Source organism: Neisseria sp. 74A18 (assembly GCF_001308005.1).
GTDB lineage: Bacteria > Pseudomonadota > Gammaproteobacteria > Burkholderiales > Neisseriaceae > Neisseria > Neisseria dumasiana.
The window spans coordinates 1-53,927 of sequence record NZ_LGZA01000014.1; the positions used below are offsets into that span (position 1 = coordinate 1).

Annotated in this window: 43 protein-coding genes, 1 pseudogene and 1 riboswitch; of the genes and pseudogenes, 24 read left to right on the top strand and 20 right to left on the bottom strand. The window is 51.3% G+C overall.

The features are described from left to right. The first annotated feature begins 81 nt into the window (after positions 1 to 81). Genes AKG43_RS05830 through AKG43_RS05840 form a run of 3 tightly spaced genes read left to right on the top strand, consistent with a single transcriptional unit; the run spans position 82 to position 3,156 of the window. Positions 82 to 2,292 (top strand): ATP-binding protein, encoded by a 2,211-nt coding sequence (locus tag AKG43_RS05830; protein ID WP_082402997.1) that lies wholly within the window; start codon positions 82 to 84, stop codon positions 2,290 to 2,292. Between the two features lie 28 nt (positions 2,293 to 2,320). Further along, positions 2,321 to 2,695 (top strand): response regulator, encoded by a 375-nt coding sequence (locus AKG43_RS05835; RefSeq protein ID WP_054599629.1) that lies wholly within the window; start codon positions 2,321 to 2,323, stop codon positions 2,693 to 2,695. Next, the gene (locus AKG43_RS05840; protein ID WP_054599630.1) at positions 2,692 to 3,156 is read left to right on the top strand and encodes a chemotaxis protein CheX; all 465 of its coding nucleotides are present in this window, start codon (positions 2,692 to 2,694) and stop codon (positions 3,154 to 3,156) included. The genes AKG43_RS05835 and AKG43_RS05840 overlap by 4 nt, the downstream gene beginning before the upstream one ends. Positions 3,157 to 3,456: 300 nt before the next feature. Here the strand turns inward: AKG43_RS05840 and AKG43_RS05845 are convergent, their stop codons facing one another. After that, positions 3,457 to 5,283 (bottom strand): glycine betaine ABC transporter substrate-binding protein, encoded by a 1,827-nt coding sequence (locus AKG43_RS05845; RefSeq protein ID WP_231718118.1) that lies wholly within the window; start codon positions 5,281 to 5,283, stop codon positions 3,457 to 3,459. Positions 5,284 to 5,798: 515 nt separating this feature from the next. On the opposite strand from AKG43_RS05845, the gene AKG43_RS05850 reads away from it, so the two are divergent. Continuing rightward, positions 5,799 to 6,263 (top strand): META domain-containing protein, encoded by a 465-nt coding sequence (locus tag AKG43_RS05850; RefSeq protein WP_054599632.1) that lies wholly within the window; start codon positions 5,799 to 5,801, stop codon positions 6,261 to 6,263. Between the two features lie 91 nt (positions 6,264 to 6,354). Here the strand turns inward: AKG43_RS05850 and AKG43_RS05855 are convergent, their stop codons facing one another. After that, complete coding sequence (locus AKG43_RS05855) at positions 6,355 to 8,403, bottom strand: M3 family metallopeptidase (protein WP_054599633.1); 2,049 nt, start codon at positions 8,401 to 8,403, stop codon at positions 6,355 to 6,357. A gap of 362 nt (positions 8,404 to 8,765) precedes the next feature. Between AKG43_RS05855 and AKG43_RS05860 the strand changes: the two genes are divergently transcribed. The 3 genes from AKG43_RS05860 to AKG43_RS05870 all read left to right on the top strand — a co-directional run bounded on the left by AKG43_RS05860 (position 8,766) and on the right by AKG43_RS05870 (position 10,953). Beyond that, the gene (locus AKG43_RS05860; RefSeq protein ID WP_054599634.1) at positions 8,766 to 9,062 is read left to right on the top strand and encodes a helix-turn-helix transcriptional regulator; all 297 of its coding nucleotides are present in this window, start codon (positions 8,766 to 8,768) and stop codon (positions 9,060 to 9,062) included. 29 nt (positions 9,063 to 9,091) lie between these two features. Continuing rightward, a complete protein-coding gene (xth, locus tag AKG43_RS05865) occupies positions 9,092 to 9,862 on the top strand; it encodes an exodeoxyribonuclease III (protein ID WP_054599635.1) in 771 nt (256 codons plus the stop codon). A 125-nt stretch (positions 9,863 to 9,987) separates the two neighbouring features. Then, entirely contained in the window at positions 9,988 to 10,953 is a 966-nt protein-coding gene (locus AKG43_RS05870; protein WP_197273125.1) for an MBL fold metallo-hydrolase, read from the top strand. Between the two features lie 370 nt (positions 10,954 to 11,323). Here the strand turns inward: AKG43_RS05870 and rplS are convergent, their stop codons facing one another. The 9 genes from rplS to thiE all read right to left on the bottom strand — a co-directional run bounded on the left by rplS (position 11,324) and on the right by thiE (position 18,559). Continuing rightward, positions 11,324 to 11,689, bottom strand: a complete 366-nt coding sequence (rplS, locus tag AKG43_RS05875) for a 50S ribosomal protein L19 (protein ID WP_054599637.1) — start codon at positions 11,687 to 11,689, stop codon at positions 11,324 to 11,326. Positions 11,690 to 11,705: 16 nt separating this feature from the next. Continuing rightward, a complete protein-coding gene (trmD, locus tag AKG43_RS05880; RefSeq protein WP_054599638.1) occupies positions 11,706 to 12,470 on the bottom strand; it encodes a tRNA (guanosine(37)-N1)-methyltransferase TrmD in 765 nt (254 codons plus the stop codon). Beyond that, complete coding sequence (gene rimM, locus AKG43_RS05885; protein ID WP_054599639.1) at positions 12,470 to 12,979, bottom strand: ribosome maturation factor RimM; 510 nt, start codon at positions 12,977 to 12,979, stop codon at positions 12,470 to 12,472. Before rimM ends, trmD begins: the two co-directional genes overlap by 1 nt. Before the next feature lie 18 nt (positions 12,980 to 12,997). Beyond that, positions 12,998 to 13,246 (bottom strand): 30S ribosomal protein S16, encoded by a 249-nt coding sequence (rpsP, locus tag AKG43_RS05890; protein WP_054599640.1) that lies wholly within the window; start codon positions 13,244 to 13,246, stop codon positions 12,998 to 13,000. 56 nt (positions 13,247 to 13,302) lie between these two features. Beyond that, the gene (locus tag AKG43_RS05895; RefSeq protein WP_054599641.1) at positions 13,303 to 15,570 is read right to left on the bottom strand and encodes a GNAT family N-acetyltransferase; all 2,268 of its coding nucleotides are present in this window, start codon (positions 15,568 to 15,570) and stop codon (positions 13,303 to 13,305) included. A 222-nt stretch (positions 15,571 to 15,792) separates the two neighbouring features. Beyond that, a complete protein-coding gene (locus AKG43_RS05900) occupies positions 15,793 to 16,599 on the bottom strand; it encodes a uracil-DNA glycosylase family protein (RefSeq protein WP_054599642.1) in 807 nt (268 codons plus the stop codon). Further along, entirely contained in the window at positions 16,593 to 17,033 is a 441-nt protein-coding gene (gene rimI, locus AKG43_RS05905; protein WP_054599643.1) for a ribosomal protein S18-alanine N-acetyltransferase, read from the bottom strand. The genes AKG43_RS05900 and rimI overlap by 7 nt, the downstream gene beginning before the upstream one ends. After that, entirely contained in the window at positions 17,030 to 17,713 is a 684-nt protein-coding gene (gene tsaB / locus AKG43_RS05910) for a tRNA (adenosine(37)-N6)-threonylcarbamoyltransferase complex dimerization subunit type 1 TsaB (RefSeq protein WP_054599644.1), read from the bottom strand. Before tsaB ends, rimI begins: the two co-directional genes overlap by 4 nt. A 189-nt stretch (positions 17,714 to 17,902) precedes the next feature. Further along, a complete protein-coding gene (gene thiE, locus AKG43_RS05915) occupies positions 17,903 to 18,559 on the bottom strand; it encodes a thiamine phosphate synthase (protein WP_054599645.1) in 657 nt (218 codons plus the stop codon). A gap of 621 nt (positions 18,560 to 19,180) precedes the next feature. Here thiE and AKG43_RS05920 point away from each other — a divergent pair. From AKG43_RS05920 to AKG43_RS05930, 3 genes are all read left to right on the top strand, one after another. Continuing rightward, positions 19,181 to 30,151, top strand: coding sequence for a YadA-like family protein (locus AKG43_RS05920; protein WP_197273126.1), 10,971 nt, complete (start codon positions 19,181 to 19,183; stop codon positions 30,149 to 30,151). 58 nt (positions 30,152 to 30,209) lie between these two features. Beyond that, the gene (locus AKG43_RS05925; RefSeq protein ID WP_054599646.1) at positions 30,210 to 31,040 is read left to right on the top strand and encodes an OmpA family protein; all 831 of its coding nucleotides are present in this window, start codon (positions 30,210 to 30,212) and stop codon (positions 31,038 to 31,040) included. Positions 31,041 to 31,594: 554 nt separating this feature from the next. Continuing rightward, entirely contained in the window at positions 31,595 to 31,840 is a 246-nt protein-coding gene (locus AKG43_RS05930) for a GlsB/YeaQ/YmgE family stress response membrane protein (RefSeq protein ID WP_054599647.1), read from the top strand. A 114-nt stretch (positions 31,841 to 31,954) separates the two neighbouring features. Here AKG43_RS05930 and ubiG read toward each other — a convergent pair whose 3' ends face one another. Then, complete coding sequence (gene ubiG, locus AKG43_RS05935) at positions 31,955 to 32,674, bottom strand: bifunctional 2-polyprenyl-6-hydroxyphenol methylase/3-demethylubiquinol 3-O-methyltransferase UbiG (protein WP_054599648.1); 720 nt, start codon at positions 32,672 to 32,674, stop codon at positions 31,955 to 31,957. A 44-nt stretch (positions 32,675 to 32,718) separates the two neighbouring features. Then, a complete protein-coding gene (locus AKG43_RS05940; protein ID WP_054599649.1) occupies positions 32,719 to 33,036 on the bottom strand; it encodes a GIY-YIG nuclease family protein in 318 nt (105 codons plus the stop codon). Positions 33,037 to 33,324: 288 nt separating this feature from the next. Between AKG43_RS05940 and AKG43_RS05945 the strand changes: the two genes are divergently transcribed. Further along, positions 33,325 to 34,251, top strand: a complete 927-nt coding sequence (locus AKG43_RS05945; protein ID WP_054599650.1) for a LysR family transcriptional regulator — start codon at positions 33,325 to 33,327, stop codon at positions 34,249 to 34,251. A gap of 102 nt (positions 34,252 to 34,353) precedes the next feature. Here AKG43_RS05945 and AKG43_RS05950 read toward each other — a convergent pair whose 3' ends face one another. Together AKG43_RS05950 and queF are read right to left on the bottom strand one after the other, a co-directional pair. Beyond that, positions 34,354 to 35,034: a 7-cyano-7-deazaguanine/7-aminomethyl-7-deazaguanine transporter gene (locus tag AKG43_RS05950; protein ID WP_054599651.1), complete on the bottom strand. Its 681-nt coding sequence runs from the start codon at positions 35,032 to 35,034 to the stop codon at positions 34,354 to 34,356. A gap of 121 nt (positions 35,035 to 35,155) precedes the next feature. Next, the gene (queF, locus tag AKG43_RS05955) at positions 35,156 to 35,632 is read right to left on the bottom strand and encodes a preQ(1) synthase (RefSeq protein ID WP_054599652.1); all 477 of its coding nucleotides are present in this window, start codon (positions 35,630 to 35,632) and stop codon (positions 35,156 to 35,158) included. 3 nt (positions 35,633 to 35,635) lie between these two features. Then, positions 35,636 to 35,680, bottom strand: a riboswitch (PreQ1 riboswitch). Between the two features lie 797 nt (positions 35,681 to 36,477). Between queF and AKG43_RS05960 the strand changes: the two genes are divergently transcribed. Both AKG43_RS05960 and AKG43_RS05965 read left to right on the top strand, forming a co-directional pair. Further along, positions 36,478 to 36,969, top strand: coding sequence for a MarR family winged helix-turn-helix transcriptional regulator (locus AKG43_RS05960; RefSeq protein WP_054599653.1), 492 nt, complete (start codon positions 36,478 to 36,480; stop codon positions 36,967 to 36,969). 54 nt (positions 36,970 to 37,023) lie between these two features. Further along, positions 37,024 to 38,430 carry an efflux transporter outer membrane subunit gene (locus AKG43_RS05965; RefSeq protein ID WP_054599654.1) on the top strand — a complete coding sequence of 469 codons (1,407 nt, stop codon included), beginning with the start codon at positions 37,024 to 37,026 and terminating at the stop codon, positions 38,428 to 38,430. Between the two features lie 65 nt (positions 38,431 to 38,495). Here the strand turns inward: AKG43_RS05965 and rsmI are convergent, their stop codons facing one another. Then, complete coding sequence (gene rsmI, locus AKG43_RS05970) at positions 38,496 to 39,365, bottom strand: 16S rRNA (cytidine(1402)-2'-O)-methyltransferase (RefSeq protein WP_054599669.1); 870 nt, start codon at positions 39,363 to 39,365, stop codon at positions 38,496 to 38,498. A gap of 51 nt (positions 39,366 to 39,416) precedes the next feature. Between rsmI and AKG43_RS05975 the strand changes: the two genes are divergently transcribed. The 9 genes from AKG43_RS05975 (at position 39,417) to AKG43_RS06015 (ending at position 48,296) form a co-directional block, all read left to right on the top strand. Continuing rightward, positions 39,417 to 39,764, top strand: a complete 348-nt coding sequence (locus tag AKG43_RS05975; protein WP_054599655.1) for a YraN family protein — start codon at positions 39,417 to 39,419, stop codon at positions 39,762 to 39,764. 5 nt (positions 39,765 to 39,769) lie between these two features. After that, positions 39,770 to 40,363 (top strand): phosphoheptose isomerase, encoded by a 594-nt coding sequence (locus AKG43_RS05980; protein WP_054599656.1) that lies wholly within the window; start codon positions 39,770 to 39,772, stop codon positions 40,361 to 40,363. A gap of 91 nt (positions 40,364 to 40,454) precedes the next feature. Continuing rightward, positions 40,455 to 41,060 carry a BON domain-containing protein gene (locus AKG43_RS05985; RefSeq protein WP_054599657.1) on the top strand — a complete coding sequence of 202 codons (606 nt, stop codon included), beginning with the start codon at positions 40,455 to 40,457 and terminating at the stop codon, positions 41,058 to 41,060. A 103-nt stretch (positions 41,061 to 41,163) separates the two neighbouring features. Continuing rightward, positions 41,164 to 41,781 (top strand): hypothetical protein, encoded by a 618-nt coding sequence (locus AKG43_RS05990; protein WP_054599658.1) that lies wholly within the window; start codon positions 41,164 to 41,166, stop codon positions 41,779 to 41,781. 71 nt (positions 41,782 to 41,852) lie between these two features. Then, positions 41,853 to 42,656, top strand: a complete 804-nt coding sequence (gene map / locus AKG43_RS05995; RefSeq protein WP_255351187.1) for a type I methionyl aminopeptidase — start codon at positions 41,853 to 41,855, stop codon at positions 42,654 to 42,656. 259 nt (positions 42,657 to 42,915) lie between these two features. Further along, positions 42,916 to 43,212 (top strand): DNA-binding transcriptional regulator, encoded by a 297-nt coding sequence (locus tag AKG43_RS06000; RefSeq protein WP_054599660.1) that lies wholly within the window; start codon positions 42,916 to 42,918, stop codon positions 43,210 to 43,212. A gap of 309 nt (positions 43,213 to 43,521) precedes the next feature. Then, complete coding sequence (locus AKG43_RS06005) at positions 43,522 to 45,198, top strand: formate--tetrahydrofolate ligase (protein ID WP_054599661.1); 1,677 nt, start codon at positions 43,522 to 43,524, stop codon at positions 45,196 to 45,198. Positions 45,199 to 45,434: 236 nt separating this feature from the next. Then, a complete protein-coding gene (queA, locus tag AKG43_RS06010) occupies positions 45,435 to 46,487 on the top strand; it encodes a tRNA preQ1(34) S-adenosylmethionine ribosyltransferase-isomerase QueA (RefSeq protein WP_054599662.1) in 1,053 nt (350 codons plus the stop codon). Positions 46,488 to 46,736: 249 nt separating this feature from the next. Beyond that, positions 46,737 to 48,296: a TerC family protein gene (locus tag AKG43_RS06015; RefSeq protein WP_054599663.1), complete on the top strand. Its 1,560-nt coding sequence runs from the start codon at positions 46,737 to 46,739 to the stop codon at positions 48,294 to 48,296. A gap of 271 nt (positions 48,297 to 48,567) precedes the next feature. Here AKG43_RS06015 and obgE read toward each other — a convergent pair whose 3' ends face one another. Continuing rightward, positions 48,568 to 49,719, bottom strand: coding sequence for a GTPase ObgE (gene obgE / locus AKG43_RS06020; protein ID WP_054599664.1), 1,152 nt, complete (start codon positions 49,717 to 49,719; stop codon positions 48,568 to 48,570). 247 nt (positions 49,720 to 49,966) lie between these two features. Here obgE and AKG43_RS06025 point away from each other — a divergent pair, with 247 nt between their 5' ends. Further along, the gene (locus AKG43_RS06025) at positions 49,967 to 50,809 is read left to right on the top strand and encodes a class II glutamine amidotransferase (protein ID WP_054599665.1); all 843 of its coding nucleotides are present in this window, start codon (positions 49,967 to 49,969) and stop codon (positions 50,807 to 50,809) included. A gap of 4 nt (positions 50,810 to 50,813) precedes the next feature. On the opposite strand, the pseudogene AKG43_RS13260 reads toward AKG43_RS06025, so the two are convergent. The 3 genes and pseudogenes from AKG43_RS13260 to AKG43_RS06035 all read right to left on the bottom strand — a co-directional run. Next, positions 50,814 to 50,993, bottom strand: a pseudogene (locus AKG43_RS13260) (signal peptidase); the annotation flags it as partial. A 77-nt stretch (positions 50,994 to 51,070) separates the two neighbouring features. Then, positions 51,071 to 51,526, bottom strand: coding sequence for a ClpXP protease specificity-enhancing factor (locus AKG43_RS06030; protein ID WP_054599666.1), 456 nt, complete (start codon positions 51,524 to 51,526; stop codon positions 51,071 to 51,073). Positions 51,527 to 51,568: 42 nt separating this feature from the next. Next, positions 51,569 to 52,174 carry a glutathione S-transferase N-terminal domain-containing protein gene (locus AKG43_RS06035; RefSeq protein ID WP_054599670.1) on the bottom strand — a complete coding sequence of 202 codons (606 nt, stop codon included), beginning with the start codon at positions 52,172 to 52,174 and terminating at the stop codon, positions 51,569 to 51,571. A 304-nt stretch (positions 52,175 to 52,478) separates the two neighbouring features. On the opposite strand from AKG43_RS06035, the gene AKG43_RS06040 reads away from it, so the two are divergent. Beyond that, positions 52,479 to 53,666, top strand: a complete 1,188-nt coding sequence (locus AKG43_RS06040; protein ID WP_054599667.1) for a family 20 glycosylhydrolase — start codon at positions 52,479 to 52,481, stop codon at positions 53,664 to 53,666. The last annotated feature ends 261 nt before the right edge of the window (positions 53,667 to 53,927 follow it).

A 53,927-nucleotide genomic window follows, 5' to 3' on the forward strand; every position in this document is an offset into this window, starting at 1 on the left:
TATTTATAGTTATTTATTTTAAAATTTTCTCAATAAAAATAGAAAATTAAATATGATTTAGTACATAAATAAGGGGACGTTATGAGTACGGAAAGTCATGATGAAAAACGCACACGCATGCAGGATGCTTTATTAAGAAAGCGTTATCGTAATGTTACTGCGTCAATTGCCATTTTTCTAACCTTGGTTTCAGGCTTAATGTATTACGCCTATAGCATATCTGTAGACATTGAAAAAAATCAGGCTCAAATTGATGCAGCGGGTACGTTAAGTGATACTTTCTACGATATGTTGGTAACCGTTGAATCGTTGCGGATTAAAAATTTAGAGCAAGATCTGATTCAAAATAAAAATAATCAAACAAATGGAGTAATCCAGTCTGAGAAAGGCTGGCATGCCAACAATCAGGAATATATTTCAATTCAGCTTCAAAAACAGCAAGCTTTACAAAGCTCTTATGAAACAGCATATGGCTTAATCAAGGTGTTGGAAAAAGGGGGGGCTTACACTATCGTAGAAAGTTTCGACAGCATTCAGGCTTTGGAGTCTGATGTTACTCGGGCATCTTTATCCAAAGTGCAGGATATTTGGCAAAACTATCAAATATTGCTGCGTAAAACAATAAACCATCCTATTGAGTCGGGTCAAAATGTCCAATTTGCCCATGAAGTTACTCAGTTTGCTTTGGCCAATCAAGAAACATTGTATAACAGCATTGATGAAATTATTGTCGGTCTGAATGAAGAAATTGTGGACAAGGCGGTAAATTTAAAAGCCGTTCAAATAGCCGGTATCGGATTATCGCTGTTGTATTTTCTATTCTTTATAAGCTTCTTTGTTCGCCGTTTGGAAAAATCTGATCGTGAAATTGCTGTGGCCAGACGTGAAAATGAGGAAATTTTACAGACAATCAATAGCGGCCTGTTTCTGCTGGATAAAGATTTGAACATCGGTACTCAATACTCTAAGGAATTAGAGAATTTATGGGGCAAAAAAAATTTTGGCGGACAAAATATGCTCAATATTCTATCAGATATGGTGGAAAGCCCTAAGGATTTGGAAACTGCCAGCAGTTTTATCCGCCAACTATACAATCCGAGAGTTAAAGAAAAACTGATAGGCAGTTTGAACCCGTTTGTGCGTTGTCCTATGGTTGTGACCAATCGCGCAGGTATGAAAGAAACCCGCTATTTGGATTTCAAATTTAACAGGGTGTATCAGAATAAAGAAATTGCACGCGTATTGGTTAATGTTAGCGATGAAACCAATTCCGTTTTGTTGGCAGAAAAAATTTCAAAAGAGCGCAAACAAAGTGATTTGCAAACCGAAATGCTGTTTTTCATTTTAAATGCCGATCCCAAGTTACTGCTTGATTTTATTGAAACTGCTAAAAAGCGAAATAACAATATCAATGAGATATTGAAACGTTCTGCGAAAACACAGGAAGATTTTCTGCGCAAACTTGAAGCTATCTTCAGGGAAGTTCACGGCATGAAGGGAGATGCCAGCTCTTTAAGTCTTCATGGTTTTGTGGCTATTGCGGAAAGATCGGAAGACAATTTAAAAGAGCTGCAAAACAGAAAAGTATTGAATGGCGAAGACTTTTTAACGCTCACGGTTTTATTGGAAGAGCTGTTCAGCCTCACGCAAATGATTGAAGATTTAAACAGCCGGATTAATAAAACGTCATCCGAGCATGGCCGAAAAACTGCCCACCATGCAGGCCGCCAATCAAAATTTACCGATTCAGTGGCTAAACAATTGGGCAAATATGTGGGAGAGTTGGCGGAACGAAATGGAAAAAAATTGGATTTTCACTGTGAAGGTATGGATGAACCCGGTATCAACATGACCATTAAAAGCCAACTTAGGGAGCTGGCCGTACAATTATTAAGAAATGCTGTTGTTCACGGGATTGAAAAACCGGATGTTCGCTTGAAAAAACACAAACTGGAATCCGGGCATCTCCGTTTGGTTTTGGAAGATAAAAAAGATTCGGTTTGCCTTACAGTGCAGGATGACGGTTCAGGTATTAATGTTGAATTGATTCGCAGCAAACTGGTTGAAAAAGGTCAATATTCTCAAGAAGAAGCTGCCCAGTTAGACAAAAGGGCGCTTATTCAAAAAATATTTGCTCCCGGTTTTTCAACAGCGCTAGAAAATAATGAAGATGCAGGCAGAGGTGTGGGTATGGATATTGTTAGTGAGCGGATCAAACAAATGAAAGGCAAAGTATCCATTGCTACCCGAGCCGGCGCTTATACATGCATTACGTTAACCGTGCCGAAATAATTTAAAACGTCAACATTAAAAAGGGAAAATGATGCTTACTATTATGGTCGTTGATGATTCCAATATCATCCGTAACCGCATTACGCGCAGCTCTGAGAACAGGGGTTTCGAAGTAGTGGCCACTGCGGCAAACGGAAAAGATGCGGTTCAGTTATATGATGTATTGAAGCCGGATATGGTAACGATGGATTTAACCATGCCGGAGATGGATGGTTTGGCCTGTATCCGCCACATCATCGATTTAGACGAGAACGCCAATATTCTGGTGATTTCGGCTTTGGCCGATAAGGCAACCGGTATCAAAGCTTTGGAGTATGGTGCGAGAGGCTTTATTTACAAGCCTTTTACCGATGAAGATTTATTTGAGGCACTTGAAGAACTGGCAGAAGGATTGCAAAAATGAAAGAAAAACAACTTCAAGTATTTTTAGAAGGCGTGCAGAAGTATTTCAGCCAAGTCGCGGGAGAAGAAATCTTCGTGGGTACGCCGTATCTTGTTGATAATGTTATGCCTGCAGCAAAACATTATTCCGGAGTGATTGCCATTTCAGGCAATAATAAGGGTGTCGTTTACTTTACCTCTCCGGCCAGCATGGCGCAGCGGCTGCTGGAGCTTATGGGTGAGGGTGATGTTTGCGAAGCCAATATTATGGATCTCGTAGGAGAAGTGGCAAATACGATTGCAGGAAACGCGCGCAGTGAATTTGGAGAAAATTTTGAAATTTCCGTGCCGATTGTGATCAGAGGTGCGCCCGATGAAATCATGCTGCCGCGTGAAGGGCGGTCTTTTGTGATTCCTCTTGAGTGGAACAAACTCCAAGCAGCCATCGTGATTGCCATATATAAAGGCTATTTGAGTAAATAAATAGTATGAATAGAGCGAATTGAAATGTATTTTTTCCGATACGCTCTCTAGTGGGTGTGATTTCGAAATGGGTTTTGTTTGATTGTCAAACAAAACCCGTTTCTATATATATCTGAAGGTTTTGACAAAGGTCTTATGCCGTGCCGTCTGAAAAACAACTGCAGTTATTCAGACGGCCTGTCGGGTGCTCAATATATAGTAGTCAACTCAATTTTACTGCGATAAGGTGCGGCAACACCGTAGCAGAAAAAGTTTATTCGCTACATACGTTTTGTCGCTGATTGTAGCGCTTGAGTATGATTATGACTGCTTATCTTTACCGCCGCAGCCGTAAGCCTGCGTAATGCGGTCGATGATAATCGCCAGAATCACGATGGCGGCACCGGCTTCAACGCCTTGGCCGATGTTGAGCGTTTGTACGGCTTGCAGCACATATTCGCCCAGCCCGCGCGCGCCGATCATGGAGGCCAGTACCACCATGCCGAGCGACATCATCACGGCTTGGTTTACGCCGGCCATGATGCTGGGCTTGGCTTGCGGCAGCAGCACCCATTTCAGCAGCTGCCAGCGGTTGCTGCCGAATGCAATGGCGGCTTCAATCATTTGCGGGCTCACTTGGCGGATGCCGAGGGCGGTAAGGCGGATAAGCGGGGCGAGGGCATAGACTACAGTGGCGAACAGCGCGGGCACTTTGCCGATGCCGAACAGCATCAGCACCGGAATCAGATACACAAAACTCGGCATGGTCTGCATCACGTCGAGTGCGGGCGAGAGCAGCTTGTAGAGGCGCGGGCGGTAGGCGGTGAAGATGCCGACGGGTATGCCGATGATCACGGTGAGCAATACCGATGCGGCCAGCAGCGCGAGCGTCTGCATCAACGCCGACCACAGGCCGAACGAGCCGATTACATAGAAACCGCCGATGCACAAAGCGGCAAACCACCATTTGCGCGTAGCGTGCCAGCCGACTGCGCCGGTGAGCAGCAGCACCAACCACGCGGGCATGGCCTGAAGCAGGCGTTCGAGCGGCAGCAGCAGGGCGAGTGTGGCATCGCTGGCTTGGCGCAAAGTGTCGCCGTGGTTTTGCACGGTTTGCTTGAGCGAACGGTTGAGGCCGTCTGAAACCGACCATACGCGGAAAATGCCGTTACTCTCGGCCGATTGGATATCGAGTTTGGCTTTCAGACGGCCTGCGGCTTCTTCGGAAACCCATTGCTGCCATATTTCGGGATGCTGCTGCAAAAACAGCTTGGCTTGGGCATCGCCGCTGCGTTTGTTTTCCGACATTTCGAGAATGGTGCGGTTGAGCATATCCGGCTCGAATTGCAGCCGTTCGATCATGGCGGTAAGTTCGGGGTGGGCCGTCTGAAACGGGGTGGAAACGGCAACGGCGAGTTTGGACACGGGAAAGCCCGATACGCATTGATTGCTGCTGTCGGCTTGCAGCAGGGTTTCCCAACAGGCGGCATGGTGTTCGGGGAAGTCCAGCGGCTCGAAACGGTATTTCGCCATCAGGCCGGTGGGTTGCCAGTAGTAAAACAAGATCGGTTTTTTCTGCTCGTAGGCAGACGAAATGGCGGCATCCAAAGCCGCGCCGGTGCCGGGGCGGACGTTATTGAAATTGCGGTTGAGGCCGGTGGTGTCGAGCAGACGGGTGTTGAAGACTTCACACGTCCATCCGGTAGGGCAGTTGAGAAAGCGTGCCTTTTGCGGCGATTCGGGGTCGGGGAACAAATCTTTGAAGCGGGGCAGGTCGGCCATGCTCTTTAAATCGGGGTGTGCCTGTTTCACATAATCCGGCACATACCAGCCCTGCTGCGCCCCGCCTTTGAGCGTGTCGCCGATAACGGCGGCTTTCTTTTCGTCGACGGCTTTCTGCATCACCGGCGAACGGCCGACCCATTGTTCGGCAATAATCTGAATGTCGTTTTGCGCCAACGCGGTTTCCAAAGCGGTAGTCGTACCGGGCACGTTTTCGGTGGCGCAGCCGTAGCCGTCGCGCAAGATGGTGTTTAAGACGGCGGTGGTGAATTGTCCGCTTTCCCAGTCGAGCGCGCCGAGTTTGACGGGATTGTCGGGCGCACAAGCCGCGGCAAACGGGCTGGCGGCAAGTAATAAGGTGAACAAAAGGGGCTTGAAAAAAGACATCAGCTGGGCTTTCTGGTGGCTAAAGGCGGGGTTGGCAGCGGGGGCGGTATAGTGTGGCGGTATCGATTCGGCTGCTTTCGGGTTCTAGGCCACATTGCGCGCATAGGGTGGCAGAAGTGGAATAATGTGATGAATCCATGATGATTTTCAAGATATTAATACAGATAGCAGGCTTTGCAAAACTTATTAGAGCCGAAACTTTTGCAAAAACGCCATTCATGGCAAACGGGTTGATTTTGATAGAAGCAGCGGTGCCGTGTTAGGTTCGGTTAAACAGGCGTTTTATGGTGCCGACGAGTGTACAATCCGCAATGCTATAGTCAATCAACTTAACTTTACTACAGCGTTGCTGCACTTTAGCTTAAAAAGAACGATTTTGTAAGCCGCTGAAGCGGCAACAGAATCGGTTCCGTACTACTTGTACTGTCTGCGGCTTGCTGCCTTGTATTAAAATTAAGTTGATTGACTATATACCAACAACCGAAAGGCTTGATATGAAAACTTGGATTGCTTTATCCGCATCAACTTTGGTTCTGATGACAGGCTGTTTTGCATCGCCTGCCAAACCGCAACCAGAATCAGTAAAACCGCAGGCGGAGCAACCCGCGCCATCCGGTGTAACCCTCAAAAGGGTGTGGATGCTATCCGGTTTGGAAGGTTTTACCCGCCAACAGCTGGTTGCCGCCCGCGCAGAAATGGATTTGCGCACACTTCCCCGCGTTAATGCCTATATGGGCTGCAACCGCTTGATGCTGAGTGCCGGTTCCGTTACCGATGAGAAAATTTCATTCGGCAATGTGGCTTCAACCCGTATGTATTGCGATAAAAATATGGCATTGGAACAAGCCTTTGCGGAGCGTATTGAAGGCACTTTCACTTACCGTATCGAAGGGCACAAACTGGTGCTGCGCGATGCTTCGGGCAGGGAGATGCACTTTGTTGCCCAAGATTGGGATTAACCGTTGCCTATGATTGTTCAACACCGTTCAATCTGTGCAGTAAAGGCCGTCTGAAAAACATTTTTTCAGACGGCCTTTAGTTATCTGCCCGTTAAGCGGCTTCTACATCAAACCCGCTATGGCGCAGTAAGGCATCGATTTGCGGTTCGCGGCCGCGGAAGGCTTTGAACGATTCCATCGCGCTGCGCGAACCACCAACGGCGAGGATTTCCATCCAGAAGCGTTTGCCGGTGGCTTTGATGTCGTCGCTTTCTTCAAAAGCGGCGTAGGCATCGGCCGACAGCACTTCCGCCCATGCGTAGCTGTAATAGCCTGCCGAATAGCCGCCCGCAAAGATATGGCTGAAGCTGTTGGCAAAGCGGTTGTAGGCAGGCGGCTGGATAACGGCCACTTCTTTACGCACGTTTTCCAACACCTGCGCCCAGTTTTTCAGACGGCCTTCGTCGCTTTCACTGTAAATCAGCATGTCGAACAGGGCAAATTCCATTTGGCGCACGAGGAACATGCCGCGCTGGAAGTTTTTCGCTGCCATCATTTTGTCGAACAATTCGCGCGGCAGGGCGGCTCCGTTGTCTTCGTGCGACGACATTTCCGCCAGCACGTCGTATTCCCACGCAAAGTTTTCCATAAACTGGCTCGGCAGCTCCACCGCATCCCATTCCACGCCGTTGATGCCGGATACGCCCAGTTCGTCAACCTGAGTGAGCAGGTGGTGCAGGCCGTGGCCGGTTTCGTGGTAAAGCGTGATGATTTCGTCGTGGCTCAAGCGCGATTCCTTGCCGTTCACGGGCGGGGTAAAGTTGCACACCAAATAGGCAACGGGTGTTTGCGTTTGGCCGATGCGGTTGCCGGAAATGAAACGGCGGCGGCCGCGGTAGTCGTTCATCCAAGCCCCGCCGCGCTTGCCTTCGCGGGCAAACAAGTCCATATACACGCCGCCGATGATTGAGCCGCCTTTTTCCAGCTCGAAATAACGCACGTCGGCGTGCCATACGGGTACGGTTTTTTCAATGAAGTTCACGCCGTACAAACGGTTGATCTGGGCAAACAAACCGGCCAGCACTTTGCTTACCGGAAAGTATTTTTTCACTTCGGTTTCGCTGAACGAATATTTGGCCTGACGCAGTTTTTCGCTGGCATAGGTCAAATCCCAAGATTGCGGTTCGGCAATGCCCAAGGTTTCGCGGGCAAACGCCTGCACTTCGGCCAAGTCTTTCTCGGCAAAGGGTTTGGCGCGGCGTGCCAAGTCGTGCAGGAAGTCCAGCACCTGCTGCGGGGTGTCGGCCATTTTGGTGGCGAGCGACAATTCGGCGAAATTGGCAAAGCCCAGCAGTTTGGCTTCCTGCAAAGCGATTTCCAAGCGGCGGCCGATGTTGGCGGTGTTGTCGAACTTGCCTTCGTCGCTCAATTCGCTGGCGCGGGTAACGTAGGCGCGGTAGATGTTTTCGCGCAATTCGCGGTTGTCGGCGTATTGCATCACGGCGATGTAGTGCGGCATTTGCAGGCCGATTTTGTAGCCTTCCTTGCCTTCGGCTTGGGCTGCGGCGGCGAACATGGCCATCGCGTCTTCGGGCAGGCCGGAGAGTTGGCTGTCGTCGTCGAAATAAAGCGCGAAGGCATCGGTGGCATCGAGCACGTTTTGCGAGAACTGCGCGCCGAGCTGTGCTCCTTCGGTTTGCAGCGCGGCAAACTCTGCCTGCTGTTCGGGCGGCAATTCGGCACCGCTCAATACGAAGTCGCGCAGGTCGTGATCGAGTTTGGTTTGCTGGGCCGTATCGAGTTTGGCAAATTCGGGCGAATTTTTGATGGCTTTAAAACGCTCGTAGAGTTCGATGTCTTGGCCGATTTCGGTAAAAAATACGGTTACTTCGGGCATCAATTCGTTGTACACGGCGCGCAGTTCGGGCGTATCCACCACCGAATTCAGGTGCGCTACCACGCCCCAAATGCGGCCGACGCGCTCGGTAATGTCGGTAAGCTGCTCGACGGTGTTGTTCCAAGTGATGTCGCTTTGGGCTTTGACGGCGGCGATTTGGGCGCGTGCTTCGCTCATGGCGGTTTCCATCGCGGGGCGGATATCGGCGGTTTGGATATCGTGATAACGCGGCTCGTCGGCAAGGTTCAGTAATACGTTGCTCATGTTTTTCCTTATTAGGTGTTTTCAGACGGCCTTTTCAAAGCGTGGGGCCGTCTGAATAAAAACAGGTAAGAAAAGAAATCAAACGGGGTTTATATAGTGCCGGATGCGGTAAATTCAAAGCCCGTTTGATGTTAAGACGGTTGACTTAGGGCAATATAACAAAAATCATACCGGCAGGGGCGGCCGGATTCATTGTTATTGTTAAACCGAGTTATTAAAACCGCAAATGCAAAAAAGCCCGTCGGCATGGAAACTTTTGAAAAAGCATGCACTTCAGATGTGCTTGGCTGTATCAGTTTGCTTCGCTATCTTCCTTGAATGGTATAGAATAGCTCTATAACAAACCGCTACTAACTATAACTATGGAAATATCATCCGATACCGTCCGCACAGCCATGCAGCTCAAGCTGATTGCCCATCCGCAGCGGTTGGCTATTGTGAAGCTGCTGTTGGAAAGCGAGCATAGTGCAGGAGAAATTGCCCAAGCAACGGGCATTCACGTAACCACCGTGTCCAACCATTTGAACAAAATGCGTAGCAGCGGAGTAGTTGATTTCACCCGCTACCACCGTGTGATGCAATACCGGCTTACTTCACCACTGATTGCTGCCGTACTCCGTGCCGTACAGGAAAACAGTGGTCATAAGGAGGCCGTCTGAAAACTATTTGGAAACAGACAAAACATATCATGAAAATTGCCACTTGGAACGTAAATTCCCTCAATGTGCGCCTGCCGCAAGTGCAAGACTGGCTGCAACAACACAACCCCGACATTCTGGTATTGCAGGAACTGAAACTCGATCAAGACAAATATCCCGCCGCCGTTTTTCAAATGAGCGGCTGGCATACCGTATGGAGCGGCCAAAAAACCTATAACGGTGTGGCCATCATCAGTAAAACCGAACCGCAAGACGTACACACCGGCCTGCCTGCGCTGCCCGACGACCCGCAGCGGCGCGTGATTGCCGCCACTATCGGCGGCGTGCGCGTGATTAATGTATATTGCGTGAACGGCGAAGCACCCGACAGTCCGAAATTCCAATATAAAGAACAATGGTTTGCCGCGTTAACCGAATTTGTGCGCGATGAGATGAGCCGCTACGAAAAGCTGGTGTTGCTGGGTGATTTCAATATCGCTCCAGCCGATTTGGATTGCTACGACTCCGAAAAATGGCGCGAAAAAATCCATTGCACCAGTATCGAACGTTCGTGGTTCCAAAACCTGCTCGATCTGGGTTTAACCGACAGCCTGCGCCACCGCTATCCGCAAGAAGTGATGTACACATGGTGGGATTACCGCGGCGCGATGTTCCAACGCAAACAGGGTTTGCGTATCGACCACCTGCTGATCACTCCCGCCTTGCGCGATGCCCTGCAAGACGTGCAGGTGGATTTGGAAACCCGTGCACAAGAACGCCCCAGCGACCATGCGCCGGTGTGGGCGGAGTTTGCCGTTTGAGCCACATTAGCCCGAGTGCCCGATGGCATGAGGCCGTCTGAAAACTTTCAGACGGCCCCGACTTCGCCCTTATGCTTACACCATTGCTTAAATCCTTTTTCATAACAAGACTTAAGGTTAAAAAAATGTACTCACGATTCTTAAAACCCAAATTCTTTTTCAACCTCATGTTGGGGTTGGCCGCCGTTCCTGCCGCCGCACACGCCGCTCAGTGCACGAATGCCGGCTTGGACGTAGTGGTGCTCGGTTCGGGTGGTCCTGAGCTAAGCGACAAACGAGCGTCTACCGGCTATCTGGTGCGCGAAAACGGCAAAGCCCGTTTCATTATCGACTTTGGCGCAGGTTCGTCGCTCAACTTCGAGCGGGCGGGCGGCGACATTAAAGACTTGGAAGCTTTGCTGTTTACCCATTTCCACGTTGACCATTCCAACGATTTGCCCGCATTGGTCAAAGCCTCCTTTTTCTCAGGCCGCAACCGCGACTTACCGGTCTACGGACCCACCGGGAACCACACTATCCCGACCACGCCGTTATTCGTAGAGCGGCAGTTTGGCGAAAAAGGCGTTTATCCTTATTTGTCGGATTTCCTCACAGGAGAAGCGGCTTTCGCCCTGAAACCGATAGCCGTTAACGCCGATAAAAAACAGCCCAAACTGTTTGAAACCAAACTCGGCGGTTTTACCTTGAAAGCGATTCCCGTAGAACACGGCCTGCTGCCTTCTTTAGGCTGGCGTATCGAGAAAAACGGCTGTTCCGTTACCGTATCCGGCGACACCAGTAATGCAGGTAAAACATTGGATACATTGGCTAAGAATACCGATGTGTTCATCGCGCACAATGCCGTGCCCGAGAGCAGCACCGACCGTGTGGCCGTGAAATTACATATGAAGCCGTCTGAAATCGGTAGAATTGCCCAAAAAACCGGCAGCCGCAGCGTGGTGCTTACACATTTCATGCGCCGCACCGAAAATGTACAACCGGCCACATCCGCAGCTATCCGCAAATCCTATCGGGGTAAACTGGCGTTTGCGCAAGACTGCGATATTTATTCCTTAAAAAGCGGTACGAAAATCGGAAGTTGTAAGAAGTAGGGCTTCATTGCACAGCCGGTGGAGATGGAGGCCGTCTGAAAAAACGTAGAGACTTTTGAAAAACTTACAGTCAATCAATACTTTATTAATACAAGGCGGCAACAAGGCGGCAAGCCGCAGGCAATACGGGTATAGCCAATCCGCTTCGCTTTTACTACGGTGTTGCTGTGCCTTAGCTCAAAGAGAACGATTGTGTGAGCCGCTGAAGCGGCAACAGAATCGGTTCCGTACTAGCTGTACTGCTTGCGGCTTGCCGCCTTGTATTCAAATTAAATTGGTTGGCTATATAAGTCTAAATTTCTTTTAATAAAAGACTTCGTCCTAATAAAAATACCCGCTTGGAAAGCGGGTATTTGTTGTGTGTTGAAAATTAACCTTTGCGGGCAGGCAATTTTTCTTTAATACGGGCAGCCTTACCGGTCAGACCGCGCAAGTAGTACAGTTTGGCACGGCGTACGTCACCACGGCGTTTCACTTCGATTTTCTCTACGTTGGGAGAATACAGTTGGAAAGTACGCTCAACGCCTTCGCCGCTTGAAATTTTGCGAACGATGAAGTTGCTGTTCAAACCGCGGTTACGACGGGCGATTACTACGCCTTCGTAAGCTTGCAGACGGGTACGGTTGCCCTCGGTTACGCGCACAGATACGACAACGGTGTCGCCCGGAGCGAATTCGGGGATGGTTTTGCCCAAGCGGGCAATTTCTTCTTGCTCTAATTGTTGAATCAGGTTCATGTGTTTATTTCCTAAATTATGATTGGCTGTCCTGTTGCTCTTGTTTGATTGCTTCTTTGATTGCTTCCAAGAGGCGGGACTCCTTTGGGATTAAACTGCGCTTGGCCAGTAAGTCGGGGCGGCGCTCTAAAGTGCGGCGCAGCGATTCTTTCAACCGCCACTCCGCTATCAGGCCGTGGTTTCCCGTGCGTAATACTTCGGGAACTTCCATGCCCTGAAATTCTATCGGTCGGGTGTAGTGCGGGCAGTCTAAGAGGCCGTCTGAAAACGAATCTTGTTCTGCCGATTGGGCATCGCCCAAAACACCGGGTATCAATCTTAATACTGCATCCATCAGCATCATGGCAGGTAATTCGCCGCCGGAAACCACAAAATCTCCGATACTGATTTCTTCATCTACGCTGCTTTGCAGCAGGCGTTCGTCTATGCCTTCGTAACGGCCGCACAATAAGATAATGTTGTCGAGCCCGGCTAATTCTGCTGCTTTGGCATGGGTTAGCGGCATGCCTTGGGGGCTGAGGTAAATTACTCTGCCGCTGCCGGTTTTTTGTTGTTGTTTTGCTTCTTCGATAGCTGCCTGCAAAGGCGGTGCCATCATAATCATGCCGGGGCCGCCGCCGAAAGGGCGGTCGTCGATGTAGCCGAGTTTGTTGTCGGCAAAACGGCGGGGGTTGATGGCTTGAAACTGCCAAAGGCTCTGTTTTAATGCCCGCCCGGTTACGCCGTATCGGGTAATGCTGTCAAACATTTCCGGGAACAGGGTAATGGCTTGAATCAGCATCAGTAATCTGTGCCCCAATCGGCGGTGATGATTCTGTTTTCGGAATCGACATTGCCGATGAAGTGTGAAACAAACGGGATCAGTTTTTGCCCGTAATCGCCATCTACTACCAAAACGTCGTGTGCGCCGGTTTCCATCAGGTTTTTTACCGTGCCCAGTGTGATGTTTTCTGTGTTGACCACAGTCATGCCCACTAAGTCTGCCCAGTAATATTCGCCTTCTTCGGCGGGTGCGAATGATTCGCGGGGGATTTCGATGGTGTAACCGCGCAGAGCGAAGGCTTCGTCGCGATCGTTTATTCCTTCAAATTTTACCTGAAGCTCGCCGTTAACGATTTTTCCGGCTTCCAGCGTAACATTCAGGCGGCGACCGTCTTTGCTAAGCTGCCACTCGGGGTAGTCCAGCAGGCTGTCGGTGTATTCGGTGTCGGCGGCGATTTTGAGCCAGCCTTTGATTCCGAATACGCCTTTGATGTAGCCCATGGCTACCCTTTGCTGAGTGTCGGTCATGGCAGTATGTGTCTTTGATTAAGCAGCGATTTTTTGCTCTTTAACCAATTTGGCTACGGCGTCGCTCACTTGTGCGCCTTGTGCGATCCAGTGGTTCAGGCGGTCGGCGTTCAGGCGTACGCGCTCTTGTTTTTCGTTGGCTACGGGGTTGTAGAAACCTACGCGCTCAATGAAACGGCCGTCGCGGCGGCTGCGGGAGTCGGTTACAACTACGTTGTAGAACGGGCGGTGTTTTGAGCCGCTGCGGGCTAAACGGATAACTACCATGAGTGGTTCCTTTGATAAAAATCGGATGTATAGAAAACCGCTAATTTTAGAATAAATTACGATCTCAGTGCAAGTATTTGTTGTTTTAAGTTGCGCTTGATGTTGTTTACCGGCGTGTCGGGTTCGGGATTCAGGTTGAATATGACTTCGGTTAGGGTGTTGTCGAAAGGGGAGGGGTGGGCGCTGAAGCCGAGTTTTTCGGCGAGTTTGTGCATGGCGGGATTGGTTTTGAGGATTTCGGCATACATTTCTTGGTAGCCTTGCTGTTTGGCCAGATGGATGATTTGCTGCATCAGGTGGACGGCCAGCCCTTGCCCTTGTGCGGCTTCTGCAATGCTGATGCCGAATTCGCACCGCTCGGGAATGCCGGTGCTGCTGAAGCGGGATACGCCGAGCCATGTGCCGTCTTCTGCTTCGGCCACTACGGCGGCTTCGTAGTGGTAATCGAGGTTGCAGGCTTGTGCGAGCATGGCGGGGGTAAGTTCTTTGAGATGAGCCATGTAGCGGGTGTAGCGATGGTGGTCGGAGAGATTGCGTACGAATGTTTGCTTGGCTTCTGCATCTTCAGGCAGCATGATCCGGATGTGTGCGCTTCGGCCGTTTTTCAGGGTAAAGGTGTGGGCGGGGCGGGCGGGGTAGGGGGCCAGAATGTTGGGGGTATGGCCGGCGGTTTCCGACGGGATGATTTCTGTGCAGGCTCCGTCGGCGCCGATGGTTACGGTGATGCTGTCGATGTTGGGCAGGCCGTCTGAAACGGTGTTCAGGCTGTGCAGAAGTTGGTGCAGGGTTTTTTGATGGCGTTTGAGATCGGTTTGCTGAATCAGCCTTTCGGTGTCTAATGTGCTGAAGGGGGGCAGATAGGCGGTGGTTTGGCCGTGTGTGTCGACGTAAAGGACGGCTCCGTAGTGGGGATGCCGTCTGAAACGGAGTGTGGCGAATACAGGGGATTCTGCGCTGCCGGGTTCGGGTAAGAACAGGGCGGCGGCAAGTTCGGCGGGTTGGTTGCCTATACGGGCGGCCTGTTGTGCGTCGGGGGTTTTGACGTAGGCGGGCAGGGGTTTGGCGGTTTGCACCAGTTTGGCGGTAAATGCGGCATGGTCGGCTTGGAAGCGGAAGGCGGTTAGTGCTTGGATGGTGCGGTTGAAGCCAAGCAGGCCGTCTGAAAAGGGGCTGACGATATAGAGGGGTTTTTCGGACTGCTTTTGCAGGTGGCTCAGAATACGGGTGGTGTCTCGGGCGTTGGGGTCGGTGCCGGAAACTACGGCCAAAAGGGCTTCGGTTTGGTGATGTTGCAAAATGCCGTCGGCCAATGAGCGGTAGTGCATGGCGGTGGGGTTGGGGCCGATATAGCCGTATGGGTTTTCAGACGGCCTTTGGTTTCCGGGGGGGATTTGTAGGGCAATGCCGAGTGATTCTGCTTTGCTGTGCAGGCGTCCGCAGGGTTTGTCGGCAATCAGGTGCAGTTTGCGGGCGGTATGTTTGCGTGCGGACAGGGTGTGTAAAGCGGCGGCCAATTCTTCGGGGGAAAAGACGACAATGGCGCCTGTGCGCAGCGACAGGGCTTTTAAAACCGCTTTTTCTTCTTTGTCGGTATAGGAGGTAACCGACAAAATAACGGGTTTGCGGCGTACGGTGCGGCGTATGATGCTGAACAGGGTGCGCGGGTGTTCGTGGCGGTTGTAGGCGGAAACGATGATGTGGGTGTTGGGGTCGTTGCTTAAGAGAGCCATGATGTCGGCCGAAGAGGTGGGGCTGAGCGGGTGGTGCAGCCCGATATGGCATGAGATGCCTAATCCGGCCTGTTTTAATAGAGCGATGGCTTCGGCACTTTCGGAGGGATGGCCGCTGATAAGGCCGATGTTGCCTGCCGGTGCGTCGCCGCCTGTGCCGGCATTTAAGCCCAAGGCGGGAATGTGGATGCCGCCGGGGTGGCAGACGATGGCCTGTACGTTGAGTTTGCGGGCTTTTTGCACGATGGTTCGCGCTTTGTCGAGGATGTCTTCGGGCAGGTTTTCCCAATCCTGTATCAATACTGCGTAGGGGATATTCTGTTTGCGGCAGGCTTTCAGCACGGCTTCGTAACTGTCGGGCGGGGTAACGGCCACAACGGCATCGGCGGCTTCGGGAACGCGGCCGATGTTGGTGTAGGCTTTCAGGCCGCCCACGGTTTTGTGGCGCAGGTTAACTGGGGTAATCTGCCCGTTGAAAGGGGTGCGTAACAGTGAAGTCAGCAGGCGTTCGCCCAAGCTGTGGCGGCGTTCGCTGGCGCCCACAATAATCAGGTGGCGTAAGGAAAACAGAGTGGAGGGCGGCTGGCTGTGCATGATGGCTCCCTAGGCGGAATATTGAAGGCGTTTTTCCAAACAACATTTAGGGCGTGTCGTTAAAAGGGATTATATAGCGAATCGGTTTTATGTTTGCCAAATATTCCATGCCGCCGGTTTCGGTCTGATGTGCCAAGCAAACTTTATTTCTGCTGCGGCGTTGCTGCCTTGTATCAAAAATAAGTTTATTCGCTCTATATTTAGAATGAGGCCGTCTGAAAGTTAATGTTCGGACGGTTGGCCGGATAAGTGCGAACGCAGTTTTTTCAGTTCTTCCCACGCCTGCCTTTTCAGATGGGGCTGGCGGAGCAGGCGGGCGGGATGCGGGATGATGAAATAGGGGAGATCGCCGCATAACTCGCGGATGGTATCGGTATGATGCGGCCGTTCGAAAATCTGCCCCAAAAACAGCACGGACAGGGCTTGGGAAGCCGCCAATTCGGCTTGAAGCTGCGGCAGCCCTTCGGCAATTTGCCGGGAAGAGGGTTCGGGGGTGAAAACGGCGGCGGTTTTAACCCAAACGGTTTTGTGTGCATCGGCAGGTTGAAGGCCGATAGACGCCAGCATGTTGTCGAGCAGAATGCCGGCATCACCGCTGAACAGCCGTCCGGCCGTGCTGTCTTCCAAAGCGGGGCAAATGCTGACCACCATCAGGCGGGCGGGTTGGATATCTGCAACGGGAGCGGTGTTGGGAATGGCGGCGGGTAGTGCCTGTGTTTGTTCGGCTGCGGGCGTTTCTACGGTGTTGGCGGGTATGTTTTCAGACGGCCCTTGAGAGCGGGCGGACGTGCCGTCTGAAAGCGGATGGCTTTTGCCGATTGCCGCCATGGCAGCCAAACGTGCATGGTAAGCCGTGCGTGCCGAAACAGGCTGATGTTCGGCGGCAGCTTGGGCGGACGGAACGGAAACCGCAACGGTGGCTGCGGTTGCGACGGAAGCGGTTGCAGGCAGAACTTTCGCGCCCTGCTTCAACCACATCGGCCCCAAGCCCAATGCTTCGTGCAAATGCAGATAACGGCTGCTTAACATGTTTTCTCCATTAATACGGCATCTTCGCGGCTGCCGTCGGGCAGCGGATAATAATGCCGGCGGCGGCCGCATTCGCTAAAACCGTAGCGTTCGTATAAAGAACGGGCGGCATGGTTGGCGGCGCGCACTTCTAAAAACCATCTTTCCACCGGTTCGGTTTGAGCCGTCTGAAACCAAGCGTTCATCAGTTGCGAGGCCAAACCGTTGCGCCGTAAAGCGGGATCAACGGCAATCAGGTGCAGTTCGGATTCGCCGCATACGGTTTGCCATACGGCAAAACCGGCGATGGCGGCGGCGTGTTCATAAACTTTAACCGTATCGAAGCGGCTGTTTAAGGCCGTCTGAAATTGTTGCGCCGACCACGGCGAAGGATTGCACAGCGCATCGAGCCGGGCAAGTGCGGCACAATCTGCGGCAACGGCATCGCGTATCACGGTTGGCCGCCTTTGCGCTCGGCCTGCTCTTTGGCGGTGAGTGCGATTTTGTTGCGCACATAAAGCAGCTCGGCATGTGCGGCATCGGTAGCTTGGTAACGGCCGCTTGCCGCCAGATTGAGATAATCCTCGGCAGTCGGCATGGCGGAATGGCCGTTGAAGGGCGGTTTGCCGTCTAAAGCAAACGCATTGCCTATGCCTTGAATGTGGGCGTATGCGGCATGTTCGGGGGCGGCGATGTCTGCCGCTTTGCCGACTTGGTAGTCGCTCAAACGGTGGCCTGCGGCGGTGTCGAACCACGCATAAAAGACTTCACCCATGCGGGCATCGGTGGCGGCCAATACATAAGGTGCGCTGATTTGGAAAGCCACCGCATCCAAGCACGGCACGCCGATAAGCGGGGTATCGAAGGGAGTGGCCAAACCTTGTGCCACGCCCGTGCCGATGCGCAGGCCGGTAAACGCACCCGGCCCTTGCGCATACACAACGGCGGCCAAATCGGCAGCGTTGATGCCTGCTTCTGCAAACAGCTCGCCGATCAGCGGCAATATCAGCTCCGACTGCTCGTTACCCGCTTCGATGTGGCGCATGAAAAGCTTGCCGTTTGCACGCAGAGCCAGTGATAAAAACGACGTGCTGGTGTCGATAGCCAGCACGGGGCGGTGAAAATCAATATACATGGTATGAAGAAAAAAGTTTTTCAGACGGCATTATATAGCATCAGGCCGTATGAAGCGTTAGCGTGCGGAGACCTTTGCAAAAACCTTAAATGCGGCGCATTTCTGCATGTATTCATAATTTAGGGCTTTGCACAGGTTCGGGCCGTCTGAAAAAATACAGAGAACAATAAAAGCACCATCTGTCGTATATCAGCCGAGCAAAGCCTGCACCGCCTTACCGACATCTTCGGCGCGGGTAATCGCCGATATTACGGCAATGCCGTCTGCCCCCGCTTGGCGGATTTCCGCAGCCGTTTCGGCTGTAATACCGCCGATGGCCACCAAAGGCCGCTCGAAACCGCTCCGGCGGATCTCGCGTATGCGTTCTATGCCGACGGTAGGGTTAGGTTTTTCTTTCGATTGGGTGGCGAAAATCGGGCCGATGGCACAATAAGCCAAAGCAGGGTTGTGGCGGCTGGCCTCGATTTCTGCCAAGGTGTTGTGCGACAAACCTATCATCAGTTTGCCGCCGCAAAGTTCGGCAGCTTCGGCAACAGGCATGTCGGATTGGCCGATATGAACGCCGTCTGCCCCGACAGCTAAGGCCATCTGAATATCATCATCGATAAAAAACGGCACATGATATTGCCGGCACAAGTCCCGGCAGGCTTCCGCAAGCCGCAGAATGTGTTGCCGATCGTGCAGCGAACCTTTGCCTTTTTCGCGCAACTGGTAACAGGTAATACCGTGTTGCAGTGCTTGTTCCAATACGTCCAGCAAATTGCGTTCGGGCGTGCCGTTGAGATGATTGCAGTCTTGAGTGCCCGCAACCAGGTAAAGATGTAAAGCTTGGCGGATGTTTTCCATGATGATTCCTATATATATGGTTGAACCACTTGCAGAGGTGTCAGCCTGTTTAAAATATGCGCGTAAAGCGGGGTGTCTGCATAACCGCCGAACAAGCTGATTGACGATATGCCTAAATTATCCAACAGCAGAAGGCCGTCTGAAAAATCTTTTTCAGACGGCCTTCTGCTGTATTGCGTCTTTACGATTTGATTACATAAAAATGAACAGCAGATTTAAATGAAATAGGTTAAATACATGTTTTTTATTCGTTTTGTATAATCTTTTAAAATATAGATATATGTTTTTAAATGATTTTTATTTTACCTATCCTTTTCTTTGTTAAAAATAATATTAACAGAAACTATACCGTTTTAAGTAAAAGTGGCACGTCAATTGCATGGTTACTGTGTGTTTATATTAATTATTGTTAAGTAAAGATTGTTTTGTGCAATGATGTTTAGATAAAAGGCTGTTTTTTATAATAAACGTAATTTGTATAATCTTTCTTACTATCAATTTGGGTATAGATGAGATATTCATATTTTGATGGTAAGTGACAATAAACGTCAGTTTGGTTTTGGCACGGGAAGTTTGAGTGCGGCTGCCAAAAGAAATAACCAGCGAAAAATAAAGGAAAAAATGATGAATAAAAGTTACCGTAGTATTTGGAATGAAGCATTGGGGGCTTGGGTTGCCGTTTCGGAAATCGAGAAGGCCAAGGGGAAGCCGGTAAGTGGCTCACAAGCAAAAGTAGAAAGGCCGGGATATTTAATTTCTACGTTGCGCACCATACCATTTATGTTGGGTATGGCTTTTGGGTTGAGTGGGGTAGTAAATGCTGCGCCGGTGACGTGTAATGCGGAAAACAACACAGGAAATACTACAAACAGTAATTTGACCTGCGGTGTAAATACTTCTGCCAATCACCATCAGTCAATAGCGATTGGATCGAATGCTAAAGCCCCGGGGGCGCAGTCTATTGCATTAGGTGCAGATACGAATGCGCAAGGCAAATCTTCCGTAGCCATTGGTGGCGATGATTTGGATGTGATGCCTACGGATTTAAAGAATAAATATCAGCAGCTTACGGGAAATCCTTTGGTAGGCAAAAATCCATATCCTAAAACTACTACTGAAGACGGTGGTGTGGCTGTAGGTGTGTCCACGATTGCCGGTAAATTGGCAACTGCATTTGGTTCGCGTGCTCATGCGCAAGGCGATGTTTCCGTCGCTTTGGGGGTGGGGTCTCACGCCGATAAAGAGAATGCTGTGGCCATCGGCGCTGGTTCAACTACTGAAAGTGCTGCAGTCGCCCCCCGTAATGTTGAAATTAACGGCATCACGTTTACTTTTAGCGGCGGCAGTAATTTAAAGGCAGGAGATCAGGTTTCGTTCGGCAAAGCAAATTATGAACGCCAACTAAAGCACGTTGCTCCGGGTGAAGTTTCTGAAAACAGCACAGACGGCATCAACGGCAGCCAACTTTATGCAGTAGCCAAAAAACTGACAGATGTGGATAGAAACGTTACCACGCTTCAAAGTGAGCAAATTCATTTTTACAGTGTGAATACTACAGGTGTACCTGCGGTGACTACGGCAGGTAACTATAACAATAACGGCGCAATTGCAAGTAAGGCAATTGCCGCCGGTGTAGGCGCATCGGCAACTGCGGTTAAATCTGTTGTGGTGGGGAGCGATTCAACCGTTTCGGGCGATCAGTCTGTTTCTATCGGTTCGGAAAACTTGGTATCGGGTAGAGATACTTATGTGCTGGGTAGCGGTAACCATCAGCGCGGGAATGCTGTAGGAGGGAAAGTTGGAATTTCTGCCAACAGTAGTACAGTTGTCGGTAAAGGCAATATAGTGGCTGCTGATGCTGATGTGCATATTCAAGGTAATACTAATACAGTTACGCGCACACACGCTTTGGTAATGGGTAGCGACAATAGGGTAAGCGGTAACGGAACCGCTAATGAAGAGCCTGCTATCGCGATAGGTTCTACCAATACCGTATCTCATGATAATGCGCTTGCCATCGGTAAAAGCAATACTGCATCGGCGCAGTCTTCTATTGCTGTCGGCGTGAATTCTCAAGCAACTGCCCGAAGCACGGTAGCCATCGGCAATGCTGCCAAGGCTACAGAAGAAAACGGCTTGGCCATCGGTTCGTATGCCGAGGCAGGTAATTATGCTACTGCCGTCGGCTCGCAAGCCAGAGCTAAGAAAGCACATGGTGTGGCTGTGGGCACTACTGCTTATGCAGGAGAGCGCGCAACAACAGTAGGCCGTTATTCGGCCTCTCATGCTGACAGCAGTATCGCGCTTGGCAGCGATGCTTTGGTTACTGCCGGTGCACATGCCGGTGTCGCGTTGGGTTCCGGTTCGGTAGTGAGCGGAGCCTATTCGGGTGCTTTGAGCAGCTCTATTCAAAATAATCAAACAATCAACGGTAATCGAGCCATTGACCGCCGCAGCGTTGTAGGGGGACAAGAGAGTTATGCTATCGGTAACAAAAATATTGTCGGCAGCCGTTCCAACGATACGTTTATTTTAGGTAACAATGTCAAGATTGGTGCCACGAGCGCGGCTTTGAGTACTACAAATATTACCCAGCTCAATCGCACGGATACCGTCACTTTTCAAGGAGAGACGGCAGTTTCCGGTGCCGTTGCTTTGGGTAGCGATACCGGCGTAACCGTTTCAGACGGCGTAGCTTTGGGACGCGGTAGCAAGGCGGCTACTGATAAAGGCGTTATCGGAGCAGATCCTTTGAATGCCGTTGCCGATAAAAACGGTGCTGCTTGGAAATCTACCAAAGGTGCGGTTGCCGTGGGTAGTACGGCTGATAACCAAACCCGTCAAATTACTGGTTTGGCAGCGGGTAAAGAAGAAACCGACGCCGTTAACGTAGCGCAATTGAAGGCTGCCGGCTTTAAGTTTAATACTTCTGCTTCAAATGGGGGGGTAGTAGCGGGTAACCAAGAAGAAAAAGTTCAAAACGGCGAGCTGTTTACGGTTGATGCAGGCAAAAACATCGCAATTACCCAAAGCGGTAAGAAAGTGAGTATCGCCACCCAAGATAACGTTGCTTTTGACAGCGTAACCGTTGATGGAGTGGTGATCAATAATACCGGTATCAACGCAGGCAATAAAGTGATTACGGGTGTGGCGACACCTACGGCAGATGGCCATGCTGCTAATAAGGCTTATGTTGACGGCGGCCGTACAAAAGTTACTTCATCCAACCAAACCGTGAATGTGGTTACCAAACAGGAAAACGGTGCAAACGTTTACGATTTGTCGCTAGATACTTCTTTATTGGCCAAAGCCGACGGTACCAATCTCAATATCCAATATGGTGGCGACAATGGCTCAAGCGGCAGCAGTGCTTTGAACCAACCTGTTCAGTTCAACGGAACGACTGATGAGATTGTAACCCAAGCCGCTAACGGTAGTGTAACGTTCAAACTGGCCGATACCGTGAAAAACCAAATCGAGGCGAATAAGACTAAGTCGCAGCAGGCTTTTGACAAAGCTACCGACAATGCCGCCAGAATTGACCAACATGCCGCATCTATTCAAGACCATGCAACCAAGCTAGCACAAAACCAAGCTAAGGCGGAAGAGGCTTCCAATAAAGCGGCTGATAATGCGGGCAAGATTGCTCAGAATACCGCATCTATCCAAGAGCATGCCGCTAAAATTGCTGCGAATGAAACCAAGCTGCAAGAGGCTGCTGACAAGGCCGGTGAAAATACGGTCAAGATTGCCGAAAATGCTGCTTCTATCCGACAAAATGCAGACAAAATCGCCCAAGGTTTGAATTTTGTAGGCGATAAAGGTGCACAATTCAAGCGTGAGCTGGGAGAAACGGTTGCCGTTAAAGGTGCTGATGCCAATATCAGTACCACTGCCGATAACGGTACGATTTCCATCGAATTGTCGAAAACCCTAGATTTGGGTGTCGGCGGCAGCATTACCACCGGTGCAACCAAAGTAGCAAACAACGGAATTACCCTCACCTCTGCCGACGGCGGCAATGCCGTGCGCTTGTCTTCAGACGGCCTCGACAATGGCGGTAAGGCCATCACCAATATTGCAGACGGCCAAAATGCAGGCGATGCCGTAACCAAACGCCAATTGGATCAAGTTGCCTCTGGCGGTTGGAATCTGCTTAACAATGCTCAAGAAAAAGATTTGGTAAAACAAGGTGATGCAGTGGATTTCGTAAACGGCGAAGGCACGACTGCGCTTGTTGAAACCACTGGCGATAATGCTTCTACCGTTAGATTCTCGGTGAACAAAACAGGTTTCAACGTGAATGACGGTACGGTAACTGCTCAAGCTGCCGGTGATGTGTTCGCAACGGCAACCGATGTAGCCAAAGCCATTAACGACGGGGAAAAAACATCGTCTGTGGTTGCAGGCAACAACACGCGCGTTGAGGCTGCTGTTCAAGGTAACGATACGGCCTATACGGTTCATGCTGAAAAAGCTACTGTGTCCGGCTCGGATGCGGTGAAAGTTACCGCCGGACAGAAAAACAGCAGCGATGTTACCGACTATGCCGTTGATTTGACCGATGCTGCCAAAGAAGACATTAAAAAAGGCGTAGCAGCCAAAGAAGCGCTTGACGGCAAAGGTTTGGCCTTTAGCGACGGCAACGGCGGCACCTCTTCGGTTAAGAAATTAGGCGAAAGCGTTACCGTATCCGGCGACGGCAATATCTCCACCACAGCCAATTCAGACGGCATCCAAATCCGACTCAATCCCGAATTAACAGCCACAAGCCTGACTACCGGCGACAGCAAGTTGTCTTCAGACGGCCTCACCATTGAAGGCGGCCCGAGCGTAACCAAAGCCGGTATCGACGCCGCAGGTAAGAAAATTGCCAAAGTGGCGGCAGGCCAAGCCGATGACGACGCGGTTAATGTCGGCCAACTGAAAGACAGCGACAATATTGCCAAAGCCAACATGGCGGCTTTGGGCGGCAGCTATGACGCGGCAACCGATACCTACACCCGGCCGAACTATGTCGTCAACAATACCGAGGGTGAGGCGAAACCTGCCGTGCATACGGTTCAGGAAGCCTTGGCCGGTCTGAACGAAGAAATTGGAAAACCGCTGACGTTTGCTGCCGACAAGGGCGCAAACAGCACCCGTAAACTGGGTTCTACCATCGGCATCAAGGCGGGCAATTTTGCAGGTGCGGCTTCTGCCGACAATTTGGTCACCGAAAACAACGGCAACGGCGAAATTACCATCAAGCTGGCCGACAACCCCACATTTAAAGGCAAGGTAAGCGCGAAAGGCTTGGATGCCGGCGGCCTGCAGATTACCGGCGTGGCCCAAGGCGAAAAAGGAACCGATGCGGTTAACGTAGATCAGCTGCGGCAGGCCATGAAAGACATTACGGTAGAAAATCTGGCTTTGGTGGCTGCCGATTCGCCGTTCTCGTATGTCAATAACGCAGGTGATCAGCTGGTTCGTAAAGTGAATGACCAAGGCAAAGCTTATTTTGTGAAAGCGTCCGACGGCCAAACACGCTATGAAGGTGATGATATTGTCGTGAGTGCGCTGAACGCTCAAGACCCTCAAACCAGCGTAGCCACCCGCGTAACCAATGTAGGCAAAGGCACTAAAGATACCGATGCCGTCAATACCGCACAATTGAAGGAAGTATTAACGGCGTTGGGCACCACTTTGGGTGAAGACGGCGCGTTGGTGAAGCCGGTATATACCGTTACCCGTGCAGACGGCACGCCTGCGGCTACTGTGAATACGGTGGGCGAAGCATTAGGCCATCTGAATACCGTGCTGAAAGATCCGATTACCGTGAGCGGCAACACCAATAACGGCACCAGCACCATCGTTGCAGGCGGTTCAGACCAAAAATTGGGTTCCAAACTGCAAATCAAAGGTGCATTGGTTGACGGAGCATCTTCTTCAGCCGCCAATATCCGCACGGTGGTAACCGACGGGGCGGTGGAAATCCAACTGGCCGATGCCCCGACTTTTGCCGGCAAAGTGAGTGCCCAAGGTTTTGATGCAGGCAATGCGCGGATTACCGGCGTGGCCGAAGGCACGCACGCGGCCGATGCCGTGAACAAGGCCCAGCTCGATGCCGTGGCCGACAAAGTGAATGCAGGTTGGGATTTAACCGCCAACGGCAGCGGCCGCAGCAAAGTGGTTCCGGGCGCAAGCGTCGATTTGAAAAACACCGATAACAATATTGTTGTCAGCAAAACAGACGATAGCAATGATGTAACGTTCAACTTGGCCGAAAACCTGAATATCCGAAGCGTTACCGCCGGCGACAGCGTGTTGTCTTCAGACGGCCTGGCCATCAACAACGGCCCGAGCATCACTAAAGCAGGCATCAACGCTTCCGGCAAAGCGGTAAGCAATATTGCCGCAGGCAAAGATGCCGCCGATGCCGTGAACGTATCGCAGCTGACCCCCTTGGCTCAAGCATTGGGCGTAACGGTTGATACCGGCAGCGGCATGGTAACTGCGCCTGCGTTTACCGTAACCAAAGCCGACGGCAGCCGATACGAAGCGGCCGACACCATTCAAGGTGCGTTGAACAACATCGGCAGCGAAATCCAAAAACCGATTACTTTTGCGGGAGACAACGCAGCAGGCAACTTCGAGCGCAAGCTGGGCACAACCGTTAACCTGAAAGGCGGTGCCGATGAAGCCAAACTGAGTGAGCGCAATATCGGTGTGGTCAGCAACGGCAGCGACACGCTGGACATCAAACTTTCTAAAGAACTCACCGGCTTAACCAGCGCCGAATTTACCGATGCGCAAGGAAACCGCAGCACGGTAAACGGCAGCGGCATCAGCTTTAACCATGCCGACGGCCAAAAAGCCGCCACCTTGGATTCAGACGGCCTGCGTATCCACAACGGCCCGAGCCTGACCCAAAACGGCTTGGATGCTGCCGATACCATTATCCGCAACGTAGCGGCAGGCAACGTGGGCGAAAACAGCAAAGATGCCGTTAACGCCGGCCAGCTGTATGCACAAGGCAAAGGTGTCGAAAAACTGTTGGGTGGTTCAACCCGCTACAACCCTGCCGACGGCAGCTATACCAACAACGACATCGGCGGAACGGGTAAAAACAACCTGCATGAAGCCATCGCCGCCGTGCACGCAACCGCAGGTGCGGGCTGGAACCTCACCGCAGAAGGCGCGAACAGCAGCAATGTGGCCTCAGGCGAAACGGTTGATTTACGCAGCACCGACAAAAACATCGTGATTACCAAAACGGCCGAGAGCGACCAAGTGAGCTTCGATTTGGCCGATGCGGTTACTGCCGACAGCTTCACCGCCGGCGATACCGTTGTCGGCACCAACGGCGTGGCGGTGGGCGATAAAGCCGCGTTAACCGCCGAAGGCTTGACTTTGGGCAATGCCAAAAACGGCAAAGCGCCCGTTGTGCTCAATTCAGACGGCCTCAATAACGGTGGCAACGCCATCACCAACATTGCCGCCGGTAAAAACAGCAATGATGCCGTTAACGTATCGCAATTGACCCCGCTGGCATCTGCTTTGGGCATGGCTTTCGATGCGGCCAACGGCGGCTGGAGCGCACCGTCCTTTACGGTATCGCGCGCCGACGGCAGCACTTATCCGGCGGTTAATACGGTTCAAGGTGCGTTAGACCACATCGGTGCCGAAATCCGCAAACCGATCCGCTTTGCCGGCAATACCGGTGTTGCCGAGCGCAAGCTCGACGAAACTTTGGTGGTTAAAGGTTCGTTGGCCGACAACGCTCAGGCATCGGATCAGAATATCCGCACCAAAGTAGAAGCCGGTACGCTCACCATCGAATTGGCGGAAAGCCCCAAATTCGGCGGCGTTACCGTAAACGACAACGGTAAGATTACCGGTATCGAATCCGGCAACATCGCGGAAGGCAGCAAAGAAGCGGTAACCGGCGGCCAACTGCATACGCACGGCAAAGGCGTAGAAAGCATCATCGGCGGCGCTACCGTGTATAACCCCGATACCGGCACTTATACCCAAGCCGACATCGGCGGCACCGGTGCGGCTACCGTGAGCGATGCCATTGCGGCCGTGAGAAATACTGCCAACACAGGTTGGAATCTCACCGCTCAAGGCAAAAACAGCAGCAACGTACAGCCCGGCGAAACCGTAGATTTGCGCAATAACGACGGCAATATCGTTGTTGCCAAAACCGATGCAGACGACAACGTTACCTTCGATTTGGCCAAAACACTCAAAGTGGAAGCCGTGAAAACCGGCGCAACCAAAGTTGACGGCAGCGGTGTGGGCGTAGGCGACGATGTGGCGCTGACTTCAGACGGCCTCACCGTTAATAACGCAGCCAACGGCAAAACCGTGAGCTTGGGTTCTTCGGGCTTGAACAACGGCGGCAACGTGATTACCGGTTTGGCCAACGGTTTGATGGCCGAGGGCAGCCAAGAAGCCGTAACGGGCGACCAACTCTTTGCCGTAGATAAGAAAGTGGGCGAAAACACCGCAGCGTTAAACCGCGGTTTGGATTTTGCCGGCAACAGCGGCAACTTCAACCGCCGCTTGGGCGAACGCGCCACGATTAAAGGCGGCTTGGATAATACGGTTGCCGCTTCCGATACCAACGTGCGTACCGTGGCCGACAGCACCGGCAACATCCAAATTCTGCTGGCCGACGCCCCGGTATTCAAAGGCAAGCTCAAAGCGCAAGGTTTGGATGCGGGCGGTCAAAAAATCACCGGCGTGAAAGACGGCGAAGAGGCGGGAGATGCCGTGAATGTTTCCCAACTGCAACGCGCGCTCGACAACCAAACCATTACCCATCAATCGCTGGTGCAGGCCAACTCGCCGTTCTCTTATGTGAATTCGCGTGGCGAAGTGCTGGCGCGTCAAGTTGACGAGAAAGGCAAGGAACGCTTCATCAAAGTGGCAGACGGCACGGAATATACCGAAAAAGATATTTCGATTTCATCGCTCAATCCGCTTGATCCGCAAACAGCCGTGCCAACCGTGGTAGGCAACATCGCCGATGGTAAGAAAGACAACGATGCCGCCAACATCGGCCAGCTGAAAAATGCCGTCAAAGCATTGGGCGGCGGCGCGGCAGTCAATGCCGACGGCAGCATCAAAGACCCCGTGTACACGATTGCCCGCAATAACGGTGGCCGCGAAACCGTGAACAACGTAGGCGATGCGCTGAATCTGTTGAATGCCGAACTCAACAAGCCGTTGACGTTCGTGGGCGACAACCAAGAGGTTAAAGTGGTACGCAGCCTCGATACCGAGTTGGCCGTAAAAGGCGGAGCCAACGGCAAGCTGACTGAAAACAACATCGGCGTAACCGGCAGCACCGATGACAACAGCTTGGTTATCAAGCTGGCCGAGAACGTGAATCTGGGTGAAAACGGCAGCGTAACCACAGGTAAAACCGTTGTGAGCCACAGCGGTGTTGCCGTGGGCGGTAATGTAGCCCTGACTTCAGACGGCCTCAAAGCAGGCGGAGTGAGCGTGAGCCACTCGGGCATCCATGCCGGCGGCAAAACAATTACCGGTGTGAAAGCCGGCCAAGAAGCCACCGATGCGGTAAACAAAGCCCAGTTGGATGCGGTTCAGGCCGCGGCCAGCAGCAAAGTGGCCGCACAAGGCAACCTGACCGTGAAAGAAAACACCAATGAAGACGGCAGCACCACTTATACATTGACTACTGCCGACGACGTGAATTTCAGCAGCGTAACTTCGGGCAAAGGCGCCAATCAGGTGGTACTCGACGATAAAGGCGTGAACGTAGGCGGCAAAACTTACCTGACCGCGCAGGGCATCAACGCCAACGGTAATAAAGTCAGCAATGTCGGCAAAGGCAGCATCAACGCCGACAGCACCGATGCCGTAACCGGCAGCCAGCTGCACGGTACCGCCTCTTCGCTGGCCAAACTCTTCGGCGGCGACGCAACGGTAAATGCCGACGGTTCGGTTCAAATGAACAATATCGGCGGCACCGGAGCGGCTACGGTTGAAGAAGCGATTAAAGCCGTTAATCAAGCCGTGGTAGTCAGCAAAGTTGCCGTGGTACAAGGCGACAATATCGTGGTAGACAAAGCCACCAATGCCGACGGCAGCGCAACCTACACAGTATCCGCTGCAAAAGACTTGAAGCTCGACAGCGTATCGGTGGGCGGCAACACAACCATCAACGGCAACGGCATCAGCATCGCCAACGGCCCGAGCCTGAACGCCAACGGCTTGGATGCGGCAGGTAAAAAACTGACCAACGTGGCCGACGGCGAAATTTCCGCCACCAGCAAAGAGGCGGTTAACGGCAGCCAGCTGTATCAGGCTTACCAAGTGTTGGGCGGCAACAATACCTCCATCAATATGCAGGATGCGCCCGGCACCACCGGTTCAGACGGCAACACTACGCCTGCCGGCACGGTAACCACCGTAGTAACCAACCCCGACGGCACGCAAACCACCACCGTTGAAACCAATCAGAAAGTAGCGGTATCCACCGACAAAGGCGGCAACCAATACACATTGGTTACTTATAACGTTGAAGGGCAAAACACCTATGTAACCAACGACGTGATTCAAGCCATCGGCAAGATGAACGAACAAGGTATCAAGTTCTTCCACACCAACGACGGCGAAGTGAAAGCGGTTGCCCAAGGCAGCAATAACGAAGACTCAAGTGCTTCAGGTGCTTACGCCACCGCCATCGGTTTTCAGACGGCCGCCAGCGGTCAGGGTGCGGTAGCATTGGGCAACACCTACACTCTGGTCGATAAAGACGGCAAAGAAATCCAAGGCAGCGACGGTAAAGCCAAGCAGCAGCGCACCCAAGCAACCGGTAAAAACGCCGTAGCCATCGGTACAGGCTCGCAAGCCAACAATGAAAATACCATCGCCATCGGTACGGGTAACATTGTAAACGGCAAGAACGCAGGTGCCATCGGCGACCCGTCGGTTATCAACGGCAACAACACTTATGCCGTGGGTAACAACAACACCGTAAACGGCAGCAATACCTTTGTGTTGGGTAACAGCGTAACCGAAACCATCGATAACTCTGTGGTATTGGGTAACGAAGCGGCAGCCAAAGGCGTACACAAAGCCGCAACGGGCAGCCACTACACCTACGCAGGTGCGAATGATGGCCATGTTGCCGGCGTGCAGGATGTGGTCGGCGTTGTCAGCGTCGGTAAAGAAGGCCAAACCCGCCAGATCCAAAATGTTGCCGCAGGCGTGGTATCGCCCACCTCAACCGATGCCGTCAACGGCAGCCAGCTCTACCATACCAACGAAGCCATCAATCAGGTCGGCAATCAAGTGGTTAATGTAGGCAACTACTTGAACCAGCGTATCGACGACATCGAATCGAAGTCTAACGCCGGTACGGCGGCGGCAATGGCGGTTGCAGGCTTACCGCAAGCCTACTTGCCGGGCAAGAGCATGATGGCGGTATCCGGCAGCACCTACCGCGGCGAAAGCGGCTATGCCGTAGGCTTCTCCAGCATTTCCGATAACGGAAACTGGGTGGTTAAAGGCACGGCAACCGGCAACTCGCGCGGTCATTACGGTGCAACCGCAGGTGTGGGTTATCAGTGGTAATCAGGCTTTCAGACGGCCTTATTAAAGAGGCCGTCTGAAAACAAAAAGGAAATCCGAAATGAAAGTAAAAACCATGTTTCAAGTAGGCGCAAGCCTGATGATGGCAGCCGCTTTGTCTGCGTGTGCAAGCAAAAGCCATGTCAAACGCGACGGCACAACCGACAACCCCGTTTTTCCGGCAGTAGAGAAAGTATCGCCCTCGTTCAAACACAATAAAGGCACGTTTCCGACTGCCGACGAGTTGGCACAAATCAAACCGGGCATGACTAAAGACCAGTTCTACAAACTGCTGGGGCGTCCGCATTTCAACGAAGGCATGTTCGGCGTGCGCGAATGGGATTATGTATTCCACTTCCACACGCCCGGCCAAGGCACCGATAATGTGAGCACTTGCCAGTTCAAGATTCTTTATGATGCCCAAAAATATGCCCGCAGTTTCCATTGGAAAGCGGTTGATCCCGAACATGCCGTTTGCCCGCCGCAAGGCAGCGGCAAGGGTAAGCCCGCGCGCTATACCTTGTCGGCAGATGCTTTATTTGCTTTCGACAAAAGCGGTTTGGAAGATATACAGGCCGAAGGCCGCGGGCAATTGGACAAACTGGTCGGGAAACTGAAAAAAGTGGATCTGCTCACCGTGCGGGTGGTCGGCCACACCGATTATTTGGGTTCCGACTCATATAACTTGGCCTTATCCGCACGGCGTGCCGAAACCGTGCGCCAATACCTGATTAACAGCGGTATAGCCGCCAAGGCCGTGCATGCTTACGGAGCAGGCGAAACCGAACCGGTGAAACAGTGTGCCGACAACGGCGGTCAGGAAGCATTGATCAGCTGTCTGCAACCCAACCGCCGTGTAGAAATCGAAGTAGAAGGCACATTTGCGTCATAAAAATATAAGCAAGCACGCCCTTTATCCGGCGCGGTCGAACTCCGAACACAGGATTTCTGCCGCGGGGTAAAGGGCTTTTTTATGGTGAATGGAAAATTTCCAGAATCAATCAACTTAACTTACTACGTCGTTGCTGCGTCCCGGCTCAAAGAGAAAGATGGTGTAAGCCGCTGAAGCGGCACAGAATCGGCTCCGTATTGCTCATGCCGTCTGCGGCTTGTTGCCTTATATTAAGATGAAGTAGATTGACGATATGTTTTCGTTGAGGCTGATATACCAACCTGCTGCATTATCGCTGCACCGATGCGGTCGGAATGCCGGCAGTTCCCGAAATCAGAGCGGTTTTGTTGTAAACAGGGTTCTAAATACGGGTTTAAGTTCAAAGTTTCTTCTTTTTTTGAAAAGAAATGCAAGGCAGGGCGGTTTGGGCGGCATCGCTGTGTATCATGACCGGCGTGATGATGTGTGCACTCGGAATAGGGTTCGGTATCGGATTCGTGCAGGCATGGTCGAATATCTAAAATGTAGCTTAATGAAAAACGAGAGGAAATATTATGGGTTGGATTGTAACCATTATTGTAGGTTTTATTGTGGGTGTGTTGGCTAAGTTTCTGCATCCGGGCAGAGACAATTTGGGCTTCATCATGACCACATTGCTGGGTATCGGCGGCTCGCTTTTGGCCGGTTTTGTCGGTCAGCAGGCCGGATGGTATCAAGTGGGCGAGCCTGCGGGTTGGATTGCCTCTACCATTTTCGCTGTGATTATTCTGGCGATTTACACCCGTGTGATTAAGAAATAATCAAACCATTATTTTTGACGAACATGATAAAGCAGGCTGTGGTGTGCAGCCTGCTTTTTATATTTTCAGCCTGCTTGATGCCGTCTGAAAAGGTTTTTTTATGGTTGCGTGCTGCTATGCCGCGGTACAGGCGATCATATAGTTTACGCCGGTGTCGTTGTTCAAGGCGTAAACTTTGGTGAGCGGGTTGTAGCCCATGCCTTTGCTGTCGATCACGTTCAAGCCGGCATCGCGGCACATGCGCGCCAGCTCGGCGGGGGTGATGAACTTATCCCAGTTGTGCGTGCCGCGGGGGACGAGATTGAGAATATATTCGGCACCGATAATGGCGTGCAGATACGATTTAGGGTTGCGGTTGATGGTGGAAAAAAACACTTTGCCCTCCGGTTTGACCAGCTTGGCACAGGCTTTGACGATGGCGGCGGGGTCGGGAACATGCTCCATCATTTCCATACAGGTAACGATATCGAAGCTGTGCGGGCGTTCGGCGGCCAAATCTTCTACGCGCACGCAACGGTAGGCAATATTTTCCACACCTTGTTCGGCGGCATGCAGTTCAGCCACTTTCAATGATTTTTCGGCCATATCGATACCGGTCGCGTGGCTTGCGCCGAGCTTCGCCATGCTCTCGGTAAGGATGCCGCCGCCGCAACCGACGTCGAGTACCGTTTTGCCTGCGATGTTGCCGTGCAGGTCGATGTAGCCCAAACGCAGGGGATTGATGTCGTGCAGGGGTTTGAACTCGCCGGTTTTGTCCCACCATTTGTGGGCAAGCTGGCTGAATTTGTCGATTTCGCCGTGATCGACGTTATGCGGGGTGTCGGCAGTCGTCATCTTTAAGGGTTCCGTAGGAATGTGGGCGGGATTTTATACCAAACTCAGGCCGTCTGAAAATCGGGGAGCAGCTGCCACAGTTGCCGTTTTTGTGCGGCGGTGAGTTGTTTGATGCGGATTTCGGCGCTCAGTGCATGCGGACGGGAAAGGTTTTCATATACCAGCCGCATCGATAAGGGTTTGCGGATGCGGGTGTAACGTGCGCCTTTGCCTGCAAGATGGGCGGCGAAACGGGCTTCGGGGCGGTTGGTGATGCCGCAATAGAGCGATTGGTTGTCGCACCATATCAGATATACGCTCCAAGAGCCTCCGGCTTCGGGGGCGGGCAGGGCGAAAGCGGCAAGTTGTTCTGTGGCAAGCATAAGGGTTTCAGACGGCCTGAGACCTCGGCAACCCCCCCCCCCCCCATCTGCGTTGTGCGCTGTTCGTCTGCATGCTTATTCGGGTGATATATGTCTGTACCCAATATGCTGTTGCGCTGCAACTGCATCTACATCAGGGGGCAAAGGTATCGGCCTTTGGCGGTGGTAAAGAAAACGGCTATTGTACCGCAATGCGTCGGTACAAATGTTTATTAATCAGTTTGCGCTTGATTATGAATTATTTTAATATGTGCGGCTCAACCAACCTTTATCGGGCCGTCTGAACACATGGATTCCATTATCGAACTGCGCCATCTGAAAACCCTGCTGGCGCTTGAAGAAACCGGCAGCGTTTCACTGGCCGCCAAGCGCGTATTCCTGACGCAATCGGCTTTGTCGCACCAAATCCGTGCGCTGGAAAATTATTACGACACCCCTTTGTTTGAGCGTAAATCCGCACCGTTGCGTTTTACGCCTGCCGGGGAGCGGCTGTTGCAGCTGGCACATGATTTATTACCCCAAGTGGCGGCGGCCGAGCGTGACATGGCGCAGATTATCGAAGGCGAAGCGGGTGAATTGAGGCTGGCGGTCGAGTGCCATACCTGTTTCGATTGGCTGATGCCGGCCATGGGCGAGTTCCGCCCGCTGTGGCCGCAGGTGGAGCTGGATATTGTGTCGGGCTTTCAGGCCGATCCCGTGGGGCTGCTGCTGCAACACCGCGCCGACTTGGCGATTGTTTCGGAAGCGGCACCGCAACAGGGCATTGCATACCAACCTTTATTTGCTTACGGTATGGTCGGCATTTGTGCCAAAGACCACCCGCTGGCCGCCAAAGCAGTGTGGGAAGCGGAAGATTTTGTCGACGAAACGCTGATTACCTATCCCGTGCCCGACGATATGCTGGATTTACTGCGTAAAATCCTGCTGCCCAAAGGCATCAACCCGCCACGCCGCCACAGCGAGCTGACCATCGCCATTATCCAATTGGTCGCCAGCCGCCGCGGCATTGCCGCGCTGCCGTATTGGACGGTGATGCCGTATTTGGAAAAAGGTTATGTGATTTCGCGCCAGATTACTTCAGACGGCCTGCAAAGCGAACTCTATGCCGCCATGCGGGCGGAAGATACGGGCAAAACGTATTTGGACAATTTCTGCCAAATCGTGCGGGATCGCAGCTTTGCCGATCTGCCGGGATTGAGTGTGCTGGAAATGTAGCGGTTTGATATAGAGAGAAATACTTTAGAGCCGTTGCCGACGGTGCCAATGTTTCAGGCCGTCTGAATCTTTTTCAGACGGCCTTTCTCTATTTACAGCTGTTTATATTTCTTGTGATGCCAAGGCATGGGAAACCGGATCTTCTTTTAAAGCGGTGAGTTTTTTGGTCAATATGTTTAAGAGTACGCCGTAAGCGGGTAAAAAGAATAGGGTGCAGATGGCCAATTTGAATAAATAATCCACGAAAGCAATTTCAGGCCAGTTGGCTGCCATAAAGGTATCACTGCTTGCATAAAAAGCAATGCTGAAAAATACCAGCGTATCCAGCGCATTGCCTAAAAAGGTGGAAGCGGTTGGCGCAATCCACCAAGATTTCATTTTGCGCAGTTTGTTGAATACGAATATATCCATCAGCTGCCCGAGCACATAAGCGGCAAAACTGGCTAATGCGATGCGGCCGACAAAGCCGTTGAATGCGGTTAAAGCGTTCCAGCCGGTCCACGTTCCGTCTTGAAACAGCACCGACAGCAGATAAGATAAAGCCAGTGCGGGAAGCATCACCCAAAAGATGATTTTTCTGGCGAGATGTCGCCCGAAAATCCTAACGGTCAAGTCGGTGGCTAAAAAGATAAACGGAAATGTGAAGGCGCCCCAAGTGGTGTGAAATCCGAAGATCTCAAAGGGGAACTGAACCAGATAATTGCTGGCGGCAATAATGGTTATGTGAAACAGCGAAAGCCAAATCAGGGCTTTCTGCAATTGCGCAGAACTAAAGCGGTACATAAATCAATTCTTTCATTAATGCTATACACAACAAGCGTATGGCCTTCAGACGGCCTTAGGCATAATCTCAGGCCTGTTACAGAAGCGTTGCTTGTCGATAACAAAAACAGGTTGGGGAATCTTACAGAGCGGAATCGTGTGCAAACAAGCGTTGTTTGGCCAGCTGCTCGAATTCGGTATCGGGCTTGCCGTAGTTGGCAAACGGATGAATGGCGATACCGCCTCTAGGTGTGAACTCGCCGAAGACTTCAATATATTTCGGCTGCATCAAAGCGATCAGGTCTTTCATGATGATATTCACACAGTCTTCATGAAAATCACCGTGGTTGCGGAAACTAAACAGGTAAAGTTTGAGCGATTTGCTTTCAACCATTTTGATATCCGGAATATAGCGGATATAGATGGTGGCAAAATCAGGTTGCCCGGTCATGGGGCACAGGCTGGTAAATTCGGGGCAAACGAATTTAACAAAATAGTCGTTGCCGGGGTGTTTGTTGTCGAATGCTTCCAGCACTTCGGGAGCGTATTCGGTTTTGTAGGATACGTTTTGATTGCCCAGCAAAGTGATGCCGTGCAATTCGTCTGTATTTCTGGTCATGAATATTCCTTAGTTTTTTTATGTGGGAGGTTTTCGAACCACAGATATCAGGATGTGCGGCTTGCTGCCTTGTATTAAAAATGTGTTGATTGACTATATAAGCCTTCTTAACGGCACACCCTACACTCGGGAGGCGAATTTTAATACATTAAATCAGAATTGTATGTTTTATTTTGAAGGGCGTGAAAATAAATAGGAGCGGTTCAGGCAAACGGCTTGGATGACAAGATGTTCAAGAGCGCAGACAGACGGATTGGCCATGGGATGAAGAGCGGGCAGATGGCCTCGCCTTAGATTGCATGAAAAGTAAATAATTGCAAAGGGTAAAGTTTTTTAAATGATTTGTTTTTGAATGGTTGTTCGGATTTTCGAGCTGGGAGCGGTTTTCATTTTGAGAAAATCTTTTACAGAACCGCGCATCCATGCATTATGCGTAAAGATATGTTTTTTTGCGAACTATTGCATAGATGCCTCGCTCTAATCGCTCAATTGCCAAAAACAGGGCACTTAATCCATTTTATTTCAAACAGTTTGCTTTTTTTGTTCGATAATGGCCGAATAATTCGGAGTTTCATGGTTTGTGAAAGACGAATCGGCTGTTCGTTCGAATGGTTTTTCTGTTTATTTTTATGCCAAATGCAATCCGTTTGTTGAATGGTTATACCGATTGTCAATTTTTTAAGAAATTATATACAGCTGGATTAAAATAAAAATATCTCAATGCAAGACGTATTGAAAATTTCAGCGAAGAATATAACTTTTGCCGTATTTTGAAAGAAATTGGCTTCATATAACTTTTAAAATATGTTGCTGCTTGAATAACATCACCGAAGAAGAGAATGTAAATGAGTTTTTCACAAGCCGAATTGGTTAATGCCTTACGTTTATTGTCGGGGCGTCTGCCAGAATTTTCCGAGCAACAAACCCAGTCCGGCCGTTTGTTGCGCGTAGTAACCGAGCGTTTGAGCAGCCATCTGAACGACAGCCTGAAAGAGTTCGGTATCAATGAAAACCTGTGGTTTGCTATGATGGCGGTTTATGTCAGCCCGAACAGTGAAATTCTGCCTTCGCGCTTGAGCGATCTGATGGATTTAACCCGTACCAGCGCAACCCGGCTTTCAGATGAAATGGTAGAACGCGGTTGGGTGGAGCGCCATATTAACCAACAGGACCGCCGCCAAATCGTGTTAAAATTAACCGCGGAAGGTGAGGCGTTTATTCAAAAGATTTGGCCGCAAATTTCCAGCAGAAGCGGCGAAGCTTGGGAAGACTTTACCAATGAAGACTATGCCCAGCTGCAACATCTCTTAGGTAAGCTGTTGACTAAACTGGGTTAGCAGTTTGGCAGCTTGCCCTGATGGTTGTGCAGTGGCAGCCACAGCGGACATGACATGAATTTGAAAATTATTGCGCGCAGTTTATCCTTGTTGGGATTATCGGTGATAACCGCCTGTGCGCCGTTGGGTAAACAAGCGCCGTTGGAACAACCAACGGCGTATTCATTATCACAGGGAAATTCAACCGCAGAGGTGCGTGATGCATGGTGGTCCCAGCTTCGCGACCCCAAGTTGAATACTTTGATTTCTCTGGCCATCGAACATTCTCCGCGCCTTAAAGCGGTTAAAGCCCGTTTTGCACAGGCTCAGGCAGAGTTGGGTGTGCGGCAGGCCGCCGATCGGTTTCAACTGGGGGTAACCGCGCAAGGTATTGGTGCTTATGTTGCTCCTAAGCCTTCTTCCGGCCATGTGGATACCGATCGTACTTTATTGGTTGCCAATACTGCTTTGCAAGGCAGTTGGGCGTTTGATTTTTGGGGTAAAAATCAGGCGCGTATCCGTTCGGCTTTAGGCAGGCGTCAGGCGGTGGGTTACGAAGCGGCTCAAATGCGGTTGGAAATCGCTCATGCCGTAGCCGCCCAATATTTTGTGTGGCAGTCGTTGGAAACTCAGAAAAATCTCATCCAAAGCCGCATGCAGGTTGCTGAGTCTTCCGAAAAATTGATTAACAGCCGCGTGAAGGCAAAAATCCTGCCGCCGTCGGCAGCTTATCAAACCGAATTAAGCAAACACCGGCTGCAATTGGAACTGTTGGGATTGGAAAAACACATCAGCAGTATCCGGCACAGTTTAGCTGTGTCTGTCGGCAGGTCGCCAAATGCTTTGGACGGATGGACACCTTCTTCTGCGCCGTCGGTTCCGGTGTTGGCCGTGAGTCAGATTAAGGCTGATTTATTAGGCAGGCGTCCCGATATTGCGGCGCAACATGCGTTGTTGGAAGCAAGGGGTGAAGACATTCGCGAAGCCAAGGCGGAGTTCTATCCGAATATTGAATTGAAGCTGCTTGCGGGTTTGGCGCACATTGATGCGTTTAATGTGGTTAAGGGCAAGAGTTCGGGAATGCTCGGTGTGGTGCCGGCACTCAATCTGCCGTTGTTTACTTCGGGTGCGTTGCAATCCAAATTGGCCGGACGCCATGCCCAATTTAACGAGCAGGTTGCCGTATATGATCAAACGGTATTGAATGCGATGCGTTCTGCTGCGGATGCGGTGGCCGATTATCAAAATCTGAGCAAGCAGGGTGCTGTGCAGCAGCGTATGGTTGAGATTTCGGTGAAAGCGGAATCGGCGGCTGCGCGAAGGGTGCAGGCGGGTTTGGAGAACGGGCTTGCCCATCTGGCCAAGCAGGACGAAACTTTGCGCCTGAAAATGCAGTTGGCGCAGCATCAGGCGGAATGGCTGACGGCTTGGAGCAATGTACATGCTCAGCTTGGCGGCGGATTCGGCCGAAAGTCACAATAAATAAATATCTCTCAAACTTTTTTCAGACGGCCGGATAGTGAGGCCGTCTGAAAAAGTATAAGCATTTACTTCCAAGTTAATGCCAAATCATATAATGCTTTTTTGCTTTCTCCGGTGATTTTGGCGGCTAAATCCGAAGCCTGTTTGGTGGGGAGTTCGGCGGCCAAAATTTTCATCACATTTTGGGCGTGTTCCGAGAGTTCGGTTTGCTTTTCTTTTATATCCGGGTGCAGCACGATAACCATTTCGCCGCGGCTTTGGTTGGTATCTTCTTGAACGGCTGTCTGAACAGCACTTGCCGTGCCGTTTAAAAATGTTTCAAACGTTTTTGAAATTTCCCGTGCCAGCATCACTTTGCGGTTGGGGAACAGGGTTGCCATGTCTTCCAATGTGGCGGCGATGCGGTGCGGGGTTTCAAACATCACCACGGCGTATTCAACATCGGACCACGAGGCCAGCAGTTTGCGGCGTTCGCCTGTTTTAGAAGGTAAAAAACCGTGAAAATAAAAGTTTGGCTCCACAACGCCTGCCACGCTCAATGCACCCATAACGGCACTTGCACCCAAAACCGGCGCAACTTTAAAGCCTGCTTCGCGTACCCGCTCAACCAGCTTGGCGCCGGGGTCGCAAACTGCGGGAGTTCCCGCATCGGATACCTGCGCGACAATCAGGCCGTCTGAAAGTGCTTCAATCACTTTGCCCGCCATATGTTGTTCGTTGTGCTCGCGCACGCTCAGGAGTTTCGACTGTATGCCGTAGGCACTGAGTAATTGTGCTGTTACGCGCGTATCTTCCGCACAAACAACATCGGCGCGCTGCAAAACGGCAAGCGCGCGCAGCGTGATGTCGGCCAAATTGCCGATGGGCGTAGCTACAACGTATAATGTTCCGGCTGAAATACTGTCGCAGGCTTTTTGATAGTGTTTTTGCATCATCATAATAAACGGCCGTCTGAAAAGACTGGCATTATAACGGGGATACACGATATGCGCTTAACCCATAAACAAGGGGCAAGGGGTGAAGATGCCGCCCTGCGTTTTTTGAAAAAACAGGGTTGCCGGCCGATTGCCCGTAACTGGCATTGCCCGTTCGGCGAAATTGATTTGATAGTCAAAAACGGTAACATGATTCTGTTTGTTGAAGTAAAATACCGCGCAGGAAAAAGTTTTGGCGGTGCGGCATACAGCATCACTCCGGCCAAACTTTTGAAATTGCAGAAAAGTGCGGAACATTATTTGCAGCAACACGGTCTGAGCCATGCGTCATGCCGCTTGGATGCGGTTTTGATTGAAGGCAATGATGAACCGCAGTGGATACATAACATTACAGGTTAAATCGCATGACTGTTTTACAACAACGCGTTGCTGCACATTTTACCCAAAGTATCGAAGCCAAACAGCAGGCGGCAGATGTTTTGAGCGAACCGACTGCCCAAGCAGCCGAGTTGATGCTGCAATGTTTGATGAATGACGGCAAAATTTTAGCTTGCGGCAACGGCGGCTCGGCTGCCGATGCCCAACATTTTGCCGCTGAAATGACCGGCCGCTTCGAGAAAGAACGCATGGAGTTGGCTGCAGTGGCACTGACTACCGACACATCCGCCTTAACCGCCATCGGCAACGATTACGGTTTCGACCATGTGTTCAGCAAACAGGTACGCGCCCTCGGCCGAGCGGGAGACATTCTCATCGGTATTTCCACATCGGGCAATTCTGCCAATGTGATTGAAGCCATCAAAGCCGCGCACGAACGCGATATGCATGTGATTGCCTTTACCGGAAGAGACGGCGGCAAGATAGCGGGCATGTTGAAAGACAGCGATATTCTGCTCAACGTGCCCCACCAGCGCACCGCACGGATTCAGGAAATCCATATTTTGCTGATTCATGCTTTGTGCGACTGTATCGACAGCACATTATTGGACGGCATGTAAGCCTTAAATGCCTGATGTTCAAATTTTCAGACGGCAGTTATGTTGGTGATCGGCAGGCCGTCTGAAATCCATAAAGAAAGGATGCTTACCGATGAGTATCAAAAGATACGCAAAAACCCTGATTACCTTTTCGGTTGCCGCAACCCTGTTGAGCGGTTGTGTCGGTGCCGTATTGGGCGGTGCGGCCGTAGGCGGCGCAGCAGCAGTCGACCGCCGTACCGTCGGCACGCAAACCGACGATAATGTGATGGAAGTGCGCATTAAAAACACCGCAATGACGTATCTGCGCGACAGCAACAAAACGCCCGGCTTCCATCCCAAGCTCTCGGTAGTCAGCTACAACCGGCACATTTTGCTCTTAGGCCATGTTGCCACCGAAGAGGAAAAAGGGTTTGTGGAACAGGTTGCGCGTGCCGAACCTTCTGCACAGCAAGTGTATAACCACATCAGCGTATCCTCTCAGCCCAGAACCTTGGGTGCGATTTCAGACGATACATGGAGCACATCAAAAGTGCGTGCCACACTGCTCGGCATTCAAGGTGTGATTCCCAGCCGGGTAAAAATCGTTACTTACGACGGCGTAACCTATGTGATGGGCATTCTCACACCTGCCGAACAGGAAGCCGTTACCCAGCGGGTAAGCACCACAGTAGGTGTAAGAAAAGTGGTAACTCTTTATCAAACTTACAATAAATGATAAGCTAGCGTGCCGTAAAAGCCTTTTTTACGGCACTTAATCTTATTTTTAGGCCGTCTGAACGGTTCAGACGGCCTGTGTATGAAGTACCCAAGAGAATCCAATGAGTAAGCAAAAAACCACCCCCCACAGCAAAAAAGGCGGCTTGAAATCCAAGCATCTGCTCATCGGCCTGTTTGCCGTGGCGGTGGGCGCGGTTTGCGGAGCCGTGATCGGATTGATGCAAACTTCCGTACATACCGATACACATAACCGCGCAGCAGCATCGGCAGCAGGCGGAGCTGTGGAAGTATGGGCACCGCGCGGTGCCTCTGCCCCGGCGGTTTCCGCCCTGCCCGCTCAACCTGTTCAAGCGCAGGAGCAAGAACAGAATATTGAAGCAATTGCCCAAGCATCTGACCCTGATGTACCGGCCGAAGCAGCGGTGGCAAGCAGTCCGGTAGCGGCAGAAAAGCCCCAAAAAACTACAACGCAGCGCGCACAGCGTAAAAAAGCACCGCAGAAAAAAGCGGTTGAAGCCGAACCCGCCGCTACGGCTCAGGCAGCAGAGCCGTCTCCGCTTCCAATGGTTAAAGCCCCCGATACTTCCGTAACGGCTGCCAAGAGCGCAGAAGATGCACCCGCTGCACCGCCCAAACAGCCCGTTGCGGAACAGCCCGCAGTAGCGAAAGAACCGCCTCGGGAGCCGCCCAAAGCCGTTGTTACCGACAATTTGTTTTAAGCAAACCGTGTAAAATAACTCATGATATTTTTCAGACGGCCTTTCGAGCGTTTTCCGAAAGGCCGTCTGAATTGAAAAACACAGAAAAAGGAAAGCCGATGGCGATTATCATCAAAACAGCCGAAGAAATCGAAAAAATGCGCGAGCTTGGCCGCTTGGCCGCCGAAGCATTGGATTATATCGGCCAATTTGTCAAACCCGGCGTTACTACCGCCGAGCTCGACAAACTGATTCACGACTACCATATCAATGTGCAGGGCGGTTATCCCGCACCGTTGAACTACGGCAACCCACCTTATCCGAAATCGTGCTGCACATCCGTTAATCACGTCATCTGCCACGGCATTCCCGATGATAAGCCTTTGAAAAACGGCGACATTGTCAATATCGACGTGACCATCAAAAAAGACGGTTTCCACGGTGATTCCAGCCGTATGTTTGCGGTTGGGCAAATCAGCCCGCAGGCGCAGCGTTTGATTGATATAACCCATGCCAGCATGATGGCCGGTATCGAAGCCGTGAAGCCCGGAGCCACTTTGGGCGATATCGGCTATGCGTGCCAGCAAGTGGCGGAAAATGCAGGTTATTCGGTTGTGCAGGAATTTTGCGGTCACGGCATCGGACGGGGCTTTCACGAAGAGCCGCAAGTGCTTCACTACGGTAAAAAAGGCCAAGGGCCGGTGCTGAAGCCGGGTATGATTTTTACCATTGAACCGATGATTAATCAGGGTAAACGCCATTTGCGTATTTTGGCCGACGGATGGACGGCGGTAACCAAAGACCGTTCGCTCTCTGCCCAATGGGAACATGAGGTTTTGGTAACCGAAACCGGCTACGAAATCCTCACTATCAGCCCCCAAACAGGTAAACCTTGATTTCGTTACGTTTTTTTTTGTAAATTATTTTAATTTAGAATGATTACTTTAAAAAATAACTTGTTGTTTTTAAAGTATTTAGAAATTTGGGTATAACGTTTATCGTTTTTTTTGACCGCTTGATGAAAAATTAAATTAAACTTATCCTGAAATCGCTGTCTAAGCGTTTATACTTATCTGAATATAATATTCTCACGCTGGGTATTATGACGGGATAAGTGAGTTGCCAGATTGAGCTTTAAATTAAGAAGGGAATTTCATGAAGTCGTTCGAGAAAATCGAAAATATCCGCGATATCCGCAAAAAACTCGGTTTAAACCAAATGGATTTTTGGAGCCGTATCGGTGTAACCCAATCGGGTGGTTCACGCTACGAATCAGGTCGCAACATGCCTAAGCCTGTACGCGAACTGCTGCGTTTGGTGCATATCGAAAAAATCGATTTGGCAAAAGTAAACCGTGACGATCTCGCCATTGCCTCACTGCTGAAAAGCCGCCAGCCGGATTTGTATGCCTCTTTGAAAAAAGAAGCCAAAGCCGAAGCGAAAAACAAATGAGTCGAGACCGAACGGCTGCCCGTTAAACCATAACGGGCAGCTTTCTTTTGGCCGTCTGAAATGCTGATAAAGCCGTTGCTTGATCCGTTATGGTCAATCAACTTGAGTTTGGTAACAAAATCGTAGGGGAATGATATATCTGACCGTGTTTATATGATTGCAGAGAAAAATTCTACTTGTATATCAAACCACTTGATTAGAAACCGTTTCGCGATACTTGAGCAAGCCCGAGTATAACGGTTTTGTTATTAAACTTAAGTTGATTAACTATATAATGGCGCCGTTACCAACCCGTTACAGGAATCCGTTATGAGCTATAAAACCGATGCCGAAATCGCCCAAGCCGCCGCAATACGACCGATAGGCGAGATTGCCGCCAAACTCGGCCTGAATGCCGACCAATACGACCCTTACGGCAAATACAAAGCCAAAATCAATCCGACCGACGTATTTGCCTTGCCGAAAAAGCAAGGCCGTCTGATTTTGGTAACGGCCATCAACCCCACACCTGCGGGCGAAGGCAAAACCACCGTAACGATCGGTTTGGCCGATGCTTTAAACTACATCGGCAAGCAGGCCGTTATTGCCCTGCGTGAGCCTTCGCTCGGCCCCGTGTTCGGCGTGAAAGGCGGTGCGGCAGGAGGCGGATATGCGCAAGTGCTGCCGATGGAAGACATTAATCTGCACTTTACCGGCGATTTCCATGCCATCGGTGCGGCCAACAACCTGCTGGCCGCCATGCTCGATAACCACATTTATCAAGGCAACGAATTGAATATCGACCCCAAACGCGTGCTGTGGCGGCGCGTGGTCGATATGAACGACCGCCAGTTGCGCAACATCATCGACGGCATGGGCAAGCCTACCGACGGCGTGATGCGCCCCGACGGTTTTGACATTACCGTGGCCTCCGAAGTGATGGCCGTGTTCTGCTTGGCCAAAGATTTGGCCGACTTGAAAGAACGCTTGGGCAATATTCTCGTGGCTTACACCAAAGACGGCAGCCCCGTTTACGCACGGGATTTGAAAGCCAACGGTGCAATGGCGGCCTTGTTGAAGGATGCGGTTAAGCCCAATCTGGTGCAAACCATCGACGGCACACCGGCTTTCGTACACGGCGGCCCGTTTGCCAACATCGCCCACGGCTGTAACTCCGTGATAGCCACCCGTGTTGCCCGCCATTTAGGCGATTACGCCGTTACCGAAGCCGGTTTCGGTGCGGATTTGGGCGCGGAAAAATTCTGCGACATCAAATGCCGCTTGGCAGACATCAAACCCGATGCCGCAGTCGTCGTCGCCACCGTGCGTGCGCTTAAATATAACGGCGGCGTGGAACGTGCCAATTTAGGCGAAGAAAACCTGAACGCGCTCGAAAAAGGCTTGCCGAACCTGCTCAAACACATCAGCAACCTGAAAAACGTGTTCGGTTTGCCGGTGGTGGTTGCGCTGAACCGTTTTGTTTCCGATACCGATGCCGAACTCGATATGATTCAGACGGCCTGTGCCAAAGAAGGCGTTGAAGTATCGTTAACCGAAGTGTGGGGCAAAGGCGGCGCGGGCGGTGCCGACTTGGCTCAAAAAGTGGTGAATGCCATCGAAACCCAGCCCAATAACTTTACTTTCGCCTACGACACCGATTTGGGCGTGCAAGACAAAATCCGCACCATCGCCAAAAAAATCTACGGTGCGGCCGATGTCGATTTCAGCAGCGAAGCCCTTACCGAAATCGCTTCGCTTGAGAAACTCGGTCTCGACAAAATGCCTGTTTGTATGGCGAAAACCCAATATTCTTTAAGCGACAACGCCAAACTTTTGGGTAAACCCGAAGGCTTCCGCATCACCGTGCGCGGCATCACCGTGTCGGCCGGCGCAGGCTTTATCGTTGCCCTGTGCGGCAACATGATGAAAATGCCCGGCCTGCCGAAAGTGCCCGCCGCCGAGAAGATTGATGTGGATGAAAACGGCGTGATTCACGGGTTGTTCTGATATTGAGTTTTGGTATCTAAGGCCGTCTGAAAAATAATTTTCAGACGGCCTGTCTGCGTGATCAGCCGACGGTTTGATCTTTATTTCAATCTACAAGTAAGAAAAACTTGCTATGCAAGAGTGTGGCAGACGCGATGCCGTCTGAACCCGACGGCTTTCTAAGGGAAGTGCGTAGGCTTATCCGCTTGCTTCGCTATATAATAGCGCCCTTATTTTTAAGCGATTGATCGAACTTTATGCATATTTCCGATTTTGATTTCGAGCTGCCGGAAGCACTTATCGCCCAGCATCCGCCGGTTGAGCGTGGCGGCAGCCGCCTTTTGGTTGCGCTGCCCGACCGGCCCGTGGCCGACGCGGTTTTTTCCGCTTTGCCCGATTATCTCGAAGCGGGCGACGTGCTGGTGTTTAACAATACCAAAGTGATGAAAGCGCGTCTGTTCGGCACCAAAGCCAGCGGCGGAAAAATCGAAGCCTTGATCGAGCGCGTGCTTGATGCACACACTGCTTTGGCGCATGTGCGGTCGTCCAAATCGCCGAAACCAGGCACGGAGTTGGTTTTTGAAGGCGGCATCCGCGCCGTGATGGAAGAGCGGGCGGGGGAATTGTTCCGCTTGCGTTTTGAAGACAGCCGCAGCGTGTACGACATTCTCGAACATGTGGGCAAACTGCCGTTGCCGCCTTACATCGAACGGGCTGCCGACGATGACGACGATGCCCGCTATCAAACGGTTTACGCCAAACATCAGGGAGCGGTAGCCGCGCCGACGGCCGGTTTGCATTTCACCGACGGCCTGCTTGAAGCCATCCGAGCCAAAGGCGTGCACACCGCAGAAGTGACCCTGCATGTGGGGGCGGGCACGTTTCAGCCGGTGCGGGTGGAAAACATTGCCGAGCACACCATGCACAGCGAATGGTTTGACGTGCCGTCTGAAACCGTGGCGGCGATTGGAGCGGCACGGCAGCGCGGTAGCAAAATATGGGCGGTGGGAACCACTTCTATGCGCGCGCTTGAGTCCGCCGCAAGGGAAACAGGCCGTCTGAAAGCCGGCACGGGCGATACCGATATTTTTATCACGCCGGGCTACCGGTTCCGTGTGGTCGACCGTTTGATTACCAATTTCCATCTGCCCAAATCGACTTTGCTGATGTTGGTCAGCGCATTTTCCGGCACAGAACATATCCGCAGTATTTACCGTCATGCCGTCGGGCAACAATACCGCTTTTTCAGCTACGGCGATGCGATGATACTCGGGTGTGCAGATTCATCGCAGCGTGAAGCTCAAGATTGAATGGTGGCGCAACGCCGCCGGTTTCCCTATCCAAAGCAGGCCGTCTGAACCTTTCAGACGGCCTGCTTTGCCTTATCTGCATGAAAATGATAAACTGCTGATTCCATTTAACTTGAGGCATACACTTGATTATGAAAGACGCGGAGCAGAGCAGTACGACCCCACGCCCTTCGTGTATGCACATTATTCAGGCAGCCTGATTTGGTCAGGGCTGCCTGTTTGTATGTTTGAAACGAGGAAAAACACATTATGGATTTCAGTTGGTTAGCCGAACCGCAAACGTGGTTGGGCTTTGCAACGCTTCTGATTCTCGAAGTCGTGCTCGGCATCGACAATCTGGTTTTTGTGGCTATTTTGGCCAATAAGGTCAAACCTGCCCTGCGCGATAAGGCACGGATTACCGGCTTGGTGCTGGCCGTATTGATGCGTTTGGTGATGTTGGGCTTTATGGCGCACATCATCACGCTGACGAAACCGCTGTTCCATATCAGCGGCATGAGCGTGTCGGGCAAAGACATCATTATGCTCGTCGGCGGTTTGTTCCTGCTGTATAAAGCCACCACCGAATTGCACGAACGCATTGAAGGCCACAATCAGTTTGCCATTGCCGACACCCATAAAAAACACTCGCCGTTTTGGGGTGTGGTGATGCAGATTTTGGTGCTGGATGCCGTGTTTTCGATTGACGCCGTGATTACCGCCGTGGCGATGGTCGACCATATCGTTGTGGCCATGGCGGCGGTTGTGGTGGCGATGACCATCATGATTATGGCCAGTAAGCCGCTTACCGAGTTTGTGGCCAAACATCCGACCGTGGTGATGCTGTGTTTGGGCTTCCTGCTGATGATCGGTTTCAGCCTGATTGCCGAAGCCTTCCACTTCCAAATCCCCAAAGGCTATCTCTATGCAGCCATCGGCTTCTCGATTCTGATCGAAGTGTTCAATCAGATATCGCAGCGCAACGCCCGCAAAAACGACTACATCAGCAGCTCGTGGCGCAAACGCACGGCCGATAATGTGTTGGGCATGATGGGTATCCGCGAAACCGTGTTGGCTCAGTCGCGCAACAAAGGCGAAGACGATTCGCATTTTGAAGAGAACGAAAAGTCGATGATACGCAGCGTGCTCACGCTGGCGGAACGCCCCATTCTCGGCGTGATGATTCCCCGCCGCGACATCGAACGCTTGGATATTTCGCAAAGTAAAGAAGAGCAGCACGCCCAGCTGCAAAGCACCCCTTACAGCCGTTTGCTGGTGGTCGGCAAAGCGGGCGTGGACGAGCCGTTGGGTTATATCAATAAAAAAGACCTGCTCGCCCAGCTGCTCGACGAGGGTGAAATGAATATTCAGACGGCCTTAAAACAGCCGCTGATTCTGCCCGACAGCACATCCGCGCTCACCGCTATCGAGCTGTTCCGCAAGAAAAGTGCCGATTACGCCTTGGTGGTGGACGAGTTCGGCGCCGTATTGGGCATGGTTACCATGAAAGACCTGCTCGAAACCATCGCCGGCGAGTTTCCCGAAGAATTCCAACGCGAAGAAGAACCGGCCTTGCAGGAAAATACCGATAAAAGCCTTACGGTTGACGGCTCGCTCGAATATGTGGAGCTCGCCCCCCAGCTCGGCCTGCCGCCGCAAGAAGAAGATGCCGATTTCCATACCGTAGCCGGTTTGATTATGGAAGAGCTGCAAAGCATTCCCGACGTCGGCGATTATGCCGACTTCCACGGCTGGCGTTTTGAAGTAACGGAAAAAGAAGGCCAACGCATCGAGCGCGTGAAGATTACCCGGTTGCCGGAAGAGGTTTGATTGGCAGGGCCTCAACTTGCCGGCTTAATCCGCCGCTGCGATTGTGTTATGAAGTAAGCCGCTATAGCGGATCAACTTAAAAATAGTACGTCCGTCATACTCGGGCTTGACCCGAGTATCTTGAGTTTCAGCAAGTTCGGGAGATACTGGGGTAAAGAGCCCGAGTATGACGGTTTTGTTACGAAACTTAAGTGGATTGACTATATATCTTTAGGTTGATGAAGAAGATAAAACGAGGCCGTCTGAACATTTCAGACGGCCTCGTTGTGCTTTATTCGGCTTTAAATACCGAAGTATCGGTTTGTTGTTCTGCCGCAGTTTCAACCGCTTGGTTTTGTTTGGCCGCTTCTTCGGCTTCGGCTGCCAAGCGTTTTTTCTCGTTCAGGTAGGTGTTGATTTGATACACCAAATCCTGCGTGCCTTGGCGGGACAATGCGCTGATTTTAAACAGGCGCGGGGTGGTCATGTCGAAGCCGAAGCGGTCGTTGGGGGCGGGGTGGTTCCAGCCGATTTGTTTTAAAAATTCGGCGGCGCGCTTTTCGGCTTCTTCTTCGCTCAACATATCGAGTTTGTTGAGCACCAGCCAGCGCGGTTTGTCGTAGAGTTCTTCGTCGTATTTACGCAGTTCTTCCACAATCGCCAAGGCTTCTTCGGCGGGGTTGACGCTTTCGTCGAACGGTGCCAGGTCCACCACATGCAGCAGCAGGCCGGTGCGGGAGAGGTGTTTCAGGAAGCGGTGTCCCAAGCCCGCACCTTCGGCGGCACCTTCGATCAGGCCGGGAATGTCGGCCATGACGAAGCTGTTGTTTTCGTCCATGCGCACCACGCCCAAGTTCGGGTGCAGGGTGGTAAACGGGTAGTTGGCGATTTTGGGGCGGGCGGCGGAAACGGCGGAAATCAGGGTGGATTTGCCGGCGTTCGGCATGCCGAGCAAGCCCACGTCGGCCAATACTTTCAGCTCGAGTTGCAGGCTGCGGGCTTCGCCTTCTTCGCCCGGGGTGGCTTGTTTGGGCGCGCGGTTGACCGATGATTTGAAATGGATGTTGCCCAATCCGCCTTTGCCGCCGCGGGCAAGGCATACTTTTTGGCCGTGGTGGGTGAGGTCGGCGATAATTTCGTCAGTGTCGATGTCGCGGATCAGCGTGCCGACGGGCATGTGCAGTTCGATATCGTCCGCGCCTTTGCCGTAGCGGTCGGAACCGTGGCCTTTTTCGCCGTTTTTGGCTTGGTAGCGTTTGACGAAACGGTATTCGACAAGGGTGTTGACGTTTTCGTCGGCCACGGCAAATACGCTGCCGCCTTTGCCGCCGTCGCCGCCGTCGGGGCCGCCGCGCGGTACGAATTTTTCGCGGCGGAAGCTGACGGCTCCGTTACCGCCTTTGCCGGCAACTACTTCGATTTTTGCTTCATCTATAAATTTCATGGTGTTCTCTGAGTATGGTTTCAGACGGCCTTTGAATATTTGCCCCGTTAAAGAAAGGCTTCGGGCCGTCTGAAAAAATATTTAATGGATTGATATTATAAAGGATGTGTCAATAGCCCGCGCAGATTAAAATCAAAACGTTGCCAATGCGGCGGTTGCGGCCTGTTTGTGTGTGCCGCCGGGCTTTTAAAAACGGCGGATTTCGCGCACAATACGGCTTCTCTGAACATCAAAGGCAAAAAATATTATGTGCCAGCTTCTCGGCATGAATTGCAACACGCCCACCGATATTGTGTTTTCGTTTGAGGGCTTCCGCCGCCGCGGCGGTTTGACCGACCATCATGCCGACGGTTTCGGCATCGGTTTTTTTGAAGGAAAAGGGGTGCGCCTGTTTCACGACGACAAACCGAGCGCGCATTCGCCGGTGGCCGATTTGATTCGTGCTTATCAGATTAAGTCGGAAAATGTGATTGCACACATCCGTAAAGCCACGCAGGGGCAGACTTCGCTGGCGAACACGCACCCGTTTATGCGCGAGATGTGGGGCGAATATTGGCTGTTTGCGCACAACGGCCATCTGAAAAATTATTTTCCGCCGGCCGGAGCGTTTTATCAGGCGGTGGGCAACACCGATTCGGAACGTGCGTTTTGTTATATTCTCGAGCAGTTGCGCAGCCGTTTCGACCGCAAGCCGGATGCGGATACTCTGTTTGCTGCGGTGGCCGAGTTAACGGCTGAAATCCGCCGTTACGGCTTGTTTAATTTTATGATGTCCAATGGCGATTGCCTGTTTGTTCATGCCAGCACGCTCTTGCATTATATTGTGCGCAAAGCACCGTTTGGCGAAGCGCATCTGCTTGATGATGATGTTAAAGTGGATTTTGCCGCAGTTACCACGCCTAACGACAAAGTGGCCGTTATCGCCACGCTGCCGTTAACCGGCAACGAAACGTGGTCGCAGCTGGCGGTGGATGAGTTGGTGATGTTTTGCGAAGGCGACATTGTGCGCCGCAGCCGCCCCGAACATCCGGTATATATGAGTGTGGACGAGGGTTTGGCGATTGCGCGTGCAGCCGGAGTGAGTGTTTAGTTTGAGCAGACTGAGACCTTTGCAAAACCCTCAGATGTGGATGCAGTTCAAGGCGTAGCAGCACAGCGAGTGCAGACATATCGTATAGATAGGCAAACGAGCGAGCAGCGCACAACGCAGAAATGCGCCGCAGATGGGGGTTTTGCAAAGGTCTCAGACTTTTAGAGAGATGAATCTCAACCATGAGGCCGTCTGAAAGGCATTTTTCAGACGGCCTCATGGTTTTGATGGCGATAACAAACGCTTTGGAAACGACAGGTTTTATTTCACCAGCTTCAAGCCTTTTTTCGGTTTGTTGCCGTCGTCGTCGGGCGTGTGATCGTCGGAAGATTCCGCACGGCTGCGTTCGATCTCTTTTTCCAACAGGTGCAGCGGGTCTTGCCCCTTTTTCTCGCTTTCGGTTTGGTAGGGTTCGACCTCAAACCCCATGCCTTCTCCGCTTTCGCGCGAGAAAATGCTGATGATGTGGCCGACGGGAATCCAAATTTCGTGGGAAACACCGGCAAATCGGGCGGAAAAATGCACCCAATCGTTGTCTATCGTCAGATTATGGCTGGCGGTAGTGCCGATGTTCAACACGATTTCGTTTTCACGCACATACTGCATGGGCACGCGCGTGTGTTCGTTTACCCATGCCACAATGTGCGGCGTTTGGTTGTTGTCGAGGCACCATTCGTACAGTGCGCGGAGCAGATAGGGTTTGGTGCTGGTGGTCATCGGGTTTCCTTTGCGAAAGCGGATATGTTCAGACGGCCTTTATCAGCGGCGCATGGCTTTCTCTGCCGGGGTAAGGGCTTCGATAAAGGCTTCGCGTTGGAAAATGCGTTCGGCGTATTTCAAAATCGGAGCGGCGGATTTGCCCAGTTTGATGTCGTAGTGGTCCAAACGCCATAACAGCGGAGACAAAGCCACGTCAATCATCGAGAAGTCGTCGCCCATGATGTATTTGGTTTTGGTAAATGAAGGTGCCAACATGGTCAGGCCTTGGGCAATCGCTTCACGCGCTTTCGCTTGCTCTTTGCTGCTGGCTTCGGGGTTTTCCAATACCTGCACATGGCTGAACAGCTCTTTTTCCATGCGGAACAGCACCAAACGGCCGCGGCCGCGCATAACGGGGTCGCCCGGCATTAATTGGGGATGGGGAAAACGCTCGTCGATATATTCGTTGATGATGTTGGATTCGTGCAGAATCAAATCGCGTTCAACCAATACCGGCACTTGGTTGTAGGGGTTCATAATGGCCAAGTCTTCAGGTTTGTTGAATACATCGACATCTTTGATTTCAAAATCCATGCCTTTTTCAAACAAAACAAAGCGGCAACGCTGGCTGAACGGGCAGGTAATGCCCGAGTAAAGTGTCATCATTACGGAAGCTCCTGCTGAAAGCCGTCTTTTCAGACGGCCTGCTTGATTTTTTAGAGGTAGAAACGGCGTTATTATAACGGATTCGGTTTTTTTAAGCCAGAAATCCATTTTAACAAACTGTTTTTTATAAGAGTTTTTGTTTTTGTATTGCCGGCGGGAGATGCTGGAAACCATAACAGGCATCATGAAGCGGGAACAAGCTTGTTTATTTTTATGTCAGATGTCGCAACAGTAATAAAAATTAACCGAAATTGGGTTAGAATCTCGCCCTAAAATATAAATAACACATACACTTCAAATATTTATGAAAAATAAATTTTATGTTCCAACTAATACGCTTAAAAAACCTTCCCTTTATTTATTACTCGGCATCGTCTTGTTGACATTGTGGCTGCTGTTTGCTCCGGCAGCCTCGAATGTTTTTTTTGCGGCGGGCCTGCATCAGCACCGTACACCCAAGCAGAGCGGTTTGATGCTCGATACTGCCAGAAGGTTTTATCCTGTTCATACCATCAAAGCGTTTATCGACGATTTGGCCGAATCAGGCGGTACGTTTCTTCATCTGCATTTCTCCGACCATGAAAATTACGCATTGGAAAGTAAGTTGCTGGGGCAGAGGGCGCAAGATGCCGTAGTCAGTTCAGACGGCACATATGTCAACCCCAAAACCGGCAAGCCTTTTTTGAGTTTCGCGCAGTTAAACGACATTACCGCTTATGCGGCTGCGAAAAAAATCGAAATCGTTCCTGAAGTGGGCAGCCCGAACCACATGGGCGGCATTTTTTCATTACTCGAACATCAATACGGCAAAACCCGCACCGATGCCTTGAAATCGCCGCGCGCCGCCGATGAAATCAATATCAACAATCCGGAAAGCGTCGGGTTGGTTAAGGCTTTGATTGATGAAGTGGCCGGTGCTTTCGGTAAAAACAGCAGGCACTTTCATATAGGTGGAGACGAATTCGGTTACAGCCCCGAAAGCAATCATGAATTTATCCGTTATGCCAATACTTTGGCCGAGCATCTGGCCAAAAAAAGGCTGATAACCCGTATGTGGAACGACGGCTTGATCAAAACGACGGCCGGCGGCTTAAACCGCAATATCCAAATTACTTATTGGAGTTACGACGGTAATCCCGAAGACAGAGATACCGCCCGTAAACGCAGGGCAATCCGTATGAGTATGCCTGAGTTGATCGAAAAAGGCTTTTCGGTGCTGAACTACAATTCTTATTATCTTTATCTCGTTCCCCGAGACCGCAACTTCAGCCACGATATAGATTTTGCCGGCAAAGATATTGAAAAGCGTTGGAGCTTGGGCGTATGGGACGGAGAAAACCGTGATAACGCGGTAAAGAATACCGATAAGATTTTGGGAGCGGCATTGGCCATTTGGGGCGAAAACAGCGGCAAGCTCGATACCGATACGATCCGCAAATATACCGCCGAACCTTTGGCCTTGGTAATCCGTAAAACGCAAGAGTCTGATTAATAGAGAGAAACTTTATCTTTTCACGTTTGCCGTCAGGCAAAAAAACGGAAAAACATACCATGTGTTTTTCCGTTTTTTGTTAAATCGAATATTTATTTTTCGAAGTCGAATCGAAAAGAAATGTAAATAAATATTTGCAATTAAAAATAATTATTTCATAAGAAATTATTAATGTTGCAATTAAAGTACACGGATAAAAATATTGGGATAAAAATATCGAAAAATATTTGATTTTATATAAATTAAATAAAAACATTAAAT

Bases quoted from the DNA above. Each gene is read 5' to 3' on its own strand.
- queF (WP_054599652.1), bottom strand. From the start codon at position 35,632: ATGACCAGAAATACAGACGAATTGCACGGCATCACTTTGCTGGGCAAT.
- rplS (WP_054599637.1), bottom strand. From the start codon at position 11,689: ATGAACCTGATTCAACAATTAGAGCAAGAAGAAATTGCCCGCTTGGGC.
- rpsP (WP_054599640.1), bottom strand. From the start codon at position 13,246: ATGGTAGTTATCCGTTTAGCCCGCAGCGGCTCAAAACACCGCCCGTTC.
- AKG43_RS05870 (WP_197273125.1), top strand. From the start codon at position 9,988: ATGTACTCACGATTCTTAAAACCCAAATTCTTTTTCAACCTCATGTTG.
- AKG43_RS05900 (WP_054599642.1), bottom strand. From the start codon at position 16,599: ATGTTAAGCAGCCGTTATCTGCATTTGCACGAAGCATTGGGCTTGGGG.
- obgE (WP_054599664.1), bottom strand. From the start codon at position 49,719: ATGAAATTTATAGATGAAGCAAAAATCGAAGTAGTTGCCGGCAAAGGC.
- AKG43_RS06040 (WP_054599667.1), top strand. From the start codon at position 52,479: ATGAAAAATAAATTTTATGTTCCAACTAATACGCTTAAAAAACCTTCC.
- AKG43_RS05975 (WP_054599655.1), top strand. From the start codon at position 39,417: ATGCGCTTAACCCATAAACAAGGGGCAAGGGGTGAAGATGCCGCCCTG.
- AKG43_RS05990 (WP_054599658.1), top strand. From the start codon at position 41,164: ATGAGTAAGCAAAAAACCACCCCCCACAGCAAAAAAGGCGGCTTGAAA.
- AKG43_RS05980 (WP_054599656.1), top strand. From the start codon at position 39,770: ATGACTGTTTTACAACAACGCGTTGCTGCACATTTTACCCAAAGTATC.
- queA (WP_054599662.1), top strand. From the start codon at position 45,435: ATGCATATTTCCGATTTTGATTTCGAGCTGCCGGAAGCACTTATCGCC.
- AKG43_RS05895 (WP_054599641.1), bottom strand. From the start codon at position 15,570: ATGCACAGCCAGCCGCCCTCCACTCTGTTTTCCTTACGCCACCTGATT.
- AKG43_RS05835 (WP_054599629.1), top strand. From the start codon at position 2,321: ATGATGCTTACTATTATGGTCGTTGATGATTCCAATATCATCCGTAAC.
- AKG43_RS06005 (WP_054599661.1), top strand. From the start codon at position 43,522: ATGAGCTATAAAACCGATGCCGAAATCGCCCAAGCCGCCGCAATACGA.
- xth (WP_054599635.1), top strand. From the start codon at position 9,092: ATGAAAATTGCCACTTGGAACGTAAATTCCCTCAATGTGCGCCTGCCG.
- AKG43_RS05950 (WP_054599651.1), bottom strand. From the start codon at position 35,034: ATGTACCGCTTTAGTTCTGCGCAATTGCAGAAAGCCCTGATTTGGCTT.
- ubiG (WP_054599648.1), bottom strand. From the start codon at position 32,674: ATGACGACTGCCGACACCCCGCATAACGTCGATCACGGCGAAATCGAC.
- AKG43_RS06030 (WP_054599666.1), bottom strand. From the start codon at position 51,526: ATGACCACCAGCACCAAACCCTATCTGCTCCGCGCACTGTACGAATGG.
- AKG43_RS06025 (WP_054599665.1), top strand. From the start codon at position 49,967: ATGTGCCAGCTTCTCGGCATGAATTGCAACACGCCCACCGATATTGTG.
- rsmI (WP_054599669.1), bottom strand. From the start codon at position 39,365: ATGATGCAAAAACACTATCAAAAAGCCTGCGACAGTATTTCAGCCGGA.
- AKG43_RS05855 (WP_054599633.1), bottom strand. From the start codon at position 8,403: ATGAGCAACGTATTACTGAACCTTGCCGACGAGCCGCGTTATCACGAT.
- trmD (WP_054599638.1), bottom strand. From the start codon at position 12,470: ATGCTGATTCAAGCCATTACCCTGTTCCCGGAAATGTTTGACAGCATT.
- AKG43_RS05860 (WP_054599634.1), top strand. From the start codon at position 8,766: ATGGAAATATCATCCGATACCGTCCGCACAGCCATGCAGCTCAAGCTG.
- AKG43_RS05920 (WP_197273126.1), top strand. From the start codon at position 19,181: ATGATGAATAAAAGTTACCGTAGTATTTGGAATGAAGCATTGGGGGCT.
- AKG43_RS05930 (WP_054599647.1), top strand. From the start codon at position 31,595: ATGGGTTGGATTGTAACCATTATTGTAGGTTTTATTGTGGGTGTGTTG.
- AKG43_RS05840 (WP_054599630.1), top strand. From the start codon at position 2,692: ATGAAAGAAAAACAACTTCAAGTATTTTTAGAAGGCGTGCAGAAGTAT.
- AKG43_RS05965 (WP_054599654.1), top strand. From the start codon at position 37,024: ATGAATTTGAAAATTATTGCGCGCAGTTTATCCTTGTTGGGATTATCG.
- AKG43_RS05940 (WP_054599649.1), bottom strand. From the start codon at position 33,036: ATGCTTGCCACAGAACAACTTGCCGCTTTCGCCCTGCCCGCCCCCGAA.
- AKG43_RS06000 (WP_054599660.1), top strand. From the start codon at position 42,916: ATGAAGTCGTTCGAGAAAATCGAAAATATCCGCGATATCCGCAAAAAA.
- rimM (WP_054599639.1), bottom strand. From the start codon at position 12,979: ATGACCGACACTCAGCAAAGGGTAGCCATGGGCTACATCAAAGGCGTA.
- AKG43_RS06035 (WP_054599670.1), bottom strand. From the start codon at position 52,174: ATGATGACACTTTACTCGGGCATTACCTGCCCGTTCAGCCAGCGTTGC.
- AKG43_RS05945 (WP_054599650.1), top strand. From the start codon at position 33,325: ATGGATTCCATTATCGAACTGCGCCATCTGAAAACCCTGCTGGCGCTT.
- AKG43_RS05960 (WP_054599653.1), top strand. From the start codon at position 36,478: ATGAGTTTTTCACAAGCCGAATTGGTTAATGCCTTACGTTTATTGTCG.
- AKG43_RS05925 (WP_054599646.1), top strand. From the start codon at position 30,210: ATGAAAGTAAAAACCATGTTTCAAGTAGGCGCAAGCCTGATGATGGCA.
- thiE (WP_054599645.1), bottom strand. From the start codon at position 18,559: ATGGAAAACATCCGCCAAGCTTTACATCTTTACCTGGTTGCGGGCACT.
- AKG43_RS06015 (WP_054599663.1), top strand. From the start codon at position 46,737: ATGGATTTCAGTTGGTTAGCCGAACCGCAAACGTGGTTGGGCTTTGCA.
- AKG43_RS05830 (WP_082402997.1), top strand. From the start codon at position 82: ATGAGTACGGAAAGTCATGATGAAAAACGCACACGCATGCAGGATGCT.
- AKG43_RS05850 (WP_054599632.1), top strand. From the start codon at position 5,799: ATGAAAACTTGGATTGCTTTATCCGCATCAACTTTGGTTCTGATGACA.
- tsaB (WP_054599644.1), bottom strand. From the start codon at position 17,713: ATGTATATTGATTTTCACCGCCCCGTGCTGGCTATCGACACCAGCACG.
- AKG43_RS05985 (WP_054599657.1), top strand. From the start codon at position 40,455: ATGAGTATCAAAAGATACGCAAAAACCCTGATTACCTTTTCGGTTGCC.